Here is a 57,671-nt window from a genome sequence, read left to right as displayed (position 1 = left end):
TTGCCAGAGTTGTAACCGCACTTGCCCTGCCTCCACACCTACCGGCTCACCTTTGTACACGATCCTGCCCGAAAGCATTGATTTAGGTTCGGTATAGTTATCTTTTTCGCAAGCCGACAGGAGCGCAACCATCGCGACAAGCGGCATAATATGAAATCTGATCTTCATGATATCGTATCGTTTGAATGTGATGGCTATTGGTTCGGGTTTCTGACGAGCTTGGGATTGTTGCTGATAATGGCATCGTCGATATACGAATAGTAGTTTCCAAGCTGGAAGCGGTCGGCACCGGTAACACGGCTTAGTTTAACCTGCTTGTAAATCCATTTGCCATTGTTAGCCGAACCCGGATCGTAGATTTTGTACGGCCACAATCCCCATGGCTGCGTATTACGTTTGGTGGCTTTGCCCAGATCTTTCGAAAGCTCCGCCGCGGTGATCGCATTGCCGTCCAGGATCTGATGCGCAATGCGCCATCTTTTCATGTCGAAGAAAAGGTGTCCTTCAAATGCAAACTCCACGCGGCGCTCATGCACGAGTCGGTCGAAATTAATTTCGGAGGCTTTCAAAGGCGTTACCAACCCGGCGCGTGCCCGGACCTGATTCATATAACCTGCTGCTTCTGCCGCCTGGCCCAATTCAAATGCGGCCTCTGCTGCATTCAAAAGCACTTCGGCGTAACGATAGCGAACGAGCCACACCTCGCTGTTCACCCCGCGCTGGCCTGAACCTACGACCGGATCGAGGTATTTGCGGAGGTAGAATCCGGTTTGGGCAGTGAATTCGAAGCCGTCGATAGGGCCGTCGAAACCAACAACTTGCTCGGGTACTGTTTTGCCTGGAAGTATTTTCTGGGCACCGCGGTCGTCACCGCTAATGATCGTGCCGTTGGCTAGCTGGTAGCCAGCCCAAATGTCGACTTTACGGCCTTTGAATGTAGTTCCGGGGAGCATTACCGTTCCGGCCAGGCGTGCATCACGACCTTTGAAAATGTCGGTTTGATCGGTGTAGTAGATCGGTGTGCCGTTTGCATTGGCGGTCGGGATCGGCGCGAAGGTGTTATCGAGTTTTTCAAATGCCTCCACGAAGTTCAGCGACGGATTAATGCGGCCTCCTTCTTCCTCCTCTGCACCGTAGCGCGGCTGGTTCCAGCCGGTGAAATAATGCACCTTTCCGCTTTGCAGTTTGAAATCCTCTACAAAAATGACTTCGGAGTTGTTGGCCTTGTCATAGAAAATGCTGGCAAAGTTTTCAGAGAGATCGGGCTTTTTGGTATACAATGCATAAGCACCCGCATTACCGGAAATGATCTCTTTCGCAGCCGCCAACGCTTTGGTATAATAGCCATTTGCAGCGCTGGAAGGAATGCCTACCTCACCGCCCGGCAATGCGACGCTGGGCGTATTTACGCCATATTTCGCGATAGAACCCGCATAAAGCGCCGCTCTCACCTCCATAGCCAGCGCCGCAGCCTTGGTAGCACGCGATTTCTCGCCCACACTCGCCGGCAGTTTGTCCTTGATTTCTTCGGCTTCTTTAATTACAAAATCATAAATCTCCGATTCCTTGGCGCGTGCGTGTTGCAGGTACGAAGGATCGCCGCTGAAATCGTACACCATCGGTTCGAGGATCAACGGCACGCCGCCCATTCTTTTCACGAGTTCAAAATAGTAGGAGGCCCTCAAAAAGCGCGCTTCGGCCAGGTAACGTTCGCGGACAGCCGGTGCCAGCTTGTCGGCAGCCGTACATTTCTGAATAAACAGGTTCATTTCGCGGATGTAGCCATAATCCCACGCGCCCCATGCGCCAAAGCCCCAGCCGTTGTTCTGGAAGTTCCCGTAACGGCCCGCTTCCGACCAGAATGCTTCGTTGAAGTCGCTGACGGTCGTCCAGCCTGGAACGTCGTTGATCGTTTTGAAGGTCGAAAGATCGACGTAACGGTTGTACAAATCGCCCAGTACCGAAAGTACCTGGCCTTCGTCGTTCCATATCTGCTCTTCCGAGAGTTGCCCGGTTGGCGGACGGTTCAGGAAATCGTCGTCGTTACAGCTCCAACCTAGCGTCAATACAGCGATCGATAGTATTTGAAATATCTTTTTCATGTTGAGTTCCAATCGGTTTAAATAGATAGGTTGATGCCTACGTTCACGAACTTGTTCTGCGGATACTGCAATCCGTTGTCATTCTCGATTTCGGGGTCAACACCAAACTTTTTCACGTTGTCGATAGAAAACAGGTTATAACCGTTGATATAGAATCTGGCACGTGAGAGTTTTAGTTTTTCCAGCACCGATTTAGGCAGTGAGTAGCTGAGCTCGATGGTCCGGGCGCGGATATATTTCACATTATGCAACCAGAATGTCGAGTTTCTGTAATTGCTATGGCCTCCGTCGTTGTAGCGTAGTGCCGGGTACTTGCCCGAAATCCATTGACTGTTCACATCGAACGGATCAGCGCGGTGCCACCTGTCGAGGAAAATGCTGTTCAAAGCACCTTCGTTCTGGTATGGCCAGCGCTGTTCGTAGTTCTGGTTCCATGAGTACATGGCACCTCCCGAGAAATCAGCCACGAAGCCTATGCCTTTCCAGCTTACGGAGAAGTTCAACCCGAAATTGACGTTCGGCTGGCCGGTAGCATTGTAGCCGATAGGCCGCTGGTCGTATCCGTCGATCACATTATCTCCGTTCAGGTCTTTGTAAATCAAATCCCCCGGCAGCAATGTACGGTTTCCTTGCCCATCGATATTGACAGGGTATTCGGCAATCTGCTGCTGCGACTGGAACTGGCCGATCGATTCGAGACCCCAGAAAATACCGGTGTAACGTCCTTCTCCGGAAGCCCGGTAACGGTCCAACGAGTTATTGAAAATAGGTTTGTAGGACGATACGAACTTGCTCCGCGCGAATGACACGTTTCCACCCACGGAGTAATTGATGTTTCCTGCTTTGCCATTGTAGGTAAGCGCTCCTTCCCATCCCTGCTGCGAATCGCTGTTCACGTTTTCATCAGGCAACGCATAACCCAATTCGCTCGGAACGAGGATGTCGTATTTTCGGCCCAGCAACCCGGTGCGCAAGCGGTAGAAATAGTCGACGCTACCGGTAATTTTTGTTCCGAGGAAAGAGAAATCGGCACCAATGTCCGTGATCTTGCTTTTGAACCAGGAGATATTGTTGATGATCTGGCCTTTATCGCGGCTCGTAACCACCGCATTACCACTCAAAATCACATTGCCTTTGTTGTAGTCGTAGCCGGGCAGGTAGGCGTATGGGCTCAGCGGTCTGTTAGGATCATTGTTGAAAAGAATGTTATCGTCTCCAAGGATACCATACGACCCTCTGAATTTCAGGTCATCCAGAATGCTGCGCTCGCCGATGAGCTTTTTAAAGAACCCTTCTTCCGAAATCCTCCAACCCACGGAAGCCGACGGGAAATAGCCTACTCGACGGTCCGGTGCGAATTTCCAGGAAGCGTCCCTGCGAGCCGAAAGCTCGACATAATATTTGCCGCCGTAGTCGTAATTTACTCTACCGATATACCCTATACGTGCAAGTTCCGTATCGCTGTCATTGTAGGTATCCACAGTCGGGAAGTAGATCAACGGAAGCACGTTAGTCTTGGGAACTGCGTGTACCCACTGGTCCTGCACGCGCTCATCCTGCCATTCCGATACGAATGTGGCACCTACCGTGTGCTTGCCAAAAGTGTTGTTGTAAGCCAATTGCCCCTGGTAAACATTGCGCATTACCTTGCGGGTACCACGCTCGCGCCATGGGTTGGTACTGCCACCGGTTACGGCGTAGGTATCGTCGTTCGGGTTATAGGTATAGGCTTTGTAGGTGTACTCGTGGCCGTTCATGACACGGTCGGCTATGTAGTAGGAGTACATTCCACGGGCCGTCAGGCCTTTTACACCCGGAATCTGGTATTCGGCCGAGAAGTTGGTTTGCAAAACACGCCAGTATTCGGTCCAGTAGCCGCCTAATTTCTTGTTGTTATAGGCCCAGTTGGTCTCGTTGTGCTTGATATCGTTCAGATACTCAGGGTTGTCGTTTGCGTAGGGCCGCTCGAACGGGCGGTTACGCATGATCGCGAAACGGGGTAGCCAGTAGTCGTCGCCCCCGGGAATGCCGGGCTGGTCGCGTTTCTCGATCCGACCGTTGATCTGTACCCCGAGTTTCAGGCGGTCGGTGATTTTCGCATCGACATTGCTCTGGATATTGGTTCGGTCAAATGTAAATTCGCGGCCCAGCACCGAGTTCTGGTGTAATCTTGTTGCCGAAATGTAATAGTTGATCTTGTCGGAACCGCCGGTCATGTTGAGGTTCACCGAGTTGAGCGGGGAATTTTTTTGAATAATGAAGTCTTTCCAGTTAAATGTCTGATACCCGCGCTCGGTACCAGCACGGTATTTTTCAAGTTCAGCCTGTGTGATCGACGTTTTGCCATACTGGTTCATTTCCGCTTCGGCTTTGCCCAGCATCCACTGATAAGAATCGTTCACCACATTCGGAAACCGCGACCAGTTTTGCCAGCCCGTGTAGGCATCCAGGCTTACCGTATTTTTGGCACCCATTTTACCACGTTTGGTAGTAACCACCACTACCCCATTTGCCGCACGAACCCCGTAAATAGCGGCAGAAGCGTCTTTTAGTACGGAAATACTTTCGATATCGTTAGGAGAAATGTTGTTGAACTGGCCTGCATCCTGCTGGATTCCGTCGATTACGAACAGCGGGTTACCCATGTTGCGGATTTGAATATTGGCACTCGCACCCGGACGGCCGTCTGGCATCCTGAAAGTCACACCGGGGATTTTGCCGGCCAATCCGGAGCTCACCGTAGAGCCCCCATGCACCCGTTCGAGATCCTTACTGGTCACCGTAGCGATCGCTCCCGTCAACGACTCTTTTCTTTGCGTACCATAACCTACCACGACCACCTCTTCCAAAGCCTTGTCATCCACTTTCAGTGTAATATCCAACGCACTCTGGCCGGATGGTACCACCAGTTCCTGCGACAGAAAGCCTACGAACGAGAATATCAGCGTGTGGTTACCGTCCGGGACTGTGATAGAATATTTACCTTTTTCGTCGGTGAGCGTACCGGTTTGCGTACCTTTTAATACAACACTCACACCCGGTAACCCGCCACCGGTTTCATCTTTCACTACCCCCGCAATAGCCTTATCCACCGTAGCGGAACTGAACTCCACCACTGGAATATCTTCCGAAACCGGCTCCGCAGCTTGCGCAGGATGGTCGGGTTTGATCACGATCAGGTCGCCGTTGATTCGGTAATGCAGTTCCAGCGGTTTCAGCAAAGCGTCCAAAACGGCCGACAATGAGCCATTTTTAACCTTAACCGAAGCCCGGCGGTCGGATTGGATCAATTTTGAGCTGAATATAAATCTCGCATTGGTTTGCTTTTCCAGCTGCGCGAAGATCGTCTTGATCTGCTCGTTCCGGATATCAACGGTAACCTTCTGGCTCAATGCGGATTGAGCCCTCCCGTCGTTCGCCCACGTGAGGCCCGCGAACAGGCCAGCCAGGATACATTGCATTAATGTGATTCGCATGAGCTTGATGAGAAAGTCTTCAGGTCGTCGAACTTTTTTCATATTTTTGAATGAATTTGTTGTTTAAGGAGATTATTCAACGAAATCTTCCCCGGCTCATCCATCGTCCAAATGGATGTACAGTAATGTCCGTTACTGGTGGGGAACCCGGATCAGTCATGCTGGAACATGGCTGGTCTTTTTTATTTTTGGGCAATAGGGTAGCGTTACGTCATAGGCGGCGTGCGGGATAAAATGTTGATATGTCGGGTCTAAAACTACTTACATCCTTTTCCCAGGATCGTTATCTGGTTATCGGCCACTTCGTACTGCGCGTCGAGCGCATTGCAGATCACTTCGAGCTTTTCCTTCAGAGGCTGCCCGATTAAAGTCGCATTCAGCGGGCAAGTACCCATCTTTTCCCGGTCGTAAACGATCCGGACATTGTAGGCGCTTTCCAGTATCCGGAACACTTCCGAAACCGGGGTTTCATCAAATACAAAATGTTGTTTTGAGACGTCCTTGTCCTCAGGCTCCGCCACCGCGGCAGGCAATGGGATAATCTTGCCGCTCTCTTTCGAGAATGCAATCCGCTGATCGTGATTGAGCGTCACCCCCTCCAATTCAGGCTTATCCAGCACGGCCTCTTTTTGATTATTATCCAGATTATTAATGGAAAAAACCGAAACCGTACCTGTTCGCACCTCTACTTTGATTTCCTTGCTTTCGGAAGAAGCGTCGATCGTAAAACTGGTACCAAGCACTTTGGTAGCCAGGCCATAACTATACACCAGAAATGGCTTCTGCTTGTTTTTTACTATTTCAAAAAACGCTTTTCCCGTGAGTGTAACCTCCCTCCGCTTCCTGTTAACCCCTTCCGAATAGCTGAGCCTGCCACCCGGTTGCAATACAACCGAACTACCGTCTTGCAGCAGCACGGTCATCGGCTTGTCTGTATCATTATATTTCTGAATCGTGTTGGGTATCTCGGCTTCGTCCTGCACCGCTACCTCCCGCAGAGGGGCATCAGCTTTTTTGTAATAGAACCAGTAACTCACCGAGCCGATGCTCAGGATCAGCGCTGCCGATGCTGCAACGCGTGCCCAGCGCCACCCCTGCCCGCGGCTTGTCTTGAAAATGGTCACCGGTTCCTGCTCCGGCGTTTTGGGGACATCGTCATGCATATGACTTTCGACGATGCTCCACATTCTGTCGCTCTGTTTCTGGGTAGGCTGGTGCCTGCCTGTGTCCTTCGCCAACAAAATAACGTACTCCCGGGCAGACTCAACGGTTTTGCGTTTCCTGGGATGTTCTTCCAGGAATGTCCGCCATTTGCGGTCGCTGAGCTCGTCGGGATGCATTACCCAGGCGATAAACTCTTCATTTCTGATCAGCTCGGTCAGAGAATAAGGATCATGCTTCATGTTTCGCGGGATGCAGTTATCGTCGTTCAATAGTACAGAGCGACGAAACGCGGATTTGACCTCTCCAAAATGAAATTTTTTGAAGGAAAATTTTAAAAAAATAGTAACATCCAGAAAATCAGGGAAGAAATCAACAGAATTTCCCGACTCTGGCGAAGAGAAGTAAGTGCTTTGTAAATAAAATTCCGGACAGATTTTTCACTGACGCTCATGATCTCCGCTATTTCTTCGATGCTAAAATCATCGAAATAACGCAGCGTAAGTGCTTCAACCTGCCGTTCGGGTAATTGTGCGAGCAATTCCTGAATGCGTTGGGCGCGCGCAGAGGAGGATTCCATTTCGATCAGGATCGCTTCCGAATGGGTATGATTTGCAGGCATGTCTTCATCGTCCAGCTCGCTGATTTCTTCCATGGAAGGAAACTTATCGAGCGCGACATGAATTCGCCTTCGCAATGCGCGGTAGAGATAAAATTTAACTGACGTAACGTTTTCGGTAAGGTTATGCCGCAACCGCCAGATATCGATGAACACATCCTGAACCGCATCCTCTACCAATGAAGAATTGGTCGAAAGCTTGCTGCCGTAATTGTAGAGTGTGCGGTGGTATTTCTCGAAAATCGCAGTAAAGGCTTGCTCATCGCCCAGGCGAATCCTTTGCCATAGATCATGATCTTTGTTTTCCCCCGTTGAGGTAGCAATCTTAATCACTGCTTCTGTCTGTTTTCGTAAGAAAGCATAAAGCTAAAAATTTATCCTTAAAATACTATTAGCAATCGACTATCGTACTTCGACTGTCGGCTATTTATGCAAAAAGCTGCCTTCTCGGGCAGCTTCCTTATTAATCAGATTCCGGCCATGTGCCTTGCACAAAGCCCTCGACGCTTCATTTCGAAAAAGAAAAGGGTGCCCAAACATACAAATGTTCGGGCACCCATTTGGTAACACTATTCTACAAGCTATTTTTCAGAGCTTTCCTAGCTCGTGGATCAGCTTTTCGGTTTCTTCCAAAGACGTTGCCGGGAAGTTGGCGATACGGAGCTGAGTAGCTTTGCCAGCACCGTAACCGCTTCCTATGACCATGCCTGTTTCTTTAATACGCTTGATAATGTCGGCAGAAGGAGCTTCTGTGTCCGTTACGATCACAGTCTGCGAACGGAAAGCTTTCTCTTTCACGAATGCTGAAAACCCTGCCGTCTTCTCAATAAATTTGTAAAGCAAACCTGCCTTGTGTTCAGTCTCTTTGCGGATATTCTGGACACCGATGCGGTTGAAGTCCTCCGCGATCTTACCGAGCAGGTATATGCCCATCACGTTCGGGGTTGCAGGGGTTTCGTTGTTCTGCGCATTCTTCCAAAGTGTAAGCAAATCGTTGTGGGCGCCGATAGAATAGGTGTTGCGAATGCTTTCCGCTTTTTCCAGACAGCGCTCGCTTACGATCCACACACCTAACCCGGCCGGCAAACCGAATGCTTTTTGCACCGAGAAAAATGCGGTGTCTACAATGCTGTAATCCAACTCCGGGTACGGAGCCGATGATACCATGTCCACCGCAATAAACTTCGACGGGTGCTTCTGTTTTAGTTTATGGATCTCTGCAACGGGCATCTGCACACCCGAACTGGTTTCGTTATGCGTGGTTGCAATCAATTCGGCGTACTCCGGTACTTCCACATCAATCGCAAGAAACCCCTCGCCCATTGGTTTTTCAAACTTGTGGGCATATTTGTTCAACGCATTCGAATAGTCGTAAAACTTCTTGGAAAACGAGCCGTTCACGAGGTGGAAGCTTTCCAACTCCACGGTGCTGAACAGAATGCGTTCCCATGCTTCCGAAGCAGAACCCAAAAACAGGATCGCGTGCGTATCAGGCACATTCAGGAGCGTACGAAGCTGGTCGACGGTGAATTTGTGCAAATCGCGGTACTGCTGGCTCCGGTGCGAAATCGAGCCAAGCTGCTTTTCGACGAATGTTTTCAAATGCTGCTCGAACGTCGGGTATAGAGCCGCTGGCCCGGGAGTGAAAAATGTTAATGACATTGGTGAGTTATGACTTGGTGAATAGGCGAAGAACAGTCCTGAAACTTAAATGGTCAGCCTCAAACCGGCTGACCATTTAAATCAATTTTAGTATAGCATCCGGAAACGGATCGTTCCTTCTACCTCTTTCACTTCTTGAATAAATTCTTCTGTATAATCTTTGGCGATATCCACGATCACATAACCAATATGCTCGTTGGTTTTGAGGTACTGACCGGTAATGTTGATATTGTTTTTCGCAAAAATCTGGTTCAGCTTTGCCAGCACACCCGGTACATTCGCGTGGATGTGCAGCAGGCGGTGCGAGTCTTTCAGCTTCGGCAATTGTACCTCTGGAAAGTTCACGCTACCGTAAGAGCTACCGTTGTTCATGAATTCCAGCAATTTGGAAGGCACAAAATGACCGATATTCTCCTGCGCTTCCTCGGTGCTACCACCGATATGCGGTGTCAGGATCACGTTCGGCAAGCCCAGCAGCTCGCTTTCAAACATTTCATCGTTGGTTTTAGGCTCTTTCGGGAATACGTCCACACCTGCACCGGCCACTTTACCGCTCTTCACGGCGTCTGCCAATGCTTTAATGTCGACCACGTGTCCGCGTGAGAGGTTCAGGAAGATCACTCCGTCTTTCATCAGATCAAACTCGCGTTTGCCGATCATGTTCGTGTTCTCTTTGCGGCCGTCTACGTGCAAGCTCAGTACGTCGGACATGGCAAGCAATTCTTCGAGTGAACCTACTTTCTTGGCATTTCCGATTGAGAGTTTTTCAACTGCGTCATAGAAATACACATCCATACCCAGTGCTTCCGCAACTACTGAAAGCTGTGTTCCGATGCTGCCATAACCTACCATGCCGAGTTTCTTGCCTCGAACTTCGAAGCTGCCGTTTGCTGATTTATCCCAGATACCTTTGTGCATGGAATTGCTCTTGCCAACGATATTACGGATCAACATGATCATTTCACCCACCGCCAGTTCAACTACCGAACGCGTGTTGCTGTAAGGCGCATTGAATACCGCGATCCCTTTTTTAGCCGCTTCGTCGAGGTCGATCTGATTGGTTCCGATACAGAATGCACCGATCGCCATCAGACGGTTTGCATTTTCAAGAACACGCTTGGTAATAGTAGTCTTAGAACGGATACCGATGATGGAAACATCCTTGATACGCTCGCAAAGTTCATCCTCATCGAGGGCGCCTTTCACGAACTCCACATTGAAACCTTCATCTTCAAACGCCTTCCGGGCAACAGGGTGCACGTTTTCAAGGAGTAATACCTTGATCCGGCTCTTCGGGAAAGACTGGCTTCTGCTGAATTTGTTATCGTAAAGAAAGTCGTCGAAAGAAGTAGCGATGTGGTCAGCCACTGCCGTTACTCTCGGACGTTCGACGTTTTCTGTAAATGCATAGAAACGATTGGCAAGGCCGGACGCCTTTAATTCATAATCCGTATAGCCATCACCGATAGCATAAACGTCGCCCGACAAGTTCAATGCAGAAAGTATCTTGATCTTTCCGCCATCCATAGACAATACGTTTTCTTCGTCGATTCCGACGATATTTCCTTCCTCATCAAACAGGAACTCATTGGCATACACGTGGTCGGCCAATATGCCGAGTTCTGTGGCCACAGGAACGATAAATTCCTTAAATCCGCTGGAAACGATAAAAATCTGCTCCGCATTCTCCGTCAAAAACTGCGTATTTCGCTTAAACGAATCCGAAACCTTGGTTCTCAGGAAAGAAACCAGCTCTTCGATGTGCGAGCGGCTTGCTTTCAGTAAGGCGATTCGCTGGCGCAGACCATCCGCAAACGACATTTCGCCATTCATACCCTTATTGGTCAGATCTGAAATCTTCTGAACAATCTGATCACGCTCCGGATGGCCTTTGAGGGCGATCGCGGCCAATTCGTCGAGCCCTTCCACCTTCGTGAATGTGCTGTCGAAATCAATGATAATGTACGGTGCTGGATTGAGTGTTAATGTGGACATGAAGCAGGAAATAACTGAAAAATGATCGAGTTAACGTAATTTTTATCTCTAAGGGTCCGACCTGTTTGAAACAGGCCACAAAATTACCAAAATCTATTGGTATATGGAGCTAACAAAATAATGTTTGGAACAGTTTTCTTCTTCGGCGAAGTGCGCGCGAATGTGTAAGTGACGGGAGGCAATGGTCAGGGGATGGTCGGGAAATAGTCAGGGGTAGTCAGGAAATGGAGGGCTTGTTTTTCCGACCAATAAAATTCATCGGTGAGCCGGGCCGGGCGGAAGCCGCAATGGCCGCCGTCTTTCGTTGCGAGTAAAGTCACATGGGAATGCGACCGCAAGGCATCGATTGGCAGGCTTTCGAATGGTACGATCGGGTCGTTTTCAGCATTCACAATCATAGTCGGTATCGCGATCGGTTCGATGAAATGCATAGAGCTACATTCGGCATAGTAATGATCGGCCCCATTGTAGCCATGAAGCGGCGCGGTGTAAATATGATCGAAATCGTAAAGTGTTTTTACCATTGCATGGTCTTTCAAATCTATTCGCTGAGGGTACAGGCCTGCTTTTTCTACCACTTTCGGTTTCAGCGAATTCAGGAACCGATGCATATAAATCTGGTTGCGGGGTTCTATGATCGCCAGGCTGCACGCTTTCAGATCCATTGGTACGCTGAACACAATAGAACTTTTGATACGCCTGTCAATCGCGACGCCCGATTCGCCGAGGTATTTCAAAGTCAGGTTTCCTCCCAAACTAAAACCGACCAGCCGCACATCGGAATACCCTTTTTCAAACGCATATTTCACCACCGCGTCCAGATCTTCCGTGGCGCCGCTGTGATAAAACCGGGCGGTCTGGTTCATTTCGCCGCCGCAGCTCCGGAAATTCCAGGCCAGGCAGTCGAACCCATGCTGGTTCAGAAGCTTAACCATCCCGGTTATATATTGGCGTGTGCTGTTGCCTTCGAGGCCGTGCGAGAGGATTACGAGGGGTTTTAGCCCGTCGCCTCCGGCATACGACCAGTCGATATTCAGGAAATCCTCATCGGGAGTTACAATTTTTTCACGGAAATATTTTATGCCATCTATTCGCCGGAAAAGTGCGGGGTAAATACTCTGAAAATGTCCGTTTGGAAGCCAGTAAGGGGATATTCTTGATTTGAGGCGAGTTAGCGGCATGATATAAGGCGCATTCTGGTATTTTGGAAGAATTCTAAGTTACAGAAACTTTATATTGCAAATTTGCTTTTTATATCTAAATTTGGTCATTACAAATAATAAGATCAATTCTAATGGCAGAAGGTACAGTAAAGTTTTTTAATGAATCAAAAGGATACGGATTCATTCAACCATCATCAGGAGAGAAAGACATTTTCGTTCATGTTTCAGGTCTTCAGGACGATATCCGTGAAAACGACAAAGTGTCTTACGAAGTAGAAAATGGAAAAAAAGGCCTAAACGCAATTAACGTTCGCGTTATCTAAGGTTAGTCCATAATAAAGACATTTCGAAAGCACGTTCTCGACAGAGCGTGCTTTTTTACGCCCTATTTTTTACTTTTCGTCAAAGCTTCGAAAGCTTGCTGCGCTTCTTTGTCCGACGGTTCGGTACGCATGAACGAACGCCGCTGATCTGTATCTTTAATCCATCTGTAAAGCCAGGAAAAGCCCCAGTTTCCATGATAATACAACGGCAACTGGTAAGCCGGGGCATCCATAGCCTCCGACAGGCTTATCAACCGGTATTTCCTTTCTTTTAGCTTTTGAATCAAGACGGGCAGATAATCGGTGTTGAGCTGATTATCGTGGCACAGGTAAATCTGTTTTAACCGCTTCCCTGTCACTTTCAACGCCACATCATCGAAATAGTCGAAAAGTTGCAAACTAAGTTCGACATAGCGGTTACCGATGGCCTTCGCCTCTTCCAGTTTGCCTTCATTCAATGCCTTTTCATAAAGCTGTGTGTAAAGCCAGTCTTCACTTTCGACCGTAAATGGCGTTGAAATGTAATGATGCTCATTCAGGAACTGTCTCATTTGCAACTGTTCCGCACTATCCTTACCCATTGCGTTGAAAGGAAAGCGGAAATACTCCAACTTCTTGCCCACATGCTCAGCCATTTTCCGCGACAGTTCCTCTCCTTTCAAAACTTCATCCTTAAATGCCTCAAAGCCTACTTCTCCGTAATTCGGATGCGAATAACTGTGATTGCCGACGGTAATGTAAGGCTTCGAAATCCAGCTTTGGAGCAGCTTTTTATTTTGGTCAAAGGCGTTGTTCCGCTTCAAATTTGCTTCGTTAATAAAAATCGCAACAGGCAGATTTAACGAATCCAGCTTTCTCAGCAGCCCGGATGAATTGCCATTTGCTGCATACAAATGAACATTCGGAACGTCGTCGATGGTAATCGAAACGCTGAGGTCCTGCGCGAACGCGGATAATGTGATGAGCGAAAAAAGGAAGAGACAACAGTGCTTTCTCATGGTCATTCAAACAAATCCTCCGACCGCTCCAACATCAGTATCGACGACTGCGGAACGATCACGTACTTCTGACCGTCGTATTCGAGGTCGATGGCATTGCGCTGGAGGTATATGGCCAGGTCGCCTTCCTTGGATTGGAGAGGCATATACTTTACTTTTTCTTCTGTCTCTTTCCACGGCTCATCTTCCGCAGCCACGGGAATCGGGTAACCCGGCCCTACTTTGATCACATAGCCACTCTGAACCTGTTCTCTTTCGGTGACGGTCGGAGGCAGATAGAGGCCACTGTTGGTGCGGTCGCTGGGACTTTTGGGGCGGATCAAAACCCGGTCCCCTACTACGATCAGGCTTTTGAGCCTGTTGTCGGATGTTACTTCGTACATGGTAATTAATACTTAATCGGTAATAAGAACGTTGATAGTCCTTCGAAAATGGGGTAACAAATAATTAAGGGCAAATGTTTGCTCCGGCCTCTCGCCATTTTCAAAACTGGAAGTAGATGAACTGGTTTTCGGAAACTACCCCCAGCAGGAAGTTCGCCAGCAGGATCAGCGGGAACAGGATGAAGAATACGGTCGTGTTCCGTGTCGGTATTTTCAGGTAATAGTGCTCCTTAATCATCAGGAAAACAATCAGGAACAGGCAGAACCACATTTCTACATTGTTCATCGGCGTTTGCAGCGGCTCCGAGAATGAGAAACCGGCCATCTTTTCGAGAATCAGGAACGAGCGGCTTACCGGCGCTTTGTGGTTGCGGAAGAATACCCAGGTGATGGTTACGAGAACAAAGGTAAATACCATGTTCAGGACATCCATAAAGGCATTTTTGGGCATTTCGATACCGGCTTGCTTCAACCATTTGTCGCGCAATGAAGCCGCTACCTGGTAAAAACCGTGCAATGCGCCCCATATCACGTAGTTCCAGCTGGCACCATGCCATAGCCCGCTCACAAGGAACACAATGAACTGGTTGCGGTATTTGATCCACTCGCCCTTCCTGTTTCCGCCCAATGGAATATAGAGGTAATCTTTAAACCACGACGAAAGCGAAATGTGCCATCTGCCCCAGAATTCCGAAATGGATTTGGAAATATAGGGCGTCTTAAAGTTGTCCATCAAAGTAAAGCCCATTACACGGGCCGCTCCGATGGCGATATCCGAATATCCAGAAAAGTCGCAATAGATCCGAAATGCAAAGAATACGGTGGCCACGATGAGCGTCAGCCCATTATGTTCGGTAGGCTTGTCATAGGCATAATCGACGAGCATGACGAGGCGGTCGGCGATCACCATTTTCTTGAAAAAACCGAAAGCCATCTGCATCAGCCCCTCCTTTACCTGCTCGAAATCGTATTTGAAAAACGAGTGGAACTGGAAAAGCATATTCTGCGGCCGCTCGATCGGCCCCGCCACGAGCTGCGGATAGAACATCACATACAATGCATAAATCCCGAAATGCTTCTCGGCCGCCTGGTTGCCACGGTACACCTCGATGGTGTAGCTCATGGCCTGAAATGTATGGAATGATAGACCAATGGGTAGAAGCAATGCACCGCTTCCGGTAGTCATCCATTCGGCGATCGGGCCGGGGATTAGCCGCGTGAATGCGGGGAATGCAGGCCTTAAATGCAGGTTGGAGAGAATCGTATTGACCGATTCCTGCACGAAATCGTAGTATTTGAAGAATGCGAGGATACCGATATTGGAGATCAGGCTGATGACCAGCAGGAGCTTTCTCTGTCGTTGCGCCTGCGACTTTTCAATCCAGATCCCCGCATAATAGTCGATAATAATGGTTCCGAACAGGATCAGGATGAAAACCGGTTTGAAAACCATATAAAAATAGCAGCTGGTAGCGAGCAAAAGCATCCAACGGCCTTTCCACGACAGGCTGAAATACGCCAGCGTGACTACTATAAAGAAAACTGCAAATTGAATCGAATGAAAATCCATCAGGTCAAATGTACTCCCGGTTGACTATTTCCTCTTTGATAATGAACAGGGGACGGTTTTTGGATTGAAAAAAAATCCGGAGCACATATTCTCCAATAATACCCAGCGCCAGCAACTGCACCCCGCTGAACAGGATGATCACAAAAAGCAGCGCGGCGAAACCCTCGATAACATGGGCAAAAAATAACTTTTTGAGCACGACTGTCGCAAAATACACCAGTGATATGACAATGGCCGTCATGCCCACCCGGCTCATGAACTTGATGGGAAACTCGCTGAAATTGAAAATACCATTGTAAGCGAGCTTGAAAAGCTGTTTAAAGGAGTATTTCGACTCCCCTGCCGCGCGCGCGTCACGCTCGTACTCGTACCCGACCTGCTTGAAACCGATCCATGAGCGCATTCCGCGCAGGTAACGGCTTTCCTCCGGCATTTTATTTAAAACATCGACTACCCTGCGGCTGATCAACGCAAAATCCCCGCTGTCAAGCGGAATATCCACATAGGAAATCGAGCGGAGAATACGGTAAAACCAATAGTATCCCATTCTTTTCACGAAACCCTCTTTTCTTTTCTTACGCACAGCGTAAACTACGTCGTTACCGTCTTTTAGTAATTTGTAAAATTCCGGCAAAAGCTCCGGCGGGTCCTGCAAATCGCCGTCGATCACGAAGAGTGCTTCGGTGCCGCGCGCTGCGGAAATACCGGCTGTCAATGCGAGCTGGTGGCCGTGATTACGTGAAAGGAAAACGCCATGATAGCGTTCATCCATCAACGCCACTTGCCTGATTTTGAGCGCTGTATCATCCCTACTCCCGTCATCGATCAGTACCACTTCAATGGACAGCGGGCTGGCATCCATTAATGCGTTGATACGTTGCACCAGTAGCGGAAATGTCTCAGATTCATTATATAGCGGCGCGACGATTGAAATTTGAGGAGTTTTCAATATGCTGAGTTTTTCAATGACCAATGGAGGCAAAAATACACCTTTCGGGCTATTATCGAAACATTCTGTTATTTAAGGTATTGTCACTTTTCCAAGAACGCCGCCTTTAAGCGCAGCTCCTTCGATATTCACGATTCCCAGGTCGTAAGTTCCGGGCAGCAGGGATGAATGCGGTATTACAATGTCAAAACCCTTGTCGTACTGCTTAAAGAAGTTGCGTCCGACATACTTATGCGGCTCCATTTTGAAGAAATACAGGCGTTGCCCGTTCCGCGCAAATGCATATTCCCCATTCGAACGCAGGGGGGAAATCGTCCCTTCCGGGTCGTTCACATAGATACCCTTGTCACGATGCTCAACTGTCACCTGTCGTTCTAATGGAAATGCGGTCGTAAGCGCATTGACCTGCCGTCCCAACTCGTTCCCTTCTTTGGGATAGCTGTAAACACCCGTTTTGACAAGGTATTTCATCACATTATCGACGTACCGAGCTCCTTCCGAATAAGGCACGTGGCCCAATCCGAAACCATTGTGTTCCTGGTTGTAGCCATTGACCATATAATACTTGCGGCGCTCTGAAATAACCGGCAGATATGTGCAGATCGAAATGCCCCAGATTATCAGCGCTACCAATGCCCCCCCTTGTAATGCCCGTTTCCGCAGGTTTTGATTTTGAGTTGATACAATAAAAGACAAATAGGTAACCGTAAGAAACAGGGCCGGATAAATCTTATAATTGCTCACTATCATCACAAAAAAACCGAATCTAGGCCGCAGCAGGCCTATTACCAGCGCTTCGACCAGCAAGAAGCTTAGAATACCCAGCAAAAAAGCATTCAGATTAACGGCGCGTTCGGCTTCGAGCGGTGCGGGATCGTTCTTGAATAGGCCGAATGTCCGTGCCAGCCAGGGCGTAAGCTGCCGCCAGAGCCAAACCACGACCCAAATCATTGCAATGAAAGCCATCAGCACCGGCAATGCCGAGCGTACCACAATGTCTTTCTCCGGAAAGAAATCGAACAGCCCGCCAAGGAATGCGAAAAAGCCCAGTACCGATAAATGCGGATACTTGGCAAAAAACGCGAAACTCGATTCGTTACCCTGCGCCGACAGGCCGTAAAAATACAAGCCCACCGCCAATGCCCCCACTGCGATCCAGGCAGCCAATTGCCTGTATTGCGACCGTAACAAAAGCACTGCAACGCCCGCAGGCCAGACAAATATCCCGCTGCTCATCGCATACGTAGCGCAAACACCCGCGAGCAACGCACCCGCGAAACGCTTTCCCGATAGCAAAAACATGGATAGTACCACAAAGAAAACCACCGGCTCATGCTGCCAGCCGCAGATCGCCCAAAGGAAAATGAGATGGTATTGCAGCTGAAAGAGCAGGAAAGGAACGGGCAGAAAGTACCAGGCGCTCAGATCCGAGCGCTTGAATGCCCGCCAGAAGACCGCCAATGTGCCTAGCGTAAAAAATGCGGCACCAATGTGCAGGAATGTAAAGTTGAGATGCCCCGTGACCCAGTAATAGCCCAGCGTCGCCAGCTTGCCCACAACCATCCGGTGCTCGTTATTAGGCTGGAAAAGGAGTGTCAAACGTTCCGGTAATGAATCGCTCGTGATCCATTTATGCAGGAAATCGGGGAAAGGGTCGAAATCGTCGTACCAGGGCAGGTTCACCGAATAGTAAATGACCACTGCCACCCACAACACCACGGGTACTGCCATTACCAGGAAGATAAGCGGCTTTTTATTGCTGTTGTCCACCTTCGGTATCTTTCATGTAAATGGCTTCCTTGCCAAAATAGCCTGCCGCGCACTTGTTCCACCAGTGGTTGCGGTCGGTTTTAATATCGTCGTCGAGGAAAATGGTCATGGGTTTCGAACGGACGGGCGGCAGGTACAATATATCCTCCTGTGAATTCTTGATCAAAGCATAGCGCTGGTACATCTCCTTATCGAATGCGGCGGCTTTGCCTTTCAGCAGGTCCGAATACATTGTTTTAACATTGCTGCTACGCAAAAAAGACATTCCTACCGACACCAGCAGCACTGCATAGACGATTCCATACCGCGCGGTCGTAAAATGCAGGAAAGTAAATTTTCTCTTTTTGAAGTAGTGAAAAAGTACGCCGACTACATAAAACCAGCCGATCAGAAAGAAGAATAAAACGCAATTGATCACACGCGGTGTAGGCTCTATTCCCACTCCATAATAAGAAGGGAACAGCTGTGCAGATAGCACGCCGATGAACAACAGCACCGCATACCAGACCGGAATCGAGAAATAATTCCGGGCACCGTCCGAAAGGCGCGAAAGCACGAACAGCCATGCCAGCGTAAAAAATATCAACGGCGTACGGAATACCCAGTCGTAACCCAGGAAAGCCAGTTTTTTAAACGACGAAATGACTGAGAACGGAACATTGCCTCCCAGCGGGTTGCCGCCGATTCGCGCCGCATTACCCGGGGAAGCGAAATAGAAGTAGCAGGAAGCCGCCGTCACCACTGCCATCGCGATCATGAATGCATCGACTTTCCGGTTGAAAAGTACCCGGTAAGCCAGCCAGGCGCCAACCAATAGCACCATGATCAGCAGGTTCGTTTCGCTGCTTCCGATTACGGCGAATATCAAAAAGCCCGAAAGCACACCGACAAACAGCTTCGCCGGCTGGGTATCCTGCCGGTACCACCGCAGTACCAGCACGATCCAAAACAATGTGAGGATATTCGGAACAGTGTAGGTTACAAATGCGGCCATCCAGTAAAATGCTTCCGAGATACTCATCATTTTGAGTATATAGAGGAAGAAAACCACCCCTGCAAAACCCACATGCGCCAATCTGGACAATGTGGGCGTCAAATGCCGGAAAAGGCTGTACAATGCAAATACCATCCCGAGCAGCAATATGACCGGTAATACTTTAAAACCGGCAATCGAATGGAACAACAGCGGGCTCGTATGGTTCAGGAAAATACCGAAATAGCGGCCGGTCCACTCCGTATAATAGAGCTTCATGGCCTCGAACCAACCGATTTTGAAAACAGTAAAAATGTAACAGAAATCGTCCGCCGGCGACGGATGGTTGAAGTACGAAAGCGCCAGCAGCGGCACCAGTACGGTCAGCATCAGCAGAATGTTGATCCAGTTGCCTACAACCCGGTATTTTCTATAAAATCTATTCATTGACAATTTTTTCTATGATATAGCGTGGACGGCCTTTTACTTCTTCATAAATCTTACCGATATATTCCCCGATCAGGCCAAGTGCCATCATATTAAATCCGCTGAAAAAAGTTAGCGGCAGCATGGTGGACGTCCAGCCAGGCACGGTATGGCCGATGATATAAGATGAGAGAATGTATATCACGATCAGCATCGCGATAACGAAATTCGCAAACCCGAAATACAGCACCAGCCGCATCGGGAAGGTAGAAAACGAGGTGATGCCGTTCCATGCGAAAAGCAGCATCTTGTTGAGCGGATATTTGGTTTCGCCTGCCTCGCGTTCAAGACGGCTGTAAAATACCTTTTCGTTTTTAAAACCGATGAGCGGCACAATACCGCGGAGAAACATATTTATCTCACGGAAGTTACCGAGTTCTTTCAGTACCCGCTGATCCATCAAGCGGAAGTCGGCGTGGTTGAAGACCACCGGAACGCCCATTTTTTGCATTAATACATAAAAACCCTCGGCAGTGGACCGCTTGAACCAGGAGTCGGAGCTGCGGTCGGAGCGCACGCCGTACACGATCATTGCACCCTCACGATGCTTTTCGATCATGGCGGTTATGGCATTGATATCGTCCTGAAGGTCGGCGTCGATCGTGATGAAGCAGTCGAAATCGTTAACATGCTGCTCCAAGCCAGCCATAATGGCGCTCTGGTGACCGAAATTCCGCGATAGCCCTACTCCAATGATATTCTGGTCTTTGTGGCAAAGATCTTCGATGATCGACCAGGTATTATCCCGGCTGCCGTCGTTCACAAAGCAGATCCGACTGTCTGCCGCGATGAGGCCCTGCTCCTTGATGCCGTTGTAGTAGGTGTTTAATTTAGCATACGTCCGGTACAAGATCGCCTCTTCATTGTAGCATGGTATAACTAAAAGTAAACGAGCTGGATTCATATGTCACCCTGTTGGTTGAATCGACAAAAATAGCAGTAATAAGTTAATAAGCTCCTCTTCATGCCCACCGGCCGATCAATATGACCTATTTACCGGCTTCAATTATCTTTCGGTTACGCCTCCTAAGGATGGTGCTCGTTAGCAGCGGATAAAGGAGTACTGCGAGCAATATCAGCACCGTACCCATGTAGAAACCCTGGGTCATACGCTCCTTTTCGCCAAAAATAAAAAAGGCCAGCGCAATACCGTAAACAGGCTCTAGGTTGATGGTCAGGTTAATGAGATAGGCAGAAAACTGCTTCATGAGCTGCGTAGCCATGGTGCTCGCGTACACGGTACACACGAATGCGAGGAACAATATCCAGATCCAGTCGCCCGTCGCCGGAACGAACGGCGCGCCGCCGTTCCAGTTTTTGTTTTCTGAAATCGTCAGAAACAGCAGCGAAAATAATGTAGCACCTACCATTTCATAGAATGTGATTACCCAGGCGTCGATCCGCTGTACAAGCCGGCTGTTCGCTACCGTAAATGTCGCTGCGAGCATTGCAGAGGCCAACGCCAGCACGAGGCCCAATGCGTGGTCGAACTCGAACCTGAATACCACGTACAAGCCCGCGAACGCCAGAATACCCAGCCCTACTTCAAGCGGACTGATTTTTCTTTTATTGACCAATGGCTCCAAAAGACTCGTCCAGAGCGAAGTCGTAGCCATTCCTGCCAGGCACACCGACGCGGTAGAAACCCGTGCCGATGCAAAAAACAGCATCCAATGCGCCGAAAGCACAAAGCCGACCGCCAGCATTTTGACCACATCGCGACTGGCTGCGGCGAAGCTCTTTTTAAATGATAGAATCACAATGCCTAACCCAATCGCCGCAAAGAGCGTCCTGTATAAAACCAACGCAACGGGCGAGATCGTCACCATCAGCCCCACAATAGCTGTAAAGCCCCAGATCATCACCAGGAAATGCAGATGCAGGTAAGAGCGCACGGAAGTGGACGATAGCATATTTACCTCGGTAATGTTTTATAAAGCAACACCCCGATCAGCGAAAAGACGATATTGGGCAACCATACGGCAAAAAGCGTGTTGATCGTACCCGCCTCCGCCACACCCTTGGATAACAAAAAGAAAAGGATGTAGATGAATGCCAGCATAAAGCCCAGCGCTATCTGCCAGCCTACCCCCCGGCGGCTTTTTCTTGCCGAAACGATCACACCGATGGCCGTCAGGATCAGGATCGCGAACGGTTGGGTGAAGCGGATATATTTTTCAATAAGATACACCTCCAAACCATCGGCACCGCGGCTTTTCAGCAGCTCTATGTAAGCATTGAGTTCAGGTAGCGTAAAAGTTTCGTAGAGGTTGTAATCGCTTTCGAAATCCTTAGGGGAAAGGTTAATGGTCGTATCGATCTCCGTTCCCCGGCTCAACCGTTCGCCAAGGCTGTCGAGCGTTCGCACTTGGTAATTTTGCAGCGTCCATTTATTCTTTTTCGGCTGCCAGACGATCTTCTCGGCATAAAACTTTTGAAGCAGTTTGGTCCCCTTGATCGTCTCCATCGTAAACTTGTTGCCGGTTTGCGTGGTGGTATTGTAGCTTTCCAGGTAGGCGTACACATCCGGTGCGATGGTGATATGCACATTATGCCCGCTGAAATAGAACTCGTTTTTTACATAAGTTTTTTCAAAACCGTTACGGATCTTGTTGGCTTTGGGCAACACCCAGCCTACCTGGATGAACGTCAGGACACCCAAAACGACCGCGCCGGCCATGTAGGGCATCAGCATTCGTGTGAAACTGATCCCGCTGCTGAGCATCGCGATGATCTCCGTACGCGCGGCAATGCGCGAAGTGAAGAACACCGTGGCGATGAATACCATCAGCGGACTGATGTAGTTGATCCAGTAAGGGATCAGATTAAGGTAATAGTCGATGATGATCTCCCTGAGTGGTGCTTTTTTGTCTAAAAAGTCATCTACCTTTTCCGTGTAGTCGATCATACAAATAATCAGTACAATGACGAACGCCACGAACACGTAGGTAATCAGGAAGTTTTTGATCAGGTAACGATCGAGGATTTTGAAGTTCATGGCTGGTTATGGTCTCATCGGCGCTGTACCAGCAGGTTTTTGGACACTTCGAGACTGATAAACAACGTAGGCCCGCCGTTAATCCGTACAGAGGCCGACTTGTCGTATTCATTAATTTCCTGCACTTCCAATACCGCACCCAGTGTAATCCCTGACCTATCAAGGTGTTGCAGAAAAGAAGGTGCATGATCGAGCACGCCCATCATTAACACTTTTTCACCAATATGCACGTCCGTAAGGATCAGGTAATCCGGTTCAGTAAGGTTTCCTTTGGCATCTGGAATAGGATCGCCATGCGGATCGAACTTCGGATGCCCCAGAAACGCATCGAGCTTTTCAACAAGGACTTCGGAGGGAATATGTTCCAGTTCTTCGGCAATATCATGCACCTCGTCCCAGCCGAAACCCAGCTTTTCAACGAGAAAAACCTCCCAGAGACGGTGCTTACGGATCACCTTGATCGCCACTTTCTCTCCGCTGTCCGTGAGTGTCACACCCTGGTATTTTTTGTAGTGGATCAATCCCTTCTCCGCCAGCTTACGCAACATATCGGTTACTGATGCCGCGCGTGTCGATGTGCTCTCTGCGAGTGCGTTCGTAGTCACCTCTACCCCGTCGCGTCCGGAAAGCGCATGGATGATCTTTAAATAATTTTCTTCTGTGAAGGAGTTCTGCATGCCCAATAAGCCCCGGTTACCAATCTATACTATCCGGCAAAAGTACGATTTACTATCTGTAAATTAAAAAATTTAGACTAACCTAAAAATATATTAAGAATTTCCTTATCTTTGTTTTAAGAGAACTAAATTGTTTATTTCGGAGAGTAAGGAAATGATTGACGGTTTAAAAATAGATAAGTCTTTGCAAGAGAAAACACCGGAAGATAGTGACCAGCTCCGCTCACTATCCGAAGTTCACTCCTCGATTTCCGTGCCCGAGGGGGCTGGCTTTTGGAAAAAAATGGCCGCATTCACCGGCCCCGGGCTGATGGTGGCGGTTGGTTATATCGACCCGGGCAATTGGGCTACCGATATCGAAGGCGGCTCGCGGTTTGGCTACACATTGCTTTCCGTAATCCTGATTTCGAACCTTTTTGCGATGCTTTTGCAGCATTTATCGCTGAAACTCGGGATCGCCACCGGCCGCGACCTTGCGCAGGCCTGCCGCGATTATTACTCGCGTCCCGTTTCTTTTGTGCTGTGGATACTCTCCGAGATTGCCATTGCCGCTACCGACCTTGCCGAGGTAATCGGCTCAGCCATCGCATTGAACTTGCTTTTCGGGCTACCGCTGCCCATTGGCGTGCTGTTCACCGCCTTCGATGTACTGGTCGTTTTGTATTTCCAGCAAAAAGGCTTCCGCATCATCGAAAGCATCGTAGCCGGGCTTATGAGCATTATTCTGCTTAGCTTTTTGTATGAAATGATCGTTTCTCAGCCTTCACTGGCCGGCATGATGGGCGGGCTAATCCCCAAAAAGGAGATCATTACCGACTCGGGAATGCTCTACATTGCCATAGGTATCCTCGGCGCCACCGTCATGCCGCATAACCTCTACCTGCATTCCAGCATCGTCCAAACCCGTAATTTCAAAAAAGACGAGCCCGGCAAACGTTCCGCAATCCGCTTCGCGACGATCGATTCCACCGTTTCCCTGGCACTGGCTTTCTTTATCAATGCCTCCATCCTGATCCTTGCCGCCTCTGCATTCCACGCCAACGGCCATTTTGAAATCGCAGACATCACCGACGCCTACCACCTGCTCGACCCGGTGTTGGGTGTGAGCCTGGCAGGCATATTTTTCGCTCTGGCATTGCTGGCATCCGGCCAGAGCTCCACGCTCACCGGTACGCTCGCAGGGCAGATCGTCATGGAAGGCTTTCTCAACATCCGCCTGAAACCCTGGGCGCGCCGTCTGCTCACCCGCGGCATCGCCATCATTCCGGCGTTGATCGTGTCGTATTTGTATGGAGAACGCGGGACCGCTGAACTGCTCGTTTTCAGCCAGGTGATCCTTTCCCTGCAATTGAGTTTTGCTGTCGTACCCCTCGTATTCTTCACTTCCAACAGCAAAATCATGGGCCGGTTCGCCAATTCCCGGCCGGTTATATTGCTTAGCTGGGTGATTGCGGCGATCATTATCGGGCTAAATGGCTTTTTATTGTGGAAGACATTTATTTAAACTGAAAATTTTAATGCCCGCCCCGGAACCTTTTTCTCCGTCGTTTCCTAACTTTCGCCGTTTTTCATAAAAGGTGGATGGAATCAAAACACAAAGTTGACAAGGTAACGGCCGCCGGGCTACTGGTGGCGTTCGGCATTATATACGGCGATATCGGTACGTCGCCACTCTATGTAATGCAGGCGATTATCGGAAGTGAGATTATATCCGAAGAGATTATCTATGGTGCGCTATCCTGCATATTCTGGACGCTCACCCTCCAAACGACCGTCAAATACGTTATTTTGATTCTCCGGGCCGATAACCGTGGCGAGGGAGGCATTTTCGCTTTGTACGCATTGGTAAGAAAGCATGCCAGATGGCTGACAGTTCCCGCAATTATCGGAGGAAGCACCCTGCTGGCCGACGGCATCATTACCCCCCCGATTTCCGTTGCATCTGCTGTGGAAGGTCTGAGATTGTTGTATCCGAATATCCAGACCATTCCGATTGTACTCGGCATTCTGACGGCGATTTTCCTGATCCAGGCATTTGGTACAAAAATCGTGGGGCGCACATTCGGGCCTTTAATGGTGACATGGTTCGTGATGCTTGGTGTTTTGGGGCTTTATCAGATTTTAGAACACCCGGGTATCTTCAAAGCATTCAACCCATATTATGGATATCAATTACTGACGCAGCATCCCGGCGGATTTTGGATGCTTGGTGCGGTTTTCCTATGTACAACGGGAGCCGAGGCACTTTACACCGATTTAGGGCACTGTGGTCGGGGAAATATCCGGGTAAGCTGGATATTCGTCAAATCCTGCCTCATTCTCAATTATTTCGGCCAGGGAGCCTGGCTACTCTCCGAAACGGGCAATTTGCTGGATGGACGCAAGCCATTCTACGAAATCATGCCGGAATGGTGGCTCTTACCCGGCATCGTCATTGCAACTTCCGCTGCAATCATCGCGAGCCAGGCATTAATATCCGGATCGTTTACACTGATTTCAGAAGCGATAAGACTCAACTTTTGGCCAAAGGTCCGCCTTATCTATCCCAGTGACCAAAAAGGCCAGCTTTATGTTCCAAGTATCAACTGGCTGCTATTGCTGGGATGTGTGTCAGTAGTCCTATACTTCAAAGAATCGGCCAATATGGAGGCTGCGTACGGGTTGGCAATAACCCTAACGATGATTATGACCACTATCCTGATGTCGTATTACCTATACGTAAAAAGGGTGAATTTATGGATCGTCATCATGTTTATGCTGTTATACCTTTCCATTGAGGGAGCTTTTCTCGGGGCTAACCTGCTCAAATTTACCCATGGGGGCTGGTTTACAATCATGGTCGGGACATTAGTAGCCGGGCTCATGGCTGTGTGGCTCAAAGCCTTCTACATCAAACTCCGGCTCACCGAATATACCAAGCTGGAAAAATACCTACCGGCATTGCACGAGCTGAGCCGCGATATCAGCATTCCAAAATATACGACCCACCTCGTGTTCATGACCAACGCCTCACGTGCAACGGAAATCGAGACCAAGGTCATTTACTCCATTTTCCAGAAACGGCCCAAACGCGCGGACGTGTACTGGTTTATCCACGTCGACATTACGGATGATCCTTACACGATGGAATACAAGGTGCTGTCGGACGAAGATAATCATGATAACGTCATCAAAATCAACTTCCGGCTTGGTTTCCGCGTCGATCAGCGGATCAATATGTTCTTCCGGAAGGTGGTAGAGGATATGGTTTTGAACAAAGAAGTTGATATTACCAGCCGCTACGAATCACTGAGCAAACAGAACATTACCGGGGATTTCCGGTTCGTAGTGCTGGAAAGGTTCCTTTCGTTTGAAAACGACCTGCCATTGCTCGAACAGCTCGTTATGAAGACCTATTTCTTCGTGAAGGATTTCACGACACCGGAGGATAAATGGTTCGGACTCGATAGCAGCTCTGTTAAAATCGAAAAAGTACCGCTGATTATCCGGCCGGTCGAGAATGTAAAACTGCGCCGGGTATTCTCTTAATATCGTCTTCAAGCCTTTCAAAGGATCAATTTTGCCAAGTAACATTGCCAATTTTGATCCTTTTTCTTTTTCAAACTATCCCCTTTAATGTTCCATGAATCTTCTCCGGCGCACTGCCTTTCCCCTGTTGCTGCTTGTCCTGCACGCATTCTGTTCAGCAGCCCAGACAAAGGTTACCATTCCCATCGAAACCGCTCAAAATGCCCTGGTGCTGCAAACCGATCAGGACAAACATCTCTCGATCATTTACTTTGGCAAAAAACTGGCTCAGGCCTCCGAATACGACCTCGTAAGCGCCCAAAGCCGCCAGCGCGATGGTAATGCAGGCATTTACAACTCCGCCTACACGCCCGCAGGCTCGTGGAGTATTTCGGAGCCGGCTTTGCAGGTGACACATGCCGATGGTAACAAATCGACCGATCTTGTTTACGTAAACCACCAAACCACGCGCGAAGGCGACAATGTGGTCGTCACAAGCATTCAACTCAAAGATCCCGCCTACGCTGTGGAAGTCACATTGTTTTATAAAACCTACTCACGTGAGAACGTGGTTGAACAATGGAGCTTGATCAAAAGCGCAGAAAAAGGAGAGATTACATTGAACAAATATGCCTCCGCCAACCTCTATTTCCCTGGCAAAGATTTCTATCTGACGCATTATAACGGTACTTGGGCGCGCGAGATGAACCCGGAAGAAGAACAACTTACGGCCGGTATCCGCGTGCTGGATTCTAAGCTCGGAACGCGCGCCAACCTGTTCCAGCCACCCAGCTTCCAACTTTCGTTCGACAACCCCGCAACTGAAACCGAGGGGAAAGTACTGCTCGGAACATTGGCTTGGTCGGGTAACTTCCGTATGGATTTCGAGGTGGATTCCTACCATAATCTCCGGCTGATAGCGGGCATTAACAACTACGCTTCCGAATATCCGCTGGGCCCGGGCAAAGATTTCAAAACACCTTCTTTCATTTACACATTTTCGGAAAACGGAAAGGGCGAAGCGAGCCGCAACCTCCACAATTGGGCCCGCAAATACCGGATCCTCGATGGTGAAGGCTCTCGGCTCACGCTACTGAACAACTGGGAAGCCACCTATTTCGATTTCAACGAGGAAAAACTGTCGGGACTTTTTAAAGACGGCAAGAAACTCGGTGTCGACCTCTTCCTGCTCGACGACGGCTGGTTTGCCAACAAATATCCCCGTAACGACGACCGCGCAGGCCTCGGCGACTGGCAGGAAAACGTCAAAAAACTACCGCACGGAATCGGATACCTCGTTAAAGAAGCCAAAAATGCGGGCATTAAATTCGGGATTTGGGTAGAACCGGAAATGGTGAACCCCAAAAGCGAGCTTTACGAAAAACATCCCGACTGGGTGATCCGTCAGCCGCAGCGACCCGAGCATTATATGCGCAACCAGCTCCCGCTCGATCTGTCGAATCCCGAAGTTCAAAACTTTGTCTTTGGCATTCTGGACAAGCTTTTTACGGAGAATCCCGACATTGCCTACATTAAGTGGGATTGTAACGCCATTACTTTCAATGCGCATTCAGCCTATCTCGAAAAGAACAAGCAAAAGCAGTCGCAGCTATATGTGGATTATGTGAGAGGCCTGTACAAAGTCCTCGAAAAGCTCCGCGCCAAATATCCGAAAGTACCTATGATGCTCTGCTCGGGCGGCGGCGGCCGGGTCGATTACGAGGCATTGAAATATTTCACCGAGTTCTGGCCCAGCGACAACACCGACCCGCTCGAACGGGTTTTCATGCAATGGGAATACTCCTACTTCTTCCCCGCCCTCACGCAAAGCGCACACGTGACCGACTGGGGCAAGCAGCCGCTGAAATTCCGCACCGACGTGGCGATGATGGGCAAGCTTGGGTACGATATTGTGGTGAGTCATTTGAATGAAAAAGACCTGCAATTCAGTCAGCAATCCGTCGCCACTTACAATGCGATCAAGGATGTTGTATGGCACGGCGACCTTTACCGGCTGATCGATCCGAAGAAAAACGATTTCGCCTCCCTGCTTTTTGCTACCAAAAACAAGGACCGGGCCATTGTGCTCTCCTATCTGGTAAGCAATCGGAACGGTGCCGGCTCGGACATGGCCGTTCGTTTACAGGGGCTGGATGCCGGTAAAAAATACAAAGTGAAGGAATTGAACCTCTATCCTGATTCCAAATCACCGGTCCGGGAAGATCAGGTTTATTCAGGGGATTTTCTGATGACTGCTGGTTTTAACCCGGTGGTAAATGCGCGGCGGGCTAGTGTGATTTTGGAAATCCTGGAAATAAAATAGAACTGCGGCAAAATCAAAGCACCAGGAAGGCTCCACAGCGGTGCCTTCCTGGAAAATGCTATTTCAAATAAACGCCCTCTTCCTCCTCCCGGCTCAGTACCACTTCCACGTGCTCTGTAAGTGTGGTACTCAGCGAATATCCGACATAATGCGCATGGATGGGGAATTTGTGGTGGCTACGATCGACGATCACCGCTACCTGTACCTTTTTCATCGGTACTTTCAGGAACGGCTCCAATGCAAACGCAAGCGTACGGCCCGTATTCAGTACATCGTCCGCGACAATCACAACCTTGTTTTCGATATTCAGTTCACGATCGAACAGGATCGGGCTCTGCTGATGGATATTTTTGTCAAAACGCAGTTCGATCAGCTGGACGTCCAACGGGGAGATTTCGGTCAATGCTGCCGTAAGTCTTTTGGCGAAAGCAAAACCTTCCCCGGCGATACCGGCGATGATAATGCCCTTTTCCTCAAAATTCTGCTCATATATTTCAAAAGCGATCCTGCGTATTTTCTGGCCCGTCTGGTGGGCACTTAAAATCTGACGCCTGGATACCGTACTGTTCTCGGTCATTGCGGCTATGGGTAAGTTAAAATCTTAGCAACGGTAAAAATAGCAAACCGAAATGCCACTTCATAGCGCAGCGAAATTCTTTAACCAATTCGCAAAGGTCAGCTCATGTACCGGCAATTCCAGGCTCACGATGCCCATTTCCACCTTCGCTTGACCAATGCGCTCGGTGCGGATTTCCATTAGTGCCTTTTCGTAAGGTTTCGTAAACTCGGGGTGCGCCTGTATTCCTACCATGTGCTCACCGACCCTGAACATCCCGACCGGGCAGTCCTGGGTTTCGGCCAGCAGCGTGCTGTCAGGCGGCAACTCCATTACCTGGTCCTGACACATCATCAGCAGACTGAACGATTGCCGTGACGGCAACATCCATTCTTCCTGACTTAATACCTGAAAGTTATGCACTCCGACGCACCATCCGACAGTCGATTTCTGCACCTTCCCGCCAAGCGCTTCGGCCAGCATCTGATGCCCGAAGCAAATGCCAAGATATTTTCTCCCCGAGTCATGAATTTCCTTTACAAACTCCTTCAATCGATGAATCCAGGGTTCGTCGTCATACACCGATGACTTGGAGCCGGTGCAAACATATACCTCACATTCATCTGCCGACGCCGGGAAATGGCCGTTGCAAACATCATAAAATGTAAACGCCCAATCCGGCGCTACCTGCGAGAATAATACGGGAAACATTTCGCGATAGTCACCTGCGATCGGCAGCAGTTCTTCGCGCACGTGGTCACATTCCAGTAAACCGACTTTTGTCATTTCTACCCTATTTTCAAATGAAAAGACTTAGGCCTGGTAAGCGCCTCGTACCCGACGGTCGAAAGCGTGCAACCACGCCCCGAATTCTTGACGCCCGTCCAAGCTAATGCAGGATCGAGGTAGTCGCAACGGTTCATGAACCAGGTTCCGGTCTCGACTTGTTCGCCGATCTGCAATGCTGCGTCCACGTCCGAAGTCCAAATCGAAGCCGTAAGACCGTATTGGCTGTCGTTCATCAGGCGAATAGCCTCCTCGTCGCCGGAAACGGGCATTATGCCGACTACGGGCGCGAAAGTTTCCTCCGTCATGATGTCCATGGAATGGTTTACATTCACAAGCACCTGTGGAGCAAGGTAAGGTGTTCCCGTCTGATGTGCTGGAAACAGTGCAGGATCAATTAATGCGGTAGCACCCTGTGCAATGGCGTCATCAATTTGCTTTTGCGCAAAATTGGCCGCGGAGGTTCTCACCATCGGACCAAGTGTCGTTTCTGCATCCAGCGGATCGCCCAGAACATAAGTCTTAGTCAGTTCCTCAAATCCTTTAACAAATTCATCATAAACAGCCTGATGTACATAAATACGCTCGATGCCGCAGCACGACTGGCCCGAATTGAAGAAAGAGCCATCCACAAGATTTTCCACGGCATCGGCGAGGTTCGCATCCGCGCGTACATATGCCGGGTCCTTACCGCCCAATTCGAGGCCTCCAATAATAAAACGCTCATTGATAGCCTTCTGAACTGCATGACCACCCTCCACAGAGCCGGTAAACGCCACGTAGTCTACCCGCCCGTCACCAATCACCTGTGCTACCTGTTCGTGGCTCAAATGCAAATACTGAAACACGCCCTCGGGCAGTCCCGCATATTCAAAGGCAGCGGCATAGCGCTCCGCACAAAGCGGCGTCTGCTGTGCATGCTTCAATAGCACCGCATTGCCCGACAAAATCGCAGGTATCACCGAGTTTACCGAGGTGAGGTATGGATAATTCCACGGAGCGACCACGAATACCACGCCCAGCGGCTCTCTTTTTACAAATCTCTTAAAACCCGGAATTTCATCGACCTCTACATCGGCGAGCGCTTTTTCAGCAACCGAAATCATATAATTAGCTCTTTCCTGGAAACCGCGACGGATCTCATTTGCCGTATAACGAACCGGCCGCCCCATTTGCCAGGTCAATTCGAGACCGATTTCATCGGCATTGTTCAGAAAGTATTCGACTGCCTTGCGACAAATTGCCTCCCGCTCGGCCAGCGTCGTTTTTTTCCACTCCTTTTGTGCGGCAATCGCATTTTCCAAAGCAGCCTCCACAGCCGCCGCATTCGCCAGTTCGCGCTCCACATACACAGAGCCATCGATAGGGCTTATTGTTTTTTGAATCATTTTTTGAAAGGGAGAAAGGGGAGGAAAGGGGGGAAGGAGGAAAGGATCAGAAATAGGAAACTTCTTCATCCTCCCCTTCCTCCCTCCTCCCTTTCCTCCTATTTACAATGGAGTTACATAAGCCGAAGTAATACCGCCGTCGACCAGGAAGTCGGTACCGGTAACGAAAGACGCCTCATCCGAAGCGAGGAACAATGCGGCATAGGCCATTTCCTTGGCTTCACCGAAGCGGCCCATGGGAATATGTACGAGGCGGCGCTGTTTCTTTTCTTCGGTATTCAAAAACTTCATGAGCAGCTCCGTACGCAGCGGGCCGGGGCATAATGCGTTCACACGGATATTCTCGCGCGCATGTATGACCGCAAGCTCGCGTGTGAGCGCCAGTACCGCGCCTTTACTCGCCGTGTAGGCCACCTGCGGCGTGGCTGCGCCCAAGATTGCGACAAATGATGCAGTATTAATAATAGAACCTCCCCCGGCGCGCTGCAATGCCGGTATACCGTATTTGCATCCCAGGAAAACACCTTTCGCATTGATATTCATCGTAAGGTCCCAGATAGCCTCCTCGGTGGTAACGGCATTGTCGTCATCGCTGTGCATGATGCCGGCGTTATTGAAAATAATGTTCAACTTTCCGAATTTCTCTTCCGTGAAAGCCACCGCAGCCTCACAATCAGCGGCTTTGGACACATCAGAATGCAGAAAATAGGCTTCGCCACCATTTCTGACAATTTCATCGGCTGTCTCCTGACCAGCCGCGTCATTCACATCGGTTACGACAATTTTAGCTCCTTCTTTGGCAAACAAAATGGCCGTTTCCCGACCGATCCCGCCGCTCCCACCTGTAATGAGGGCGACCTTGTTTTCTAAGCGCATGGGGTTGGATTTTAATGTTATGGTTTAATAAATAGTAATTGAGTCTAAATCTGTTCAAAATACCGCTTCCGCTCCCAATCCGTTACGGAAGTGTCGTATGCGTGCTGTTCCGTTTTGAAAAAATGGGTGTAATGTTCCACGACCTCTGCGCCGAAAGCTTCTTTCGCAAACGAACTGTTTTCAAATAATGCAATGGATTCCGCTAACGTATAAGGCACACGAGGCAAATGCGCGGCTGCGTAAATGTCTCCAATGAAGCACTCCGGCGGTTCGATACGGTTTCTGATGCCATCCAACCCGGAGGCCAGCGATGCTGCAAATGCGAGGTAAGGGTTGCAATCCGCACCCGGAATACGGCATTCGATACGCAGGCTTGGGCCACTGCCTACCACCCGGAAACCAGCCGTGCGGTTGTCGTAACTCCATGCCAGCCGAGTAGGCGCCCAGGAGCCATCTACGAAACGTTTGTAGGAATTGACGGTCGGGGCGTAGAACGGCATTACATCGGGCACGTGTTTGATCCAGCCACCCAGGAACCAGCGGAAAATATCCGAGCCTTTTACAGGACCGAATTGCTGGTCCCCGTCGAAGATATTTTTGCCATTTTTCCACAAACTCATGTGAATATGACTACTCGAACCCGCCTGATCCGTCGCAAACTTTGCCATGAATGTCACCGAAAGACCCATGGCGTCGGCTACTTCTTTCAGGCATTGCTTGTAAACGACATGGTTATCGGCCATCGAGAGTACGTCGGCATATTTCACGTTTAGTTCGTGCTGCCCCAAGCCCCATTCGCCCTTCGAAGTCTCGACTGCTATGCCTGAATTTTTCAAATGCCTGCGCGCTGCCGATGTGAATTTTTCGTTCCGCGTGCCCTGCATGATATGATAATCTTCCAGATAATATCCCGCCGGGCTCAGGTTCTGGTAGTTTTGCTGAAATGCCTGCTTATAGCTGTTTTCGAGCAGGTAATATTCCAGCTCGGAAGCGGCAAAGCATTCCATTCCGTCGCCGGAGAGGGCATCCAGTTGCTTTTTCAAAACAGACCTGGGGGCAATGGATTCCAGCCGATGCGATTTATCGTTATGAACGTCACAGATCACCAGCGCCGTTTTTTCGAGCCAGTCAGCAACCCGTAATGTCGATAAATCCGGTACCATGTGAAAATCGCCGTAGCCGAGCTCCCAGTTGGCGTAGCGGTAACCCGGCACCGGATCCATGGCCATGTCGGTTGTAAGCAAGTAGTTGCAACCGTGCGTACCCGATTTGGAAACCGAATCGAGAAAAAAATCGGCGTCGACGCGCTTCCCCATCAGACGGCCGTAATGGTCCGTAAATGCTACAACAATTGTTTCGATCTCCCCTCCCCCAATCTTGCCCGAAAGTTCATCCAGCGTCAAAAATCCTTTTTTACTCATCAGAAAGGGTTGGTTTAGCGCATTGATATTATCGCAACTTGTCTACTTTGGCATTCATTGGAAATTTAAGCACCACCTTTTTACCCGAAGCTTTTTCAAGCATTGGGGTCAATATTTTTTGGGCATTCTCCTTGGTCTGATCCAGGATACCCATGTCGAGGGCCGATTTCTGGATCTGCTTTTCGGCTTGTTTGTAAGCCTCCTGCACCAGTTTAGCCTCGTCGGTAAATGCATATTCCGTATTGTAAACCTTTGATTTACTATGGTCTATTTTAAAAACACAAAGCTCCGGCTCGGGCATATTGATCACCAGCGTTTCGGCGTCGGAGCTAATATCTTCCATTGAAATCTTAGCCAGGTCCACACAACCGATTGCTTCGCCCTGCACGATCAGGATCGCTTTGGCATTAGGCAGCCACATTTTTACAATTTCCTGCTCCACTACGTCCTTGAAATTGTATTTCACTACTTCCAGCTTGCCCATCGAGCTGATTTCCTGCAAAACCACCGTATGCATTGTTTCGACCTTATCCTCCCCGCCGAGCCATTCGGGGAGCCAGGGGCCGGTCCGGAAACCCGACCATAATGCATTGATCCCCGCCAAAAGTAAAATCAGTACTACCAGCCGCACCAGCCACGATATGATCCGCATACATTATTTTTTAAGTACAAAATCCTCCGCTACTTCAAGTTCCCGGGCTACCCGCTGTGCAATGATGCTCGCTGCGATCAGTTGTAAAGCATGGTAAAGCATGATCGGCAGGAGCATTAAGCCCGCTTCCGGCCCCGCGAACAGCACTTTCGACATCACCGCACCCTGCACCAGCGATTTTTTGGAACCACAGAATACCGCGGTAACCTTATCCTCCCGGTTGAAATGCAACAAACCGCTGATGAACGTCAGCAGAAAATAGATCCCGAAAAACAGCGCGAGCATTCCTATCCCTAAAAATACAATTTCTTTTATTCCAAGCGAATCGAATAGGTGCTCTCCGAACGATTCGCAAAAAGAAGTGTAAACGATCAGCAAAATCGACGACTGATCGAAATAGCGGATGTACTTTTTGTGGCGCTCCGCGAAATGGCCCCAACGCTTGTTGAGCACAATTCCGGCAAATACCGGCAATAATACTTGTATGGACAGCTTTCCGACTACCGAAAGGAGATCAAAATGTCCGGCGCTGGCTTGCCCTGAACCAGATTCCAGCACGAGGCCCATCCATAGCGGCGTGATGAAAACGCCGATAAGGCTCGAAATACTGGCATTGAATATCGCCGCCGGGACATTACCGCGCGCAATAGACACCATTACCACTGACGATGAAACGGTGGACGGGAGGACCGTCAGAAAAAAGATCGCCAGCCACATGGTTTGCCCTTCCCCATTCTGAAAAAACGGTCTGAATGCCAGTGCAAGCACGGGAAAAAGTACAAATGTCGACAAGTGTACCATCACGTGCAGCCGCCAGTTCACGAGTCCGGCTTTCAGCTTTTCGGGACTGAGACGCAGGCCATAAAAGAAGAATATGACTGAAACGGCATAGGTAGAAACCGTAGAAAGATGAAGCGGGCTGTGCTGCATACCCGGTGCGGGCCAGAGCCACGCGAGCAGGATCATGCTGAGCAATGCGAGCATAAAACCGTCCAGGCCGGCTTTTTTGGCAGTATCAATGAATTTACGCATATCAAAAATAACGTCAGCCGGCAAAAGCGGCGGCAGACGGTTGCTTACAAGAAAAAGGAAAACCGTCAGAAATAAAAACCCGGCACGGCGATTAATAGTGTCAGTTCTTTTCAAATTGTCATTTCGGGTAAATGAGCGGCTCCCGCCACTTTCCCAGATAACATCAAGGAACAACAACCGACTACCAATGACTACTCCTGATAAACTGCTTCTGACGATCATCATGGCTCTCATCACACTGACGCCGGCCACAGCCCAATACAAGCTAATATGGGCCGACGAATTCGACTACGACGGCGCGCCCGACCCGAATGTGTGGCAGCCCGAAAAAGGTTTTACCCGAAACCATGAAGACCAGTGGTATCAGGGTGATAATGCCTATTGTAAAGGCGGCTACCTGATTATCGAGGCAAAAAAAGAGCGTGTCAAAAACCCCAATTACAAGCCGGGCAGCAATAACTGGAAAGAAAGTCGCGAATATGCCGAATACACCTCGGCCAGCATCATTACCCGCGGCAAAAAGAGCTTTCAATACGGCCGTTTCGAAATGCGCGCCAAAATCGACACGCGCTCAGGGATTTGGCCCGCTTTCTGGACGCTGGGCGATCAGGGCGAATGGCCGGATAACGGCGAGATCGATATTATGGAGTTTTACAGGGGCATGTTGCTCGCTAACCTCGCCTGGGGCTCGAATGAGCGCTATAAACCTGTTTGGAATACCAATAAAAAGCAGATCAGCACGTTCGGGGATCCGGATTGGTCGTCTAAATTCCACGTCTGGCGTATGGATTGGGACGAGCATTCAATCAAAATCTATGTGGATGACATGCTGATGGCCTCACAGGACCAGGCAAAGGCTGTTAATGCTAAAAACAAAGACGTTACGCCGTTTAAACAGCCGCATTACATCCTGCTGGGCATGGCATTGGGGGGCGACAACGGCGGCGATTTGTCCAAAACAGAATTCCCTGCCCGCTTTGAAGTAGATTATGTAAGAATTTACCAAAAGCAGTAGACCATTTCGGCGGCGGAATCTGGGCGATCCCATCACACTGCCGTTTTCATCACTGGAACGCTCTTCCTTACCTTTTTTGGAGCCTTCTTCCTTCTACCCCACCAGATCACAAAGCCGGTAACGGGTAATGAAGCGCAGATCAGGCTGGCAAAGAATACGAGAATCTTACCCGGCAACCCAAGGATAGCGCCCGTGTGGATGTCGTAATTCATCCGGCGGAGTGTGTTTGCGAAGTTGGCCTCGCTGTATTTGCCCGTATAAGGGCCAGTTGCCTGGATTTTTTTGACCGAATATTGATCGAAATAATTATAATCGACATTGTAGTAAGTGCCTTCCCGGAAGTTCACATAAGAGAAAATCGACTCTGCTTTCTCGGTAGGGAAGGAAATATTGAGGGTCGAATATTTGGGATATTCGTTTTGTAATTGCAACCATGCCTTGTCCACAGCCTGCATCGGGCCGGTTACCTGCGTGGTTGAAATAGTGTCGGAAGTCGGGTTGTAATATATATCCGATCCCTGCCCGCCTGTGACTTTATAAAGTCCTTGCGAAAACCACTGGAAGCCCCAAACAAGCCCGGTTAAGGCCAGAATCACGCCGATTGACATGATATAGAAGCCCAAAACATTATGCAAATCGTAGTTTTTCCGTCGCCACGCCGCATTCCATTTGATCGAAAAGCGCTGTTTGGCGGCAGATTTGTTTTTGGGCCACCAAAGCACCATCCCGCTGGTCATCATGAAAAAGAAAACGAGCGTAGCCGAAGCAGTTACCGGCTGGCCGATCTTTTCAGGCAACCATAGGTAATAATGCCCGTGGAGAATGAAATGGAAGAAATCGTCGTCCTCATTCCAGACGTGCTCCAATTTCCCGGTGTATTGGTTGATATAGGCGACGTAATAATATTCGGGATCGAGGTTGTAAAAACCTACCTGTGCATTGCGATCGGGCGTATCGTAAAGCACCCCTTTGGCCACCTTGCCGGGCAGCGCCTTTTTAGCGATCTCTGCGAGCTCCGACGGAGGCAGCACCTTCCCGCCTGTCGGGCCTTTTACAAACATATAGGGCTGCGTAATGCTTTTGATTTCCTGCTCAAATGCCAGGATACACCCCGTGATGGAAATGATGAACACCATAATGCCGGAGATAAGTCCCAGGTACAGATGGAGTTTTCCAATCAGTTTTTTCATCGATTCGCCGCCAGTTATCTTATTTAGACTCAATTAAGACTACGAATATAAGGCGAACGATGTGAACTACCAAAAAGGGAGGAAACGGATGAAAGGGAGGAAGGGGAGGATGGAAGAAGGAGGAAGAAAAGCCTCACTCCTCATTTTCCCTCCTCCCTTTCCTCCTTCCTCCCTTTCCTCCCTTTCATCCCACAAAAAAATCAGAAATCGTAACGATAAATCCCCTCCACCTTCGTATTCGGCGGCATATGGGCCAGGGTTTTCAAAAGTCCGTCGTGCAGGCCGAACACCCAGCCGTGGAGGTGCAGCTCCTGTCCCTGGTGCCACGCCCCCTGTACAATGCTCGTCTGCGCAAGGTTGTGCACCTGCTGGATTACATTCAGTTCCACCAGGCGGTCGAAACGCTTTTTCTCGTCCTCGATCGCATCCAGCTCGGTGGCGAACTTGTCGTACACATCTTTGATATTATGAAGCCAGCGATTGATCAGGCCCAGGTCCTTGTGCATCATCGACGCTTTCACGCCGCCACATTGGTAATGCCCGACAACCAATATATGCCTCACTTTCAACACCTCCACGGCATATTGCAACACGCTGAGCATGTTCATATCCGTATGTACCACCAGGTTGGCTACGTTGCGGTGTACAAACATTTCACCGGGCTGCGAACCTGTCAGGTCTTCGGCAGGTACGCGGCTGTCGGAACATCCGATCCAGAGAAAATCCGGTTTCTGATCTTTGGCCAGGTTATCAAAATACGTTTCGTCAACTTCGAGTTGCCTGGCGGCCCAGGTTTTATTGGCTGATAACAGGGTGTTGATAAGTTCCATTTCGCGATTGATGATTGAGGCACCAAAATAATACAATCTCCGTCAGATTCATTCAAAAGCGTACATCCTTTTAGCGGAAAAAAATCCGTAATTTTGCACTCTTAAAATCCGGAGAGGGTTATAAATAGTGCTATTTACATGACCAGCCAGGGCGAAACGCCCGACGCTAACAACCCATATGAAATACAACGAATATAAAAATCTGAGTTACCCGCAAATCGGGGACGAAGTACTGAAATTCTGGAAAGACAAGAAGATCTTTGAAGCATCGGTAGAAACTCGCGAGGGCTCCCCTACTTTCACATTTTATGAAGGACCGCCGTCGGCCAACGGTACGCCGGGCATTCACCACGTAATGGCGCGGGCGATCAAGGATATTTTCTGCCGTTACAAAACTTTGCAGGGCTTTCAGGTGAAGCGTAAAGGCGGCTGGGACACGCACGGTCTGCCGGTCGAGCTACAAGTGGAAAAGGAACTGGGCATTATCAAGGACGATATCGGAAAGAAGATTTCGGTAGCGGATTATAACGAAAAATGCCGCCAGACGGTCATGAAATTCACCGACCAGTGGAATGACCTGACCGAGAAAATGGGTTACTGGGTTGACCTCGACAATCCTTATATTACCTACAAAAGCGAATATATCGAAAGCCTCTGGCATCTGCTCAAAAAGCTATATGACAAAGGTTTACTCTACAAAGGATATACGATCCAGCCATATTCACCGGCTGCCGGAACGGGTCTGTCGTCGCACGAACTGAACATGCCCGGCACGTATAAAGACGTGAAGGATACTACCATTGTGGCCATGTTTAAGGTCAAAGATGCTGCTAAATGGGAAGCATTGGCGGGTTCTGCCGACCTGGATATCCGCATTCTGGCCTGGACGACCACGCCCTGGACGCTTCCTGCGAACTCCGCATTGACCGTGGGTGGCAATATTGATTATGTGTTGGTTAAAACCTTTAATCCTTACACGCACGAGCCTGTGGCCGTTGTGCTCGCGAAGGATCTGGTAGGCAAATATTTCTCCGAAAAAGGCCACAACGGCGATTTCGAAGGCTATGCGGCCAGTGATAAAAAGCTGCTTCCCTGGACAGTTTTAAATGAGTTCAAAGGCAAAGCCCTGGAAGGCATCGAGTACGAGCAACTGCTGCCTTACATTCAACCGGAGACTCCCGCTTTCCGTGTCATCCTCGGCGATTTCGTAACTACCGAAGATGGTACCGGCGTAGTGCACACCTCTCCTACCTTCGGCGCGGACGACTTCCGGGTTGCGCAGGCAAATGGTATCCCGCCCATTATGGTGAAGGACGAAAACGGCAAGGAAGTGCCTATCGTAGATCGCCAGGGCCGTTTTGTGAAAGAAATCACTGATTATGCGGGCCGCTTTGTAAAACCTGAATATTACTCCCAGGCCGAACAGGACGATCCCGAGTTCCGCCCGACCGACGTGCTGATCGCCATCAAACTGAAAGAAGAAGGCAAAGCATTTAAAGTCGAGAAATACGAACACCCCTACCCGCATTGCTGGCGTACCGACAAGCCGGTGCTCTACTACCCGCTCGACAGCTGGTTTATCCGCACCACTGCTGTGAAAGACCGGTTGGTAGAACTGAACAAAAGCATTAACTGGAAACCCGAAAGTACCGGTACCGGCCGCTTTGGCAACTGGCTTGAAAACCTGGTTGACTGGAACCTCTCGCGCTCGCGCTACTGGGGCACGCCGCTGCCGATCTGGCGGAACGATTATGGCGATGAGGTATGCATCGGCTCGATCGAAGAACTGAAAGACAAGCTGGAAGAAGCCATTATTTCCGGCCACCTTACCCGCGAGCAGGCATTGCACAACTCGGATTATCTGCAAAAACTGGAACATGGCGACTACGACCTGCACCGTCCGTATGTGGATGATGTAGTGCTGATAGGTAAAACAGGCCACATCATGCACCGCGAACCGGACCTGATCGACGTTTGGTTCGACTCCGGCGCGATGCCATACGCACAATGGCATTATCCGTTTGAAAACCAGGAAATATTCAACCAAGCCTACCCTGCCGACTTTATTTCGGAAGGTGTAGACCAAACCCGCGGTTGGTTTTTCACATTGCACGCCATTGCGGGAATGTTGTTCGACTCGGTTGCATTCAAGAATGTGGTCTCGACCGGCCTGGTACTTGATAAGAACGGCAACAAAATGTCGAAACGTCTTGGCAATGCCGTCGACCCGTTTGCGACCCTGGCACAATATGGCCCAGATGCGACACGCTGGTATATGATCACCAATGCGGAGCCGTGGGATAACCTGAAATTCAATATCGACGGCATCGGCGAGGTGCAGCGCAAGTTCTTCGGAACGTTGGTGAATACCTACAATTTCTTTGCATTGTATGCGAATCTCGACGGTTACGAGTTCCACGAAGCGAATTCTGTACCTATCGAAAAGCGCACCGAGCTCGACCGCTGGATTTTATCGAAACTGAATACATTGATCAATGAAGTTGGCGAGCAATTCGACGATTACAATCCGACCAAAGCGGGCCGCCTCGTGCAGGATTTCGTTACCGACCAGCTTTCAAACTGGTATATCCGCCTCAACCGCCGCCGCTTCTGGAACCCATCGGCTGAGCAAGGCGAAGGTTTGACCAACGACAAAGCGGCTGCCTACGAGACATTGCACCATTGTTTGGCAACCGTTTCGCAGCTTATGTCGCCTATCGCACCTTTCTTTGGAGAATGGTTATATAAAAACCTGACGGACAGCGATCGCGAAGCGTCTATTCAGCACAATGCGCCATTCAAATACGACTCGGTGCATTTGACTTACTGGCCAAAAATCGAGGCAGAAGTAGTCGATACCGACCTGGAAGAGGCAATGGACCTCGCGCAACGCATTAGCTCGCTTGTTCACTCGATCAGGAAAGGACATAAGCTGAAAGTACGTCAGCCATTGTCCAAAATCCTGATCCCTGTTTTAAGTGATAAAACGAAACGTCAGATCGAGCAGGTAGCTTACATTATCCTTTCGGAAGTGAATGTGAAGCACATCGAGTTCGTACACGACGACAGCGGCATTTTGAAAAAGAAAATCAAACCTAACTTCAAAACACTCGGACCTAAATTCGGACCGAAAATGAAGGAGGTAGCCGCCGCCATTTCCGCGATGGATGAAATTCAAATCCGTGAAATCGAAGCCAGCACCGCCATTACGCTGCCATCTACCAGCGGGCCTATCGAAATCGCATTAACGGACGTGGAAATCATCGCCGAAGACGTTCCGGGCTGGCTTGTTGCGAGCGAAGGCGGCCTGACCGTTGCCCTCGACATTACCGTTACCGAAGACCTGCGCCTGGAAGGTATCGCCCGTGATTTCGTAAATCGTGTGCAGAATCTCCGCAAAGACAGCGGTTTTGAAGTAACCGACAAGATCCGCATTACCTTACAAGACAACAACGGCCTGCTCGCCAGCGCAGTAACCGCTAATAAAGACTACATCTGCCAGGAAGTACAAGCCCTGGACCTCAACCTCGTCGGCGACCTGAATGGGGAAGCGACGGAAATCGAGATGGATGAGTTTTTGTTGAAGGTGAAGATTGAGGTTGTGTAGATGAAACTTCCGTTTCAATGATAATAAAAAGGCGTCGCACTCGTGGGACGCCTTTTTTACGCATATATAAATTATCACAATTTTTGGGAAGTCAGCACAAAAATCTTAGTTTTATCCAATATGCAATTCCAAACCTCCACAGCCCTCATCACCGGCGGCGCCTCCGGCCTTGGAGAAGCGACTGCACGGCTATTCATAAGTCAGGGAGCCAAAGTTGTTGTCCTGGACTTAAATGAAACGGCTGGACAAGCGCTGGAAAACGAATTTCCAAGCCTGCTTAAATTCATCAGAACCGACGTAACCAGCGAAAGCGAAGTCCAGAATGCGCTGGACATTGCCCTGCAAACCTTTGACGGTATTCAAATCGTGGTCAACTGCGCCGGCATCGCTCCCGCGCGCAAGATCGTAGGCAAAGCGGATGGCATTTACGGCCCGCATTCTTTTGAGCTTTTTGAAAAAACGATTCGTATTAATCTCATCGGCACATTCAATGTAATGCGGCTGGCTGCATTTGCAATGGAGAAGAATGAGCCAAATGCGGAGGGTGAGCGCGGCGTGATCATCAATACGGCTTCCGTGGCAGCCTATGACGGCCAAATGGGGCAGGTAGCTTATGCCGCGAGCAAAGGCGGGATTGTGAGTATGACGCTACCCGTTGCGCGGGATCTTGCAAAATCCGGCATTCGCGTAATGGCCATCGCACCGGGACTTTTTGAAACACCTTTACTAATGGGGTTGCCGGAAGAAACCCGCATTTCATTAGGACAACAGATTCCGTTTCCCTCGCGACTTGGAAAGCCTTCCGAATATGCATTACTTGCTAAATCCATTGTGGAAAATCCGATGCTGAACGGCGAGGTAATTCGTTTGGACGGGGCCATCAGAATGGCTCCCAGATAGTTAAAATCAACCGATAATGAGAGGACATTACTTCTTAAAATGGTTATTCCTGACAGTTTTGTCTGTCAGTACCCTCCATTTTAGGGAGATCGCAGGTGTTGGCCCCTATAAAACTGAGCAAGTCTATGCTGTTCAGCGCGTTAGTCAAAGGCAAAGCCTATTCAGCCTTAAAAACCTCAAACCCGCTGGAAACCGGCCCTTTGCTTTTACCTGTTTTAAAAACCAGCAACACGCACATCTTACTTACCTTTCGAATGAGCTAAGTAGCTCCATCACGCAGCATCCCGATTTCCACTTCACCCGGGTGCCTGGCTGCGTTCACATTCAAAATCAGCATTTCCGGAGCCGTACACGCTCGGCTGACCCCCATTCCATTTTCCTATCGTAATCCGGCGTCCCGCATTTCGCGGATGCTTGTAACGATGCGCCCGGGCGCATCAGGGCTAAGCTATGCGCCTGGCCCTAACGCTTCATTTAAATCGATTGGAAAATGGGAATCAAACGAACCGTATTCTTCCTGCGGAAATGGCTTCTCAGGATGGCTATTTCGTTTATGCTCGGGTTTTCGAATGCCATTAATCAGGACACGAAGAGCATTGACGATACTTCTTTTAAAGTTGAAGAAACTACTAAAAAATAAACGGCGCCCGGGAATCAGACTAAACTGATTCCCAGCTTCCGGTAAATATTAAATTCTTCGTTTTCAGCCTCTTTATCAGTAATAATCATGGATAACCGTTCTGTCGGACAAACATAGTAGGCCTCGGCAGTACCCAGCTTTTCAGTAGTTGCTAATGCAATTACTTCCTTCGACGATTCAATCATAGTCCGCTTCACTTCGCTTTCCTCGAAATCAGGGCCGGTGACGCCCAGTTCGGTGTGAATGCTGCAAATGCCGAGTAGACAAATATCTGCCCGGAACTTTTTGAAAAACTGCATTGCATCATTGCCGATCGTGACAAACGAGTCTTTGAGCAAACGCCCTCCGGCAAACAGCACTTCAACGTGCTCATGCTCTTCCAGAATCGAGGCAATAGGGAAACTATTAGTGATAACCGTCAGTTTCAGGTCTTTCGGAAGCATTTGGGCGATCAGCATTGCTGAAGTACCGCCGTCGAAGATTACTACCTGGCCGTCTTTGAGAAATTGTAACGCCTTTTTTGCAATAATCTGCTTCTGATCGTTGTCATATTTGACCCTATCGCGGAAATGGTGTGGGCCTGGTGAATGTGGCACTGCTCCTCCTCGCACCGATTTGAGCAAGCCCTGGTCGGCCAGCTCCTTGATATCCCGCCTGACGGTATCCTCGGACACATTCAAAAGCGTACTCAGATGCCCCAGATAGACTTTCTGATCATGCCCCAACTGATCCAGTATGATCTGGAAACGTTCTTCTTTTAACATAGGTACCCCCGATTATGCTTGCAAATTTAACAAACATTTTAAATTTAATGTTGCAAAATATTGCATAGTAATTTTATATTTGTTGCAAATAATTGCAAATACTAATTTCTTTCGTCATGAAAAAATCGATTGCGGTGGATATGGATAATGTCATCGTCGACATTGAAGCTAACTGGATCAACTGGTACGCAGACGCTTTTGGGATAAGAATTACGAAACTGGATATGCACGGCATTCCCGAAGACCAGGCCTTTCCGGACCCGTTAGCCGCGCGGAGCCTGATTTACAAACCTGGATTTTTCCGTAATGCACCCGTCATTCCCGGATCGCAGGAGGCCATCATCAAATTGCAGGAAAACTACGAAGTCTACATCGTATCCGCTGCCATGGAGTTCCCAAATTCTCTGTCTGAAAAACACGACTGGCTAGCCGAACACTTTCCCTCGATCCATTGGAGAAACATCATTTTCTGCGGAGACAAAAGTGTGATCAACACCGATTACCTCATCGACGATCACTTTAAAAACCTCGATTTTCACAAAGGAAGGCCTATTCTATTCACCGCAGGGCACAACAGGGGAATCGATAGGCATACCCGGGTGAATAGTTGGGAAGAAGTGTTGGAGTTGCTGGCCTCCGAATTGGTCTGATACCGGCTGATCATTCAAAGGGTTAGTTCGGGTATTTTTTGTAACTTTATATAGTTCCAGCAATTATCTTGAAGCTTAATTACCGACTTATGAAGACGCAGCAACTTTCGTTTGACCAACTCGCAGACCTTATTCAAAGCCTTGATGAGGTCGACAAAAGTAAGGTTAGTCGCGCTTTGCAAGAAGGTTTTGAGCTATCGCCGGAAGGATTGGATGAACTGCTCAAAAGATTAGCTGCATTCGACGACGGTAAGTTATCGGCTCGCCCCTGGAACGACATAAAAAAAGACTTTGGCTCATTACAACATTCTCCTTTTTAAAACTGCTGAAATCGAGCTCCATGAAGCATACGAATGGTATGAAAAACAAAAAACCGGATTAGGCGACAGATTTATAGGGGAAATATCGGGCTGTTTAAATTCCATAGCCGACAATCCCTACAAGTTTGCTAAAAGATATGGCCAAATTTTACGTTTCGAACCGCTACCGGTTTTCCCTTTTGTAATAGCCTTTCGGCCACTAGAAGCCAAACGAGTGATTCACGTCGTCTCCGTTTTCCATACTAGCCGTAACCCAAAAAAATTTCAGGCCTAACCCTGCTCCTGCACCCGCGCCTTCAATTGCAGCAGTTCATCCCGCAACCGTGCAGCTTCCAGAAAGTCCAGATCCTTCGCGGCGGCTTCCATTTTACGCTGGGTTTCGGCAACGAGTTTTTGTAAATCGGTTTTACCCATGTATTGAACGACAGGATCAGCTGCAATGCGGACTTCATCCGGCTCAACGTATATTTTGCGAACCTTGGAGTCGGCCACAGAAGTCTGCTCCATAATGGCCTCTTTGGATTTCCGAACGGTTCTTGGCGTGATGCCGTTCTCCATATTGTAATCCATTTGAATGCTCCGGCGACGGTTTGTTTCATCGATCGCAAGCTGCATTGAGCCGGTGATGGTATCCGCATACATAATCACCTTCCCGCGGTCGTTACGCGCCGCGCGGCCGATGGTCTGGATCATGGAGCGGGTATCACGGAGGAAACCCTCTTTGTCTGCATCCATAATGGCCACGAGCGATACTTCGGGCAAGTCGAGCCCCTCGCGGAGGAGGTTTACGCCCACCAGCACATCAAATATGCCAAGGCGCAATTCCCGTAATATTTCCACGCGGTCTAATGTCTTCACTTCCGAGTGAATATAGCGGCATTTGATACCGACGCGGTCGAGGTATTTGCTCAGCTCTTCGGCCATCCGTTTCGTCAAAGTGGTTATCAGAACGCGGTCGCCCAACTTAATGCGTTCATTTATTTCTTCCAGCAGGTCGTCGATCTGGTTCAGGCTTGGCCTCACTTCAATTTCGGGATCCAGCAGACCGGTAGGACGTATAATCTGCTCAACGACAACACCTTCCGACTTTCTCAGTTCATAATCCGCAGGTGTGGCGCTTACAAAAATGGTTTGCGGCGTCATGTCTTCGAACTCCTGGAATGTCAGCGGCCGGTTATCCAATGCCGATGGTAGCCGAAAACCGTATTCCACCAAAGCCTCTTTACGCGAGCGGTCGCCGCCCCACATGGCGCGGATCTGCGGCATCGTCACGTGGCTTTCGTCGACCACCATCAAAAAATCCTCAGGAAAATAGTCGAGCAGACAGAATGGGCGTTGCCCGGGCATTCGACGATCGAAATAGCGGGAATAGTTCTCGATGCCGGAGCAATAGCCCAGTTCGCGCATCATCTCCATGTCAAACTCGGTACGCTCTTTCACGCGCTCGGCCTCCGCGAGTCTCCCTTCGGCAATAAAATACTTGATCTGATTTTGCAGATCGTCCTGTATCTCTTTAATGGATTGGTTCAGAACGTCGCGACCGGTAACGAACAGGTTTGCCGGAAAAATGGCGATCGCTTTTTCAGAAGACAGCTTCTTACCCGTCTCGGGCTCGATGCGCTGGATCTCCTCGATTTCATCCCCGAAAAAGATAAAACGGTAAGCAAAATCCGCATAACCCGGAAAAACATCGACCGTATCGCCTTTTACGCGGAAAGTCCCGCGATTGAATTCTACTTCCGTCCGGCTATAAAGGATTTCCACAAGCCTGAACAGAAACTGGTTGCGGCTTACCACATCGCCGAGCTTGGCGCTCACGATGCTTTTTTTGTATTCCAAAGGGTTTCCCGCACCATAAATACAAGAAACCGACGCCACCACGATCACATCCCGGCGCCCGCTCATGAGCGACGAGACAGTGTGCAAACGCAGCTTTTCGATCTCCTGATTGATCATCAGGTCCTTTTCAATGTAGGTATTGGTGGTGGAAATGAATGCCTCAGGCTGGTAATAGTCGTAGTAGCTGATAAAATACTCGACGGCATTGGTGGGAAAAAACTGCTTGAACTCGCCGTAAAGCTGGGCTGCCAGCGTTTTATTGTGGCTCAGTACGAGGGTCGGCTTGTTCACATGCGACACCACATTGGCCACCGTGAATGTCTTCCCGGAACCCGTCACCCCAAGTAAGGTCTGGGCAGGTTCCCCGTTTTCAATTCCTTGTATTAGTTGTTTGATCGCCTCCGGCTGATCGCCCGTTGGCTGGTATTCTGAAGTGAGTTCGAAGTTCATAGCTAGTCGTAAGGCAATATCAAGGGAACGCATTTCAAAGATAGATTAGTTTCCTTGAAATGCGTCGCCGGGCGTCGATCCGCGCCTTATTGCCTTATGCTTGCTTTTGCACCAATTCCTGTGCGTTTTCGACTGCTTTCTTTTCTTTCCAATGCTGCCAGTCGATACCGAGGAGTTTAGTCATGCTTTTATCTACAAAAGTATGACGAACCAGGTTCATGCCACCCCGGACTGCCGTGAAAATGGAATTGTTCGCGCGCAATGCGAGGCTGAAACCGCCATCCACATAGCGGATATAATGCCACCAGAGCGAAGGAATGAAGATCGTCTCTCCGTGATGGAGGATTGTTTCGTAACCGGTTGCGCCCTTCAATGCCGGGAACTTCTCGTAATCCGGATCAAGAGGGTTCACCTTGCTCATGACAGTGAACGGGTGGTGGTAAAGCCTGCGGCTTTCTTCGGGAGAGAATAAAATAACCTGCTTGCGGGTCTGGAACTGCGTCAGGAACACATTTGAGCAGTCCATATCGTAGTGCAGGTTCGTAATCGAACCTTCTCCGCCAAAAAATACAAATTTGTAAGATTTCAGAAAGCCATCCATGATCGTCGGAAAACGGATATCGTCCGCGAGCTCAGGGATTTTTTTAAAAATGTCGAAAAGGAAAATCCGGAGATCGGTCGGGCCTTTTTCTATGAGGCTCAGGTAATCGCCGAATTTCATCGTTTTGGCAATCTGGAAATATTTGTCGGCGTCGTGGATGTGGTTATCTACCAGGGGAACATCCAGGCTCCCGTGGTTTTCCCGAAGCCATTCGAAAGTCCATTTCTGAACCGCCGGCCAATCTTTCGCCAGGTCGGTAAACACCACCGGGCGGCTTGGTTTTAAGTAATTCTCGATGAATTCTTCGCGCGTAAGTCCGGTGCGCTTCTCTATGGGCACTAATTTCATAGCAAGAAACTGAGTAGGTAATCGACTATTTATTGAATACCGTTACATTTTCAACTATAACGGGAGGATAACCGCCAGGGTTTCAAACCGGCCAAAATATCCGGTCAAATGTATTAAAGAGATTTCAAAAATATAAATTTCGTAGAATATAATAAAAGAATGCCCTTAAAGCAGATAGACTAAATAGGCTAGTTCATGAAATATTTCACAATACTCCCGCCAGCCGACCTTGCTCGGTACGTCCGCTTCTTCTGGGTCCTGGAACACGACCTCGCCGACGCCGAAGCCTACTTCCACCGGACTATGGCCGACGGATGCGCGGAAATGGTATTTCATTTCAAAGGCCGTTTCGACGAACTCTTGAAAACCGACCAGTCGGAGCTTTCCTTCCGCTCGGGCATTCATGGGCAATCACAATCCTTCCGGCGATTCCGGATTGGCGAGGATTTCGGGATCTTCGGGGTATACCTCTACCCTTTCGCTATTCCAGCGCTTTTCGGCATCCCCGCGGCGGAACTAAGCAATCAGATGCCCGACCTTGCCACGTTCTTAGGTAATGCGGGAATCGAACTCGAAGAACGTGTCATGCTCGCGACCGATCATCCCGAGCGCGTTCATATTGTCGCAGAGTTTCTGAGGAAACGCATTCGCAGCCACGAGGTGCATGAACCGGCGGTTTTTTCGGTGATCAGCAGCGTGATCCGTTCCAACGGACTGGCCAAAATCCCGGAGCTTGCGGCGCAAAGTTTTCTGTCTACCCGGCAATTCGAACGAAAATTTCTGGCATTCTCAGGTTTCAATCCGAAGCTGTTCAGCCGGATTATCCGGTTCCACTCCGCCCTTAATGAATACGGCAATAAGGAAAAATCACTCACGGAAATCGCCTACGAATGCGGCTATTACGACCAATCGCATTTTATTCACGACTTCAAGGCATTCTCCGGAGAGCACCCAAAAACCTATTTCTCCGGCAACGCGGAAGGGACAGGTTACCGCGATGCATGATGTCGTATTTTTCCAATTTCAGGGCCGGCAGCCCGGCTACTTTTGTTCAAACCAAAAACAAAAATCATGAGCAACGTAAAAATCCCAAACGGCCACCAGGCCGTAATCCCTTATCTGATGCTGGACGGCGCCGCCAGATTTAAAGAATTTACGACCAAAGTATTTGATGGCACAGTCTCCGCCACGCACTATCAGGAAGATGCGCCCGAGATGATCAAACATGCAGAAGTTTCCATCAGCGGCAGTGTCATCATGTTCTGCGATGCACGCGCCGAATGGCCCGCGCAACCCGCAAACCTGTTCGTTTATGTGGAGAATGCCGACACCAGCTACGAGAAGGCCCTGAAATCCGGCGGCACAAGCATTATGCCACCCGCCGATCAGGAGTATGGCCGGAGCTGCGGCGTATCCGACCCGTGTGGCAATACATGGTGGATCACCTCCGTTCTTTGATCGAAATGCCGTCTTAATACCTATATTTAGCGCATTAAGACGGCAATTCCCTATGATCAATTATAACAACAAAGTATTCGTCCCATTGTCCAATTCCGAAAACGGTGAGGTAGATCTGGGCATGCAATTTGTGTATCAACAATCGGGCAATATAGTGACCTCTACGTACGCAGGCGGGCGCATTCGCAGCGGGCATCTGATCGCACTCGTAGACGAGCACGGAAACCTGGATATGCGCTATCACCAGGTGAATGACAAGGGCGAGATCACGACGGGCATTTGTAAATCGACGCCTGAGCAACTTCCGAACGGTAAAATCCGTATGCATGAAAAATGGCAATGGACTTCCGGCGACCGCTCAGAAGGCGAATCCTTGCTGGAAGAACTCTGATATTCATCCAAACTAAAACTTACATGCGACTCCTACTTACATTATGCGTCATGGCCACGGTTTTTGCCGGCCATGTTTCCGCTCAAACGACCAAAATCGTTTCCGGTTCTACCAAGTTCAGCGTGAAGTTCATCCTCGGCACCTGCAACGGCACATTCGACGCGCCGCGCGGGGAGGCTGTTTTCAATGAGAAAAACCCGGAAAATGCTTCGTTCGATGTCAAAATTGCTGCTGGCACGTTCAAAACCAACAACAACTCGCGGGATAAAGATTTGAAGAGCGACAAATATTTCTGGGTCGAGAAATATCCCGATATCCATTTCAAATCTTCCAAAGTCGAGAAGAAAGGCGATAAGTACCAGGCCACCGGCACCCTGACGATGCGCGATGTTTCCAAAACCGTCGCGCTTCCCTTCGATGCTAAAAAGAATGCCGACGGCAGCTATTCCCTCACAAGTTCCTTCGACATCAACCGCCTCGATTACAAAATCGGCGAAAAGGACTGGAAACTGAAAGACATTGTCACGGTCAATCTCCAAGCGACGATCAAGTAACAATCTGTCGCATTACTAATCCCCGTTTCGGAGTATCAATTTCTTATTCACAAAAAATATTTCATTGTAATTGTAATTAGTCTAAATAATATTTTCCTTTGCGATTATAATTAGTCTAAATTAATCCTCCGTGAAATATTATTTTACCGTCACTTTGATATTGCTGGTAATCAGTAGTCTGATGGCTCAGGAGGGAAGTGGCGTTCCTAGGTCCAAAGTCGAAGCTACAAAGGCCTCGGATACAACACGATCTTTGAATGAGGTCGTAATTACCGGGCAATCTGAACCGCAATCGCTACGAAACTCGGTGTACCAGGTGCGCACGATCGACAGCGAGCGCATTCGCCTGCGAGGCGCGACCAATTTGCAGACTATCCTCAATACCGAGCTTGGAATACGTTTTTCCAATGATCTAACCCTTGGCACCAGCGATATTCAACTGATGGGCATCACGGGCCGCGGTATCAAAATCCTCCTCGACGGAATTCCGCTCACCGACCGGGGCGATAGCCGCGAAAGTCTGGGGCAGGTGGACATCAACACCATTGAAAAAATCGAAATCGTCGAAGGCCCGATGTCGGTCATATACGGAACAGATGCATTGGCGGGAGTGATCAATATCATCACCAAAAAGGCGCAAGACGGCTCTTCGATCACCGTGAATGCGCGGTTACAGGAAGAGACAGCGGGCGATGAATACAACGCATTAACCAAAAAAGGAACTCATAACCAAGGCGTCGGCGTCACCTGGCAGAATGCCTATTTGCAGCTATCCGGCAATGTAACCCGAAATAACTTTGGCGGGTGGCAAGGTGCCTCCACAGGACGTGCCCAAGCCTGGAAGCCCAAAGACCAGATGCTCTACACCGCGGGCACCCGGTTTACAGGCAAGCAATGGAACGTCTGGTATCGCTTCAACGGCACCGACGAAACCATCACAAGCCTGGGCAACTTAAACCTCTTAAAAGAAGCTGGTGATCAAGAATATATCAGCAAACGCTGGCTCCATCAGGTGCAGTCGGAATGGAAGGTCAATGAGAAATTGAGCCTTACGGCTGTCGGCTCCTATACCGACTATTCGCGCAGGACTTTAAGCACGAAGATCGATTCAACCGGCCGGCGTACATTGTCCCTCGAACCCGGCTCGCAGGACAAATCTATTTTTACCACTGCATTTTTCCGTGGAACGGCCTTTTACAAAGCCGGCGATCATCTTTCGGTATTAGCCGGAATCGATTTTTCGAACAATAATGCCTCCGGCGCGCGCATCAATGGCACGCCTACCATTAATGAATATGCGCTGTTTGTAGCTCCTGAGATCCGTTTCGGGCAGTTTTTCAAACTTACACCCGGTTTACGGTTCCTGAAAAATTCGGTTTATGATGCTCCGCCCGTAATCCCGTCGCTGAACGGTAAACTTACATTGAGCAAATCGCTGGATTTCCGTTTCGGGTATGCACGCGGGTTTCGCTCTCCTGCGCTACGCGAGCTGTATTTTGATTTTCATGACGCATCACATTCCATTAATGGTAATGTCAACTTGAAAGCCGAATACTCCAACAGTTTCAACTCCTTCCTCGTCTGGCAGGCCGTCAGCCGCGAAGAGCTCCGCATTAACTCCACATTAGGCGGGTTTTACAATGTTTTCCACGACCTGATCGACACCGCCATCGATCCGAACGACCGGACGCAGACAACCTATCTGAATATCCATTTATTCAAGACCACAGGGTTTTCGTTCGATAACAAGCTATTCTGGAAAAACCTGCAAGCGACAGTCGGGGCAACTTATATTGGCCGATACAATGAATTTTCGGCATCGCCGCAAGATTTCGGCTCGCTGCCCGAGTTTGTCTGGTCAACGGAAATTAATGCAAACCTGCTTTATACTTTCAAAAAAGCGGGTGCGAGTATTAACCTGTTCTACAAATTCTCCGGCAAGCGCCCCATCTACGAGACCGCCGACCAGGTCAATATCCATCTGGCCGAAACCGAAGGCTTTCACATGGCCGACCTGACGTTTAGCAAGACACTGGGCCAGTACGTCAATCTGCTGGGGGGGATTAAGAACCTTTTCGACGTGACCAACCTGCAAAACACCTCAACCGACACCGGCGGCGCACATAGCACGGGCGGCGCGGTACCGATGTCATTCGGTCGGTCGTATTTCCTCGGCCTCGTTTTTCAATGGACAAAGCTTTAACAATCAATTACCCTTTCATTATAACTCCAATACATTATGAAGAAAATAGTCCGGTCGCTATTACTGGTTGCATTTCTGGGAACATTCAACGCTTGCAGCGACGACGAGCCGCCACTACCGGATAACCTGGTGGCTTTCGAGGCCGCCGACAAGGGTTTTGAAGGGGAAGAAACCGAGATTAAAATCACGCTTACGAGGGCTGTGGACGCAGCAACGCCCGTTTCAGTGACATTGACCCCGACACAACTTACCTACGACACGGAGTTTACCACTGCTCCCGCTACCGCAAACAACACGATCACACTGTCGGTACCCGCAGGGCAGTCGTCGGTTTCTTTCAAAGTAAGCAAGAAAACGGGCGTCTTGCTGGATGGTGACGAGAGCATTGCATTCAAAATTGCCTCGGTAGGCGCGCCGGTATTGGTTGGCACCACCTCAGCTTTGAAACTGAGCTTCAAAGCGATCATTTCCGATGGTACCAGCATTCAACTGAACGGTATCGCCGGCAACGAACCCGGAAGCAGCGCCGCCAATTCGGTATTCCTTGACCTGAGCGCCAACGTGCAAACGCCCGTTCTCCGCAGCAGCTGGGATCTCGGCTTTTTCAATGGTACCGATTTCCGAGTAACCATCAATGCAACGAATGGTGCATCGGCACTGGCGATTAACAAGACAGACATTAACGCGGTTTCCGACAAGGATTTCAAACCGGATTCATTGGCTGTCGGCCAGGGCGTGGGTAAACTCTCCCTCGTAGACGACGCTGCCGGAGACCTCACTAAAACAGTAATCGCGGCAGTCTCGGCCACCGACGCTGAGAATAAAGTTTACATTCTTAACCGAAAAGGCGGATCGATGGACGTCCTTCCGGTGGCTGATTTATACAAGATCCGCATTCTACGTAAGGGAACCGGTTACACATTGCAGTACGCCAAAGTGAATGAAACAACCTTCAAAACCCTGGATATCACTAAAAATGCTGCTTACAACTTCGATTTTGTTTCGCTTGAAAAAGGCGCGACTGTCGGCGTAGAACCTGCGAAAGACCGCTGGGACCTGAAATGGGGTTACAGCATGTATTTCACCAATTTCGGCTCCGGGTTGATCCCTTACGGCTTCTCCGACCTGGTGTTCACCAACAATCTCGGGGGTGTGGAAGCTGTGGAAGTCCTCACCAGCACAGCAACTTACGACGCATTTGCCGAAAGTAATCTGACCGGCATTACATTCAGCAAAGCTGCGGATGTCATTGGCTCAAAATGGCGTGTCACGCAAGGCACCATCGGTGTTAAAACGGATCGTTTCTACCTCATCAAAGATCCGGCCGGCAACATTTACAAACTTCGTTTCGTGAGCTTCCATTCCAGCGATGGCGGCGAGCGCGGGAAGCCGAAATTGGAATACAAACTGGTTAAAAAGGGAGCCTGAATATGATATTGAAATCCATCATCCTTTCCATTTTTGCATTGGCCGCAATGCCGGAGACCGCGCCTGTAAAAACAGGAGCACAAATTCTGGCACAGGCAAAGCCGGAAATCACGGTCATTAAAGACCTGAATGCAAATACCAAGTCCTACATCTATTTCAGCCTCGCTACCGGAAAGGAAGTGCCTGGTACCGATGCGAAGACGAAAAACTGGGACATTGCATTCAGCAAAACCACCATTGCTACCAACAGCGGCACCAGCGGCCCTGGCGAGGGCGGCGCTATCGTTTTGGAAAAGCCCTTCGACCAGGTAAGCGAAGCACCCAAAGATGGCTACAAAACCGACGGTGATGCTGGCTTCGCCATTCCGGGCGGAAGCGGCAATAGCTGGTACAAATACGATATGAGCGTCCACGCTATCCTGCCGATTCCGGGAAGGACACTTTTGGTCAGAACTGCCAACGGGAATGTGGCCAAATTGGAAATAATCAGCTACTACAAAGGCGCGCCGGAAGATGTGCCTACGGAAGAATCAAGCTACTACACTTTCAGATACACGATTGCGGGAGAGGATGGCAGGTTTTAATGGACACCCAAATGGTGAAATGCAAAAATCCCGGAGCGATCCGGGATTTTTGCATTATCTGACGTACTTCCAGTTCCGTACCTTCCCTTCTGCCAGCCATTCCAGCGCCTGCGCAATGCGTTTTTCACGCGTGGCCTCGGTTTTAGCATCCTCAAACCATTCCACATATTCTTTTTTATTGGAATAGCTGAATCCCTCAAAAACCTTCTTTGCCGCCGCGTTATCTTCTAATGCCTGGGTAACATAAGTAGGAACCACCAATTCCTTCGTTTCCTTTGGCTTATCATCCTTTTTCTGCTTTACACCGCTATCGATCAGGTGCATTGCTTCTACTATAAACCCTCTCAAATGCTCCTCCGCCGGAAGGTCTTCGATATTTGAAATTTTCCCAAGACTTCCCATTCCAACCCGCTCGCCGTTGACTGCGAGTAAATTATGGGGGTCGCTTAGCCTCGATTCCAGCCAGAAGCCGAAGGAACAGTGCTGTTTAAAAGATGCCATGCTACACAGGATAGCACCTTTGTATTCGAAATGCGGGAAGCTCCATTTCATGGTTTCCTTCGCTTCCGGGCATGCCTCATGTACGAGCGCGCGCAGGTATTCGAGTATGGGAATGGCAAAACTGGCCGATTTGACAATGTAAGCGTCAATGCGCGGGTCGGTGGCACTCATTGCTTTTCCAGTATTCCTTTGAGATTGGTTAGTCCGTCCTGAAAATCCTTTCCGATTGATTCTTCCATATTCATGAAAGGGAGCATCACGTTCATCGGGATAGGCATTTTGCCGGTAAAACCCCAGCGAACACGGGTGGACGTCGAATCGATCCCTTCCGTGATCATATAAGCGTCGCTGGTACTTTCAAACGGTTTCAGGAAACGCAGCTGGGTATCGATCCGCCGGCCTTCGTCAATTTTGGTAATTTCCTGCTCGCCTTTACCGACCTCGTCATTCCCTTCCCACATCGACACGAAGCCAACGGTACCGTCGTTACCCGAGAAGGTTTTGACCATGTTGGGATCACGACGTCCCCAAACACTCCAATCGTTCTGGCTCTTTAAAGATTTCAGGTATTCAAAAACTTCCGCTTTGGGTTTGTTCACGACGATTTCACGCTCGACGGCGTAGTCTTTTGGCATAATGAAAGCGGCAATGAGGGCCAGTGCAACGAGTCCCAGGATAATGTAGAGTACTTTTTTCATAGGGAAGGTGTTTTTGGGTGAATAATTGAACCTGTACTTCACTTCATCAAGATCTTCGATCAATTCGGTATTGATCATTCCAGCCTTTTCCAACACGCGGATAGAGGCAATGTTATTGACATTCACAAATGCGATCACATCCCTGGCATGCAGCACATTTTTGGAAAACCTGATCAGCCCCGTCGCAATTTCCGTAGCTACCCCCTTCCCCCAGAACTCCTCCATGACCCGGTAGCCGATCTCTATCGCCGATCCTACCCTATCCAGCTTGGCCGCCCCTATCAATTCCCCCGAATGCCTGTCTTCGATAAGATACCTCCCGAGATACGTGTCCATACCATATTCTTCCAGGAAACTTTTGAGCATGTTATCCGACTCCTCGCGGTTCAGCGAATAGCCCGTAACGTATTTCATCACATTGGCATTGTTGCTCAGTCTGAAATATTTGTCGCCGTCTCCGGCCGTCATTTTGGTCAGTACAAAATGTTCGGTGTAAATAGGGGTGACAGCCATTGTCTAGGGCATTGAGCGTTTCGCGAAAAATCGAATAGCCTGGTCAATATACGCTTTTCTATCAAAAAGTTACACCGTTTTCCACTTTCGGTTTCCAGGAGGTCAAGTTCCCTGTTTAAGTGGAAAAACACAAGTTCAAAAATTACTTTCCATGGCCTGTTCCGTCACAGAAATGAACGTTCCGCATTCAATACCAGTCAAATATTTCTCGTTAACGTTCATTAACAATGCCTGAGGTTTGCAATCTACATTTGAAACGTTATATTTGAATTATTGCCCGTTTGTATCACAATTCCGTTCCAATAGTTCCAATCATTCTTGAATTCATTATAAAAGTATGA

50 protein-coding genes (1 of these 50 only partly in view) are annotated in these 57,671 nt (G+C 49.3%); 18 read left to right on the top strand and 32 right to left on the bottom strand.

Features of this window, described 5'->3' with window-relative positions; all coding sequences use genetic code 11:
* From ACTJJJ_RS13665 to ACTJJJ_RS13630, 8 genes are all read right to left on the bottom strand, one after another.
* A protein-coding gene (locus ACTJJJ_RS13665; RefSeq protein ID WP_426292987.1) for a DUF3823 domain-containing protein crosses the window boundary here: on the bottom strand, positions 1 to 168 show its 5' portion. Its footprint begins 534 nt before the window's first position; only the first 168 of its 702 coding nucleotides appear in the window; the start codon lies at positions 166 to 168; its stop codon lies off the left edge, out of view.
* Between the two features lie 26 nt (positions 169 to 194).
* A complete protein-coding gene (locus ACTJJJ_RS13660; protein ID WP_440702079.1) occupies positions 195 to 2,102 on the bottom strand; it encodes a RagB/SusD family nutrient uptake outer membrane protein in 1,908 nt (635 codons plus the stop codon).
* A 17-nt stretch (positions 2,103 to 2,119) separates the two neighbouring features.
* A complete protein-coding gene (locus ACTJJJ_RS13655) occupies positions 2,120 to 5,620 on the bottom strand; it encodes a TonB-dependent receptor (protein ID WP_440702078.1) in 3,501 nt (1,166 codons plus the stop codon).
* A gap of 215 nt (positions 5,621 to 5,835) precedes the next feature.
* Positions 5,836 to 6,981: a FecR family protein gene (locus ACTJJJ_RS13650; protein WP_188934308.1), complete on the bottom strand. Its 1,146-nt coding sequence runs from the start codon at positions 6,979 to 6,981 to the stop codon at positions 5,836 to 5,838.
* A 92-nt stretch (positions 6,982 to 7,073) separates the two neighbouring features.
* The gene (locus tag ACTJJJ_RS13645; RefSeq protein ID WP_440702077.1) at positions 7,074 to 7,691 is read right to left on the bottom strand and encodes an RNA polymerase sigma factor; all 618 of its coding nucleotides are present in this window, start codon (positions 7,689 to 7,691) and stop codon (positions 7,074 to 7,076) included.
* A gap of 255 nt (positions 7,692 to 7,946) precedes the next feature.
* Positions 7,947 to 9,020 (bottom strand): aminotransferase class V-fold PLP-dependent enzyme, encoded by a 1,074-nt coding sequence (locus ACTJJJ_RS13640; protein ID WP_426292983.1) that lies wholly within the window; start codon positions 9,018 to 9,020, stop codon positions 7,947 to 7,949.
* Positions 9,021 to 9,107: 87 nt separating this feature from the next.
* A complete protein-coding gene (serA, locus tag ACTJJJ_RS13635) occupies positions 9,108 to 11,015 on the bottom strand; it encodes a phosphoglycerate dehydrogenase (protein ID WP_188934312.1) in 1,908 nt (635 codons plus the stop codon).
* A gap of 185 nt (positions 11,016 to 11,200) precedes the next feature.
* On the bottom strand, positions 11,201 to 12,196 hold the full coding sequence (locus ACTJJJ_RS13630) for a YheT family hydrolase (RefSeq protein WP_440702076.1): 996 nt from the start codon (positions 12,194 to 12,196) through the stop codon (positions 11,201 to 11,203).
* Between the two features lie 113 nt (positions 12,197 to 12,309).
* Between ACTJJJ_RS13630 and ACTJJJ_RS13625 the strand changes: the two genes are divergently transcribed.
* Entirely contained in the window at positions 12,310 to 12,501 is a 192-nt protein-coding gene (locus tag ACTJJJ_RS13625; protein ID WP_188934316.1) for a cold-shock protein, read from the top strand.
* A 62-nt stretch (positions 12,502 to 12,563) separates the two neighbouring features.
* On the opposite strand, the gene ACTJJJ_RS13620 is transcribed toward ACTJJJ_RS13625, so the two are convergent.
* The 10 genes from ACTJJJ_RS13620 to ACTJJJ_RS13575 form a co-directional block, all read right to left on the bottom strand.
* Positions 12,564 to 13,499 (bottom strand): polysaccharide deacetylase family protein, encoded by a 936-nt coding sequence (locus ACTJJJ_RS13620; protein ID WP_440702075.1) that lies wholly within the window; start codon positions 13,497 to 13,499, stop codon positions 12,564 to 12,566.
* A gap of 2 nt (positions 13,500 to 13,501) precedes the next feature.
* Complete coding sequence (locus tag ACTJJJ_RS13615; RefSeq protein ID WP_188934320.1) at positions 13,502 to 13,882, bottom strand: co-chaperone GroES; 381 nt, start codon at positions 13,880 to 13,882, stop codon at positions 13,502 to 13,504.
* Positions 13,883 to 13,982: 100 nt separating this feature from the next.
* On the bottom strand, positions 13,983 to 15,452 hold the full coding sequence (locus ACTJJJ_RS13610; protein ID WP_440702074.1) for an MBOAT family O-acyltransferase: 1,470 nt from the start codon (positions 15,450 to 15,452) through the stop codon (positions 13,983 to 13,985).
* Positions 15,453 to 15,456: 4 nt separating this feature from the next.
* A complete protein-coding gene (locus ACTJJJ_RS13605; RefSeq protein WP_188934323.1) occupies positions 15,457 to 16,401 on the bottom strand; it encodes a glycosyltransferase family 2 protein in 945 nt (314 codons plus the stop codon).
* Between the two features lie 72 nt (positions 16,402 to 16,473).
* Entirely contained in the window at positions 16,474 to 18,171 is a 1,698-nt protein-coding gene (locus tag ACTJJJ_RS13600) for a hypothetical protein (RefSeq protein ID WP_440702073.1), read from the bottom strand.
* Positions 18,155 to 19,591, bottom strand: a complete 1,437-nt coding sequence (locus ACTJJJ_RS13595) for a DUF6056 family protein (RefSeq protein WP_440702072.1) — start codon at positions 19,589 to 19,591, stop codon at positions 18,155 to 18,157. The genes ACTJJJ_RS13600 and ACTJJJ_RS13595 overlap by 17 nt, the downstream gene beginning before the upstream one ends.
* Positions 19,584 to 20,534 carry a glycosyltransferase family 2 protein gene (locus tag ACTJJJ_RS13590; RefSeq protein ID WP_188934327.1) on the bottom strand — a complete coding sequence of 317 codons (951 nt, stop codon included), beginning with the start codon at positions 20,532 to 20,534 and terminating at the stop codon, positions 19,584 to 19,586. The genes ACTJJJ_RS13595 and ACTJJJ_RS13590 overlap by 8 nt, the downstream gene beginning before the upstream one ends.
* Positions 20,535 to 20,619: 85 nt before the next feature.
* A complete protein-coding gene (locus ACTJJJ_RS13585) occupies positions 20,620 to 21,543 on the bottom strand; it encodes a DMT family transporter (protein ID WP_440702071.1) in 924 nt (307 codons plus the stop codon).
* A gap of 2 nt (positions 21,544 to 21,545) precedes the next feature.
* Complete coding sequence (locus tag ACTJJJ_RS13580; RefSeq protein ID WP_188934331.1) at positions 21,546 to 22,628, bottom strand: LptF/LptG family permease; 1,083 nt, start codon at positions 22,626 to 22,628, stop codon at positions 21,546 to 21,548.
* A gap of 14 nt (positions 22,629 to 22,642) precedes the next feature.
* Positions 22,643 to 23,305, bottom strand: coding sequence for a metal-dependent transcriptional regulator (locus ACTJJJ_RS13575; RefSeq protein WP_188934333.1), 663 nt, complete (start codon positions 23,303 to 23,305; stop codon positions 22,643 to 22,645).
* A 154-nt stretch (positions 23,306 to 23,459) separates the two neighbouring features.
* On the opposite strand from ACTJJJ_RS13575, the gene ACTJJJ_RS13570 reads away from it, so the two are divergent.
* From ACTJJJ_RS13570 to ACTJJJ_RS13560, 3 genes are all read left to right on the top strand, one after another.
* Complete coding sequence (locus tag ACTJJJ_RS13570; RefSeq protein WP_440702070.1) at positions 23,460 to 24,809, top strand: Nramp family divalent metal transporter; 1,350 nt, start codon at positions 23,460 to 23,462, stop codon at positions 24,807 to 24,809.
* Between the two features lie 77 nt (positions 24,810 to 24,886).
* Positions 24,887 to 26,833: a KUP/HAK/KT family potassium transporter gene (locus tag ACTJJJ_RS13565; protein ID WP_188934337.1), complete on the top strand. Its 1,947-nt coding sequence runs from the start codon at positions 24,887 to 24,889 to the stop codon at positions 26,831 to 26,833.
* 94 nt (positions 26,834 to 26,927) lie between these two features.
* Positions 26,928 to 29,135 (top strand): alpha-galactosidase, encoded by a 2,208-nt coding sequence (locus ACTJJJ_RS13560; protein WP_440702069.1) that lies wholly within the window; start codon positions 26,928 to 26,930, stop codon positions 29,133 to 29,135.
* Positions 29,136 to 29,193: 58 nt separating this feature from the next.
* On the opposite strand, the gene ACTJJJ_RS13555 is transcribed toward ACTJJJ_RS13560, so the two are convergent.
* The 7 genes from ACTJJJ_RS13555 to ACTJJJ_RS13525 form a co-directional block, all read right to left on the bottom strand.
* Positions 29,194 to 29,712, bottom strand: coding sequence for a phosphoribosyltransferase family protein (locus ACTJJJ_RS13555; protein ID WP_440702068.1), 519 nt, complete (start codon positions 29,710 to 29,712; stop codon positions 29,194 to 29,196).
* 60 nt (positions 29,713 to 29,772) lie between these two features.
* Complete coding sequence (locus ACTJJJ_RS13550; RefSeq protein WP_440702067.1) at positions 29,773 to 30,477, bottom strand: glutamine amidotransferase-related protein; 705 nt, start codon at positions 30,475 to 30,477, stop codon at positions 29,773 to 29,775.
* A gap of 2 nt (positions 30,478 to 30,479) precedes the next feature.
* Complete coding sequence (locus tag ACTJJJ_RS13545) at positions 30,480 to 31,865, bottom strand: aldehyde dehydrogenase family protein (protein ID WP_440702066.1); 1,386 nt, start codon at positions 31,863 to 31,865, stop codon at positions 30,480 to 30,482.
* 102 nt (positions 31,866 to 31,967) lie between these two features.
* Positions 31,968 to 32,741: a glucose 1-dehydrogenase gene (locus ACTJJJ_RS13540; RefSeq protein ID WP_188934346.1), complete on the bottom strand. Its 774-nt coding sequence runs from the start codon at positions 32,739 to 32,741 to the stop codon at positions 31,968 to 31,970.
* Between the two features lie 44 nt (positions 32,742 to 32,785).
* Entirely contained in the window at positions 32,786 to 34,162 is a 1,377-nt protein-coding gene (locus tag ACTJJJ_RS13535) for a glutamine synthetase family protein (protein WP_440702065.1), read from the bottom strand.
* A gap of 28 nt (positions 34,163 to 34,190) precedes the next feature.
* Complete coding sequence (locus tag ACTJJJ_RS13530) at positions 34,191 to 34,814, bottom strand: DUF4230 domain-containing protein (RefSeq protein ID WP_188934350.1); 624 nt, start codon at positions 34,812 to 34,814, stop codon at positions 34,191 to 34,193.
* Positions 34,815 to 34,817: 3 nt separating this feature from the next.
* Positions 34,818 to 35,846: a bile acid:sodium symporter family protein gene (locus ACTJJJ_RS13525; protein ID WP_188934352.1), complete on the bottom strand. Its 1,029-nt coding sequence runs from the start codon at positions 35,844 to 35,846 to the stop codon at positions 34,818 to 34,820.
* A gap of 187 nt (positions 35,847 to 36,033) precedes the next feature.
* Here ACTJJJ_RS13525 and ACTJJJ_RS13520 point away from each other — a divergent pair, with 187 nt between their 5' ends.
* Positions 36,034 to 36,861, top strand: a complete 828-nt coding sequence (locus tag ACTJJJ_RS13520; RefSeq protein ID WP_440702064.1) for a glycoside hydrolase family 16 protein — start codon at positions 36,034 to 36,036, stop codon at positions 36,859 to 36,861.
* A gap of 32 nt (positions 36,862 to 36,893) precedes the next feature.
* On the opposite strand, the gene ACTJJJ_RS13515 is transcribed toward ACTJJJ_RS13520, so the two are convergent.
* Positions 36,894 to 38,051 carry a PepSY-associated TM helix domain-containing protein gene (locus ACTJJJ_RS13515; RefSeq protein ID WP_440702063.1) on the bottom strand — a complete coding sequence of 386 codons (1,158 nt, stop codon included), beginning with the start codon at positions 38,049 to 38,051 and terminating at the stop codon, positions 36,894 to 36,896.
* A 200-nt stretch (positions 38,052 to 38,251) separates the two neighbouring features.
* Positions 38,252 to 38,881 carry a carbonate dehydratase gene (gene can / locus ACTJJJ_RS13510; protein ID WP_188934358.1) on the bottom strand — a complete coding sequence of 210 codons (630 nt, stop codon included), beginning with the start codon at positions 38,879 to 38,881 and terminating at the stop codon, positions 38,252 to 38,254.
* A gap of 178 nt (positions 38,882 to 39,059) precedes the next feature.
* On the opposite strand from can, the gene ileS reads away from it, so the two are divergent.
* From ileS to ACTJJJ_RS13495, 3 genes are all read left to right on the top strand, one after another.
* Positions 39,060 to 42,488 (top strand): isoleucine--tRNA ligase, encoded by a 3,429-nt coding sequence (gene ileS, locus ACTJJJ_RS13505; RefSeq protein WP_440702062.1) that lies wholly within the window; start codon positions 39,060 to 39,062, stop codon positions 42,486 to 42,488.
* A 120-nt stretch (positions 42,489 to 42,608) separates the two neighbouring features.
* A complete protein-coding gene (locus ACTJJJ_RS13500; protein ID WP_440702061.1) occupies positions 42,609 to 43,388 on the top strand; it encodes a 3-hydroxyacyl-CoA dehydrogenase in 780 nt (259 codons plus the stop codon).
* Positions 43,389 to 43,878: 490 nt separating this feature from the next.
* A complete protein-coding gene (locus ACTJJJ_RS13495) occupies positions 43,879 to 44,028 on the top strand; it encodes a hypothetical protein (RefSeq protein ID WP_440702060.1) in 150 nt (49 codons plus the stop codon).
* A gap of 14 nt (positions 44,029 to 44,042) precedes the next feature.
* Here ACTJJJ_RS13495 and ACTJJJ_RS13490 read toward each other — a convergent pair whose 3' ends face one another.
* The gene (locus ACTJJJ_RS13490) at positions 44,043 to 44,792 is read right to left on the bottom strand and encodes a DeoR/GlpR family DNA-binding transcription regulator (RefSeq protein WP_229222515.1); all 750 of its coding nucleotides are present in this window, start codon (positions 44,790 to 44,792) and stop codon (positions 44,043 to 44,045) included.
* Positions 44,793 to 44,908: 116 nt separating this feature from the next.
* Here ACTJJJ_RS13490 and ACTJJJ_RS13485 point away from each other — a divergent pair, with 116 nt between their 5' ends.
* The 3 genes from ACTJJJ_RS13485 (at position 44,909) to ACTJJJ_RS13475 (ending at position 46,036) form a co-directional block, all read left to right on the top strand.
* On the top strand, positions 44,909 to 45,442 hold the full coding sequence (locus tag ACTJJJ_RS13485; protein ID WP_440702059.1) for a 5' nucleotidase, NT5C type: 534 nt from the start codon (positions 44,909 to 44,911) through the stop codon (positions 45,440 to 45,442).
* 89 nt (positions 45,443 to 45,531) lie between these two features.
* Positions 45,532 to 45,762, top strand: coding sequence for a hypothetical protein (locus ACTJJJ_RS13480; RefSeq protein WP_440702058.1), 231 nt, complete (start codon positions 45,532 to 45,534; stop codon positions 45,760 to 45,762).
* A complete protein-coding gene (locus ACTJJJ_RS13475) occupies positions 45,734 to 46,036 on the top strand; it encodes a type II toxin-antitoxin system RelE/ParE family toxin (protein ID WP_440702057.1) in 303 nt (100 codons plus the stop codon). Before ACTJJJ_RS13480 ends, ACTJJJ_RS13475 begins: the two co-directional genes overlap by 29 nt.
* Here ACTJJJ_RS13475 and uvrB read toward each other — a convergent pair.
* Positions 46,033 to 48,051 (bottom strand): excinuclease ABC subunit UvrB, encoded by a 2,019-nt coding sequence (gene uvrB, locus ACTJJJ_RS13470; RefSeq protein ID WP_188935238.1) that lies wholly within the window; start codon positions 48,049 to 48,051, stop codon positions 46,033 to 46,035. The two genes, ACTJJJ_RS13475 and uvrB, sit on opposite strands and share 4 nt — an antisense overlap.
* A gap of 94 nt (positions 48,052 to 48,145) precedes the next feature.
* On the bottom strand, positions 48,146 to 49,000 hold the full coding sequence (locus ACTJJJ_RS13465; protein ID WP_188934375.1) for a cupin-like domain-containing protein: 855 nt from the start codon (positions 48,998 to 49,000) through the stop codon (positions 48,146 to 48,148).
* Between the two features lie 195 nt (positions 49,001 to 49,195).
* Between ACTJJJ_RS13465 and ACTJJJ_RS13460 the strand changes: the two genes are divergently transcribed.
* The 7 genes from ACTJJJ_RS13460 (at position 49,196) to ACTJJJ_RS13430 (ending at position 55,618) form a co-directional block, all read left to right on the top strand.
* Positions 49,196 to 50,005, top strand: a complete 810-nt coding sequence (locus tag ACTJJJ_RS13460) for a helix-turn-helix domain-containing protein (protein WP_188934376.1) — start codon at positions 49,196 to 49,198, stop codon at positions 50,003 to 50,005.
* Positions 50,006 to 50,071: 66 nt separating this feature from the next.
* A complete protein-coding gene (locus ACTJJJ_RS13455; RefSeq protein WP_440702056.1) occupies positions 50,072 to 50,458 on the top strand; it encodes a VOC family protein in 387 nt (128 codons plus the stop codon).
* Positions 50,459 to 50,510: 52 nt separating this feature from the next.
* A complete protein-coding gene (locus tag ACTJJJ_RS13450) occupies positions 50,511 to 50,849 on the top strand; it encodes a n-acetylglutamate synthase (protein ID WP_188934380.1) in 339 nt (112 codons plus the stop codon).
* Between the two features lie 23 nt (positions 50,850 to 50,872).
* Positions 50,873 to 51,403: a YceI family protein gene (locus ACTJJJ_RS13445; protein ID WP_426292963.1), complete on the top strand. Its 531-nt coding sequence runs from the start codon at positions 50,873 to 50,875 to the stop codon at positions 51,401 to 51,403.
* 130 nt (positions 51,404 to 51,533) lie between these two features.
* A complete protein-coding gene (locus ACTJJJ_RS13440; protein WP_440702055.1) occupies positions 51,534 to 53,606 on the top strand; it encodes a TonB-dependent receptor plug domain-containing protein in 2,073 nt (690 codons plus the stop codon).
* 36 nt (positions 53,607 to 53,642) lie between these two features.
* Entirely contained in the window at positions 53,643 to 55,034 is a 1,392-nt protein-coding gene (locus ACTJJJ_RS13435; protein ID WP_440702054.1) for an HmuY family protein, read from the top strand.
* 2 nt (positions 55,035 to 55,036) lie between these two features.
* Positions 55,037 to 55,618, top strand: coding sequence for an HmuY family protein (locus ACTJJJ_RS13430; RefSeq protein ID WP_440702053.1), 582 nt, complete (start codon positions 55,037 to 55,039; stop codon positions 55,616 to 55,618).
* Positions 55,619 to 55,672: 54 nt separating this feature from the next.
* Here ACTJJJ_RS13430 and ACTJJJ_RS13425 read toward each other — a convergent pair whose 3' ends face one another.
* Both ACTJJJ_RS13425 and ACTJJJ_RS13420 read right to left on the bottom strand, forming a co-directional pair.
* Positions 55,673 to 56,290: a YdeI/OmpD-associated family protein gene (locus ACTJJJ_RS13425; RefSeq protein ID WP_440702052.1), complete on the bottom strand. Its 618-nt coding sequence runs from the start codon at positions 56,288 to 56,290 to the stop codon at positions 55,673 to 55,675.
* A complete protein-coding gene (locus tag ACTJJJ_RS13420) occupies positions 56,287 to 57,330 on the bottom strand; it encodes a GNAT family N-acetyltransferase (RefSeq protein WP_440702051.1) in 1,044 nt (347 codons plus the stop codon). The genes ACTJJJ_RS13425 and ACTJJJ_RS13420 overlap by 4 nt, the downstream gene beginning before the upstream one ends.
* Positions 57,331 to 57,671: the final 341 nt, after the last annotated feature.

The sequence above is a fragment of the Dyadobacter sp. 22481 genome, assembly GCF_052044875.1.
Lineage (GTDB): Bacteria > Bacteroidota > Bacteroidia > Cytophagales > Spirosomataceae > Dyadobacter > Dyadobacter endophyticus.
This window is presented reverse-complemented; position numbering and strand designations above follow the sequence as displayed.

Bases quoted from the DNA above. Each gene is read 5' to 3' on its own strand.
- ACTJJJ_RS13650 (WP_188934308.1), bottom strand. From the start codon at position 6,981: ATGAAGCATGATCCTTATTCTCTGACCGAGCTGATCAGAAATGAAGAG.
- ACTJJJ_RS13500 (WP_440702061.1), top strand. From the start codon at position 42,609: ATGCAATTCCAAACCTCCACAGCCCTCATCACCGGCGGCGCCTCCGGC.
- ACTJJJ_RS13610 (WP_440702074.1), bottom strand. From the start codon at position 15,452: ATGGATTTTCATTCGATTCAATTTGCAGTTTTCTTTATAGTAGTCACG.
- ACTJJJ_RS13450 (WP_188934380.1), top strand. From the start codon at position 50,511: ATGATCAATTATAACAACAAAGTATTCGTCCCATTGTCCAATTCCGAA.
- serA (WP_188934312.1), bottom strand. From the start codon at position 11,015: ATGTCCACATTAACACTCAATCCAGCACCGTACATTATCATTGATTTC.
- ACTJJJ_RS13530 (WP_188934350.1), bottom strand. From the start codon at position 34,814: ATGCGGATCATATCGTGGCTGGTGCGGCTGGTAGTACTGATTTTACTT.
- ACTJJJ_RS13620 (WP_440702075.1), bottom strand. From the start codon at position 13,499: ATGAGAAAGCACTGTTGTCTCTTCCTTTTTTCGCTCATCACATTATCC.
- ACTJJJ_RS13465 (WP_188934375.1), bottom strand. From the start codon at position 49,000: ATGAAATTAGTGCCCATAGAGAAGCGCACCGGACTTACGCGCGAAGAA.
- ACTJJJ_RS13520 (WP_440702064.1), top strand. From the start codon at position 36,034: ATGACTACTCCTGATAAACTGCTTCTGACGATCATCATGGCTCTCATC.
- ACTJJJ_RS13640 (WP_426292983.1), bottom strand. From the start codon at position 9,020: ATGTCATTAACATTTTTCACTCCCGGGCCAGCGGCTCTATACCCGACG.
- ACTJJJ_RS13595 (WP_440702072.1), bottom strand. From the start codon at position 19,591: ATGAATAGATTTTATAGAAAATACCGGGTTGTAGGCAACTGGATCAAC.
- ACTJJJ_RS13570 (WP_440702070.1), top strand. From the start codon at position 23,460: ATGATTGACGGTTTAAAAATAGATAAGTCTTTGCAAGAGAAAACACCG.
- ACTJJJ_RS13515 (WP_440702063.1), bottom strand. From the start codon at position 38,051: ATGAAAAAACTGATTGGAAAACTCCATCTGTACCTGGGACTTATCTCC.
- ACTJJJ_RS13495 (WP_440702060.1), top strand. From the start codon at position 43,879: ATGGGAATCAAACGAACCGTATTCTTCCTGCGGAAATGGCTTCTCAGG.
- ACTJJJ_RS13615 (WP_188934320.1), bottom strand. From the start codon at position 13,882: ATGTACGAAGTAACATCCGACAACAGGCTCAAAAGCCTGATCGTAGTA.
- ACTJJJ_RS13545 (WP_440702066.1), bottom strand. From the start codon at position 31,865: ATGATTCAAAAAACAATAAGCCCTATCGATGGCTCTGTGTATGTGGAG.
- ACTJJJ_RS13630 (WP_440702076.1), bottom strand. From the start codon at position 12,196: ATGCCGCTAACTCGCCTCAAATCAAGAATATCCCCTTACTGGCTTCCA.
- ACTJJJ_RS13585 (WP_440702071.1), bottom strand. From the start codon at position 21,543: ATGCTATCGTCCACTTCCGTGCGCTCTTACCTGCATCTGCATTTCCTG.
- ACTJJJ_RS13490 (WP_229222515.1), bottom strand. From the start codon at position 44,792: ATGTTAAAAGAAGAACGTTTCCAGATCATACTGGATCAGTTGGGGCAT.
- ACTJJJ_RS13580 (WP_188934331.1), bottom strand. From the start codon at position 22,628: ATGAACTTCAAAATCCTCGATCGTTACCTGATCAAAAACTTCCTGATT.
- ileS (WP_440702062.1), top strand. From the start codon at position 39,060: ATGAAATACAACGAATATAAAAATCTGAGTTACCCGCAAATCGGGGAC.
- ACTJJJ_RS13525 (WP_188934352.1), bottom strand. From the start codon at position 35,846: ATGCGTAAATTCATTGATACTGCCAAAAAAGCCGGCCTGGACGGTTTT.
- ACTJJJ_RS13460 (WP_188934376.1), top strand. From the start codon at position 49,196: ATGAAATATTTCACAATACTCCCGCCAGCCGACCTTGCTCGGTACGTC.
- ACTJJJ_RS13575 (WP_188934333.1), bottom strand. From the start codon at position 23,305: ATGCAGAACTCCTTCACAGAAGAAAATTATTTAAAGATCATCCATGCG.
- ACTJJJ_RS13535 (WP_440702065.1), bottom strand. From the start codon at position 34,162: ATGAGTAAAAAAGGATTTTTGACGCTGGATGAACTTTCGGGCAAGATT.
- ACTJJJ_RS13430 (WP_440702053.1), top strand. From the start codon at position 55,037: ATGATATTGAAATCCATCATCCTTTCCATTTTTGCATTGGCCGCAATG.
- ACTJJJ_RS13445 (WP_426292963.1), top strand. From the start codon at position 50,873: ATGCGACTCCTACTTACATTATGCGTCATGGCCACGGTTTTTGCCGGC.
- ACTJJJ_RS13420 (WP_440702051.1), bottom strand. From the start codon at position 57,330: ATGGCTGTCACCCCTATTTACACCGAACATTTTGTACTGACCAAAATG.
- ACTJJJ_RS13485 (WP_440702059.1), top strand. From the start codon at position 44,909: ATGAAAAAATCGATTGCGGTGGATATGGATAATGTCATCGTCGACATT.
- ACTJJJ_RS13555 (WP_440702068.1), bottom strand. From the start codon at position 29,712: ATGACCGAGAACAGTACGGTATCCAGGCGTCAGATTTTAAGTGCCCAC.
- ACTJJJ_RS13425 (WP_440702052.1), bottom strand. From the start codon at position 56,290: ATGAGTGCCACCGACCCGCGCATTGACGCTTACATTGTCAAATCGGCC.
- ACTJJJ_RS13540 (WP_188934346.1), bottom strand. From the start codon at position 32,741: ATGCGCTTAGAAAACAAGGTCGCCCTCATTACAGGTGGGAGCGGCGGG.
- ACTJJJ_RS13660 (WP_440702079.1), bottom strand. From the start codon at position 2,102: ATGAAAAAGATATTTCAAATACTATCGATCGCTGTATTGACGCTAGGT.
- can (WP_188934358.1), bottom strand. From the start codon at position 38,881: ATGGAACTTATCAACACCCTGTTATCAGCCAATAAAACCTGGGCCGCC.
- ACTJJJ_RS13550 (WP_440702067.1), bottom strand. From the start codon at position 30,477: ATGACAAAAGTCGGTTTACTGGAATGTGACCACGTGCGCGAAGAACTG.
- ACTJJJ_RS13590 (WP_188934327.1), bottom strand. From the start codon at position 20,534: ATGAATCCAGCTCGTTTACTTTTAGTTATACCATGCTACAATGAAGAG.
- ACTJJJ_RS13565 (WP_188934337.1), top strand. From the start codon at position 24,887: ATGGAATCAAAACACAAAGTTGACAAGGTAACGGCCGCCGGGCTACTG.
- ACTJJJ_RS13655 (WP_440702078.1), bottom strand. From the start codon at position 5,620: ATGAAAAAAGTTCGACGACCTGAAGACTTTCTCATCAAGCTCATGCGA.
- ACTJJJ_RS13435 (WP_440702054.1), top strand. From the start codon at position 53,643: ATGAAGAAAATAGTCCGGTCGCTATTACTGGTTGCATTTCTGGGAACA.
- ACTJJJ_RS13455 (WP_440702056.1), top strand. From the start codon at position 50,072: ATGAGCAACGTAAAAATCCCAAACGGCCACCAGGCCGTAATCCCTTAT.
- ACTJJJ_RS13480 (WP_440702058.1), top strand. From the start codon at position 45,532: ATGAAGACGCAGCAACTTTCGTTTGACCAACTCGCAGACCTTATTCAA.
- ACTJJJ_RS13560 (WP_440702069.1), top strand. From the start codon at position 26,928: ATGAATCTTCTCCGGCGCACTGCCTTTCCCCTGTTGCTGCTTGTCCTG.
- ACTJJJ_RS13625 (WP_188934316.1), top strand. From the start codon at position 12,310: ATGGCAGAAGGTACAGTAAAGTTTTTTAATGAATCAAAAGGATACGGA.
- uvrB (WP_188935238.1), bottom strand. From the start codon at position 48,051: ATGAACTTCGAACTCACTTCAGAATACCAGCCAACGGGCGATCAGCCG.